We start from the raw sequence: 57,671 nt of genomic DNA on the forward strand, positions 1-57,671 counted from the left end.
TATTCTAAAATCATAGCAAACATATTCATAGATGAAATATAAAAAAATAACTTAAAATAAATAACTATCAAATGTTGAGAATTAAAAACTTTATAAATTAAACTAATGAAAAATGGCCATATATTATCATATTTTGGTGTGAAAGCATAAGATAATTCTTGGAAGAAAAACTTAAATGAATGCTTATTTAAATAAACTGCTCTATTATGATAATCTAAAGCATCAGTTAAAGTCCTTAATTGCCAAATTCCTTTCTCAATATTAAAACCTAATGAATGTAAATAATAATGTCTTATAAATATTAATCCATAACTAATAACTAAAGCCAATAGTGCCAATAATCTATATTTTTTAATTCTTTTTTTTGAAAAACAAAATACTAAAAAAAATAATTGTAAAATAATGATTAATAAAACATATAATGTTTGAGTCATATTCTCACCACTTAATAAATTTATTTAGAAATAACTTTATTAAAATTCCTTCTTTGAATTAAATTGGTATAAAAATCAAAACGCATATAATAAATTGGTACAATCAGTACATTATTTCAAAAAATAATTTGGTTTACATCTATCAAAACACAATTACCAATCCCCTTTGAACTTCCTCTACTTATTTTCTAATAGTAACCACCTGATTCATATTACAATTATCTCAAATTTAAAAATCAAGATTAATAAAAACTATACTGTGAAATATACAATACAAATATTTTTTTAATAAGTAATATTTTAAGGTTTTAACTTATTAATTTTATAAAATGATTTGCATACCTATCTAAATTATGATTTGCAGCAATATCATGACTTTTTATTCTTAATTCTTTTAATTTACTTTCATCCTTTTCTACTATCTTAGTTAAATTTTCAGTTAATTCATCTAAACTATTAAATAAAAATCCATTTTTCTCAGTTACTAATAACTCAGTATCAGGAACATCTGTTGCTATTGGAATACAATAATTATCCATTGCTTCTAATAAAACTTGAGAAGGATAATTCGTATACTTTTGGCTAGAAACAAAAATACTAGCCTCTTCAATTACCTTATGTGTATTCTTAGTAAAACTAATCGTCACAATCTCATCTAAATTATTTTTCTTAATAAAAGATCTCATTTTATTTTCTAAGGGTCCTTTACCATAAAATTTAACCTTATATTCTTTTTTAATAAGAAAATTTGATATCTCATTTACTGCTTTTAATAAAAGCATAGGTTGCTTTTGCTCTTCAAAACTTCCCATCCACATTATTCTATTCTTTTTATTCATATCTTCTAATTTTTTACGTGAATGATTAATAAAACTACATGGAGTAATAGAACAATATTCCTTAGTTAAAAAATTAAATTTTTCAAAAACTTTTTTATAAATATAAGGATTTAAAAAATCAATTTTATTGGCATTTTTAAATAAATACCGATATATTAGTTTTTCAATTATATTAATACTACTTTCTTGACCTAAAAAATTAGGATGAACAATATTAATAATCGTTTTCTTAAATTTACTAATCCAAGGAGCATTTTTTAAATATTCAGCTCCAATCAATACATCAAAAGAGTTAAACTTTTTAAGTAATAAATAATTTAATTTTATTGCATTGAAAATTTTTGATATACTATTATCAAAATTGGCAATACAATAGTTTACTTCTACTCTAGATTTTATCCTCTTAAGAAAAGAAAATCTATCTTTATAATGGTCTAAAACAAGTTGATTTGTAAAAATTATAATTTTTATCTCAGTATTTTCTAATAACCATTTTATAAGATTAAACATTCTAGTTTCATATCCACCAAATCCAGTACCATGTAGAAAAAAACCAATAGTCTTTTTATTCATTTTATATTCTCCTTATAAAAAATAGAATTATAAATAACTACAAATTTCTTTTATATCACTATTAGATAATTCAGGCCACATTGGTAAACTTATTATTTCTTCACTTACATTTTCGCTAATAGGGAACTCTCCTTCTTTATATCCTAAATATTCATAAGCAGGTTGTAAATGTAATGGAATAGGATAATGAATTCCTGTAGAAATATCTTCATTAGATAATTCATTTCTTAATTCATCTCTTTTATTAGCCCTTACAACATACAAATGATAAACATGTCTAGCATTTTTTCGGACAACAGGAGTAACTACCTCTTTATCAGTTAAAAAATCATCATAATACTTGGCATTTTTTATTCTTTCTTCTGTCCATTCTTCTAAATAATTCAATTTAACTCTTAGCACTGCTGCTTGAATAGAATCTAATCTACTATTATAACCTTCTACTCGATGTTTATATTTTTCTTCTAGTCGACCATGGTTAGCAAGCATCTTAACTTTTTTATACAATCCTTCATTATTAGTCACTAATGCACCTGCATCACCAAAAGCACCTAAATTCTTTCCAGGATAAAAAGAGAAGGTAGCAATATCACCATATTCACCTGGCCGTTTACCATTTAGCTCAGCCCCGTGTGCTTGAGCAGAATCTTCAATAACTTTTAAACCATATTCCCTAGCTATCTTCATGATTTCTTCCATATTAGCCATTTGACCGTACAAGTGTACTGGAATTATGGCTTTTATATTATCCGTTGAATCTTGATTTTTTAAATAGTTTTGTAATTTTTCTGGATCCATTGTATAGGTATCTTCTTCTACATCAACAAAATCCACTTTAGCACCTACATTAGTTACTGCCTCTGCAGTAGCTATAAATGTATTAGGTACTGTAATAACCTTATCCCCTTGTCCAATCTCTAAAGCACGCAATGCTAAAACAAGAGCATCAGTGCCATTACCACATCCTATACAGTATTCCGTATTACAATACTCAGCAAATTCTTCTTCAAATTTATTTACTTCTTCTCCTCCAATAAATCTAGTATTATCTATAAGATGACCTATCTTTTCCATTATTTCATCGTAAACTTGATTATAGCAATCAGATAAATCCATAAAAGGTATTTGACTCATAAAGATATCTTCCTTTCTATACAATTATAATTTATATTCATCAATATCAGAAATATCTTTAACTACTTGCCCAGGGTTTCCAACAACTACTTTTCCTTCTGGAACATTATTAACTATAACACTTCCTGAACCAACTAAAGAGTTCTTACCTACAACTATCCCTGGTAATAAAGTAACATTAGCTCCAACTTTAGCATTGGTTTCTATAATTGCTCCTTTTAAATTTTCCTTAACGTTTTCTGATTGAGGATACTTAGCATTAGTTAGTACAGCATTAGGACCAATCCAACATCCTTCTTTTAATTTCGAGTGCTCTGGAACAAATACTTGCGAGTGTAACCGTACTTCATCCTCTATAATTACATGGTGTTCTACACAAGAACTAGTTCCTACGCTAACATCATTACCTATCATATTATTTTCTCTAATCATAGCCTGATGTCCTGTTTGAAAATTATCACCAATTTTATTTCCAGCATATACTATAGTATTAGATCTAATAACTGCATTATCTCCAATAATTGTCTTTAATTCCCCATCTTCTCTTCCCTTAGGCGGCTTACCAATCACACAATAATCTTCAATAGTTACATTAGAACCTAATTCTACGTTAGGATATATTTTATAATTACTCATCTCCTACACCTAATTTACACTTCTCAGGTTCAAATCTTAATTTAACTGTTTTACCTGTTTCAGAAGCTTCATAAATAGCATTAATTAACTCTAATGATTTTCTTCCTTCTAAACCATCTACTAAGGCTTCTTTATCATTTTTAATACAGTCTATTACATGTTCTAAATATCTTTTATGACCAAACCCATAAACATTCGGAGGATTTTCTTTAAATTGATCCATTACTTGCTTATCCTCTTCTCGCTCATTTTCAAATTTCCAAGTCTTCATTTCATTAACTGCAAACCCACCAATCTCAACTGATCCTTTTTCTCCTAAAACTGATAATGAGCCCTCTAAATCTTCTGGTCTAGTAGCAGTAGTAGCCTCAATAATCCCTAATGAACCATTCGCAAATTTAATTACTACTGCTCCAGTATCTTCTGGTTCAATATCTACCAATCGTGTAGTAGTCTGAGCTGAAACTTCTACAGGTTGGCCCATCATCCATTCTAATAAATCTATATGATGAGAAGCTTGATTAGTTAAAACACCTCCATCCATAGCCCAAGTCCCACGCCAATCATCCATATCATAATAATGTTGATGTCTTGTCCAACGAACTCTTACTGTTCCCATAACTAATTTACCAAATCTATCTTCTTCTACAGCTTCTCTTAATTTTTGAACAGGTAAATTATATCTATTTTGCTTCACAACAAATAATCTAACTCCATTTTCATCACAAGTTCTAATCATCTCATCAGCATCTTCTAATTTAAGCGCCATTGGCTTCTCACATATAATATGTTTTTGATATTTTTTTACAATATCAATTGTATGCTTAGCATGTAATCCACTTGGAGTTAAGATATTAACTACATCTACCTCTTCATTCTGTAACATTTCATCATAATTTGTATAATGAGGTATATCAAATTTTTCTCCATATTCTTTAGCCTTATCACTTTTAAGGTCACAAACTGAGACAAGTTCTGCACCTTGTAATTCAGTTAATGCTTCTGTATGTTTATTAGCTATTCGGCCACAACCCACTAAAGCAAATTTTAATCTAGACATAATTTTACCCCTCCAATTATTTTATATTTCCCAAAAATCACTTCTTTTATAATAACATTTACTTATTTCTCCTGTGATCTTTTCTATATGATTTAATTCACGTTTTGAAGTTTTTTCTTTCCATTTGAAAATTAGTTCTTTAGCATTTCTTTTTTCTAATTTGGCTAAATCCTTTGAATTCTGCTCAGTTTTATCACCAGAAGTTACTTCTTTGATTTCTGATGAAATTTTATTATTATACTCTAAATTAACATGATTATAAATTGATTCAAATTCCTTTATTGGATCTAAACATAGGTCTTCGTGCTTAACTAAAAGAAGATTATCAGGGTGTTTATTTTTTAATTGAACAATATAATTATAACAGGTTAACCAATGAAAAGCAGAATCTATTACTATATTTTTATTTTCAGTTAATGAGGAATCAACTTGTACATTATTATTTCGCCCATATTTTTTCATTTTGGTTTCAATTTCTCTAAATTGTTCATCGTACAGATCATTTTGCTGTCTCCAAAAATCAAAACTAAAATGAAAATCTAATTTTTTCCTTGAATTAATAACTGCAGCAGGATGTCGTATAGCTACTATAACTTTAAAATCAAATTCTTTCATTAAAAACTCAGATAAAAATATCCCAAACGGATCTTTAAATAATGTAACCTCTTTATTCAAAAATATATTTTTAACTTTAGCCCAATTGTATCTAAAAAAAGTTCTATTTACCCCTAATTTTTTCAAGAAAACTTCTATAATATTATTATCAGGAAGAAATCTGATATTAGGTTTTAATTTTTTGAATTCTAATGTTTCACTAACTATTTGTCTATACTTTTCTTTTTTTTCTTTAGAACTTTTATTTCCTATATAAGGATATACATCTGGAATTCTTCTTCTATAATTTTTATTAAATGGCTCCCAAAGATAATTAACTTCAGAAGACAATGCAATAGATCTACCTAAAAAAGTAGTACCACTTCTTGGGACACCTGTTACTAAAATATTCAACTTATTCACCTCTCTTTACATAAATGAAAAAATCAATTAATTAAATCCATATATAATCTTATCAAATCTTTACTTACACTTTCTTTGCCATAATTATCATTTGTATATTTTTTTATTTCTACTGAATTAAATTTAGAATAACTATTTATTAAATTTTTTATGCCTTCTACTAAACTACTCACACTTTCTTTTTCAACTAATAATCCATTAATCTCTTCCACATAATCTTCTGGCCCTCCACATTTAGTTGCTAAAATGGGCAGTCCGGCTGCCATAGCTTCTATTCCGACTACTCCAAAAGTTTCTATTTTACTTGATATAACTAAAGCATCAGATAAAGTCATATACTCTGCAACTTTTTCATTACTAATTTGTCCATAAAAAGTACAATAAGAATTAATATCTAATTTTTTAGTCATTTTTTTATATTTATCTATTTTTTCTCCATCACCTACTAAATGTAAATGAATATTCTTGAAATTATAATCAAACACTAATTTATTAAGTGCTGATATTAAATAATCTATCCCCTTTATATCTCTCATTTGTGAAACATTTAGTAAATTAAATTTATCAGTATTTTCAAAATCAGAATTCTCTTTATCAACTTCACTATTAAATTTACTGCAATCAATAAAATTAGGAATTACTTTACATTGTTTTCTTCCATATTTTAAAATTTTTTTCTGCAAAAAAGTACTTACAGCAGTATATAAATCAGCTTTTTCTAATATTTTATCAATATTTTTTTTATAGTTTTTTATCAATTTACTTTCAAAAAAAGAAGCATGCTCTGAAACTAAAAAAGGTATATCATACTTTTGACTCAAAAACATTGCTCCATATCCAGCAGGATAACTAACATGAGCATGAATTAAATCAGGTTTTCCAAATTGGTCCACTATCTTTTCAAAACCATTATCAAAGTGTTTTTGATATAACTTAGTATTAAAACTGTTTATTAACCGACCAAAATTAAATCGATTATTTTTTAAAGTTAACACATTATTTTCTTTATAAAAATTGTTCCTATTTAAGAAATAATTATTTTTTAAGTACTTCTTCACACTCATATCAATATTCAAAACAGCAATATTTAGAAATTCATTCAAGGCTTCTGCTTGTTTTTTAAAAAAAATACCTTGAATAGGATTTTGATTATCTGGATACCAAGAAGGAATAATTAAAACCTTAGGCTTATAATTCATAAAATCAAAATTCCTTTCTTAATTTATTATTTATATCCTAAAATTTTTAGATTCTTTTTTAATAATTCATTTACTTTTTTCCTTTGCTTCTCAGATAAATTTTTTTCCCATTTTCCAATTGAATCAGTATTTATTGGTCTTTCTAAATTACTATGATGTTCTAACTTAGTTACATCCCCCAACTCATCAAATTTTTCATGATGCTTAGTCATACCTTCTTCGAAATTTAAATTCAGAAAATTACAAACTTTTTCAATTTCATTTTCAGGGGAAGAAACAAATTCTTCATATTTAATCTCAAGATATTCATTACTTGACTTAGTTCTACCAAAATTTCTAGCAAGTTGTATACTCTTATTCCAACGCCAACTTGCTTCTTCTACATTTTCATACCTTCCCATTTTAAGATAAGAATTAACAGCATCTCGTCCATCTCTAATTATATGAATGTATTTAACATCATCAAATATACGATCAATCCAGCCTAAATTCAATGTATTTATTGGAGTTTTATCTCCCCACAATTCTGCTTCAGGAAATTTTTGGTCACAATAATAACAATAAATTTCATCAATTATTTTAGCTAAACTTCTATTATCTTTATCTAATTTTAATAATCTTTGATACACGGGAAATAAATTAGTTTCCCATGTGAAAAATTGGGGATGAGATTCTAGCGTACCTACAATAACTTTAACTAAATCTTCCCATTCTAAAAAATTTAATGTCTGCCATTTTCTTGACATTAACCCTAAAATATATGATTCAGGCGGAATACCAACTTTAGAATGGTTACATAAAACTGACCTTAACAAAGTATTTCCTGATCTCCCTGAACCAATAACAAAAAAAGGATTACAACTCAATTCGTTTTTTGAATCATTAATTGGATATCTATCAAATATAAAATTTTTAATTAATTTCAATGAATCATATATTTTATATAATATCTTTGGATAACAATTCGAATTATGTTCCATTTTATCTCCTCCGTGATTTCAATCTATAATAAATTATGTTTCTCTTACTTTTTTTAAAATAGAATCTATAATGATTTGGTCTTCTGTAGATAAACCTAAGTAATAATATAAAATACTAACTAATCCTATAAATACAGTAGATAAAACAATTAATTCTAAAAACCAATGTAAGTTAATAACTACATCTAATCCATTTACAAAAAAACAAGAACTAAATATAATAAAAACTAACCTCAAATAACTAATATTATAAGGATGAATATTATAATTTTTATAAACTAAGGCAAGCCTCAATATATTAGCAAGTGCAATAGAAACTAAAGAAGCTAATGCAGCTCCTTCAATCCCAAAACGTGGAATCAAAAAATAATTCATTACTATATTTACTGATGCAGTCAAACTATTAAGATAAAATTCATATTCAGGATATCCAGTCATTATATTTATATAACCAGCTGAACCTACTCCAGCATTCACTAGCTGACCAATTGATATTAAAATTAAAGCAAATCCACCCATCATAAATTCAGTACCAAAAAGACGCATAATTTGTTCATTAAAAAGTAAAATTATTGAAAAAAACACTAAATTAGCTCCTACCACCCATTTAGTTATCACTTTATACATTTTGGTTAATCTCTTCATATTTCCTTTATGATATAAAGTGGATATCGTAGAAGCAAATATAGTATTAAAAGATGTCAGAATAAAACTACTCATCCTACCAACCTTTAGTGCAATATTATAAATTCCTACTTTATCTTCAGACAGAAAATATCCTATCATAAAAGTATCTGTTCTATTAATTAAATATCCTAATATTCCAGTAAGTAACAATGGAAAAGAAAATAATATTAATTGTTTATAATCACTACTATATTTTAAATTTAACAATGTTATAAGATTCAATTTGCGAATTACATTTAACAAATATATTGAACTCACTAATAAACTAATATAAAAAGCTCCAACTAATCCAAATAATTTATATCCAAAAACATAAGCAACACTAACTGACAATAACTTAAAAAAAGGTATCATTATACTTTTAGCTATAACAAAATGATTAACTTTACTTATTGACCGAAATACCCCTTTAGCTAATTCAATAAAAGTCAAAAATATTATTAATGGAGCTACTAATCTAATTAAACTAGATAGCTGGACATTACTCAAAATATTATCAGCAATGAAATCACTACTAAACACAATAATAACTGAACATATTATCGCTAAGAAAAAGGTTAAAAACAAACTAAAGGTTATTAAATTCTTTTTTTTATTTTGATTCACCTTAGGAATAAAAGAAATTAATCCTTGATCTAATCCCATTTTTACTATTAATGGAAAAAAACTAATCACAGTATAAACATACATAAAACTACCATATATATTAGCTCCCATAAAACGTGCAGCTAATATATTAAAAATTAATCCAAATACAACTCCTATTATCTTCCCTATAAATACTATTCCAGATTTTTTAGTAACATCCAATAACTCTTCTTTCATATTAATCCTTCCTTCTCAACTTATAAACAGTTATCTAATCCTTTATCAGATAATAAATTTCTAATTTCCTTAACTTCTTGCGCTCGTTTCTTATCGCAAACTAAAATAGCATCCTCTGTATCAACAATTACTATATCTTCCAAACCAACTGTAGTAACTATTTTACCATTTCCATGCACAATAGTATTTTTAGTATCAATACCAATATGACGTCCTTTAATTACATTACCATTTTTATCTCTTTTCTCAACACGTTCTAAAGCAGGCCAGCTTCCAATATCATCCCAACCAAAACTACCTGGAATAACATAAATGTTCTTTGCTTTTTCCATAATTCCATAATCTATAGAAATACTATCTAATTTCTCAAACTCTTCCTTTAAAATATCTTTTTCTTCATCAGTCCCAATTCCTTCTTTCATCTTTTCTAAACCTTCGTGTAATTTAGGCATATATTCTTTAAACATCTTCCGAATAGTAGATACTTTCCACACAAACATTCCGCTATTCCACAGATAAGTCCCATCTTCTACAAAATTTTCTGCTGTTTCTTTATTAGGTTTTTCTGTAAAAGCATTTACCTCAAACACTTCATTACCGTTTATCTCATCATATTTAGCCCTATAATCAATATATCCATATCCAGTCTCTGGATGAGTAGGTTCAATTCCTAAAGTTACTAAATTATCCCCTTGTTCAGCTATATCTACTGCTGATTCAACTGTATCTAAAAATCTTTCTTCATCCAAAATAAGATGATCAGAAGGTAAAACAACCATTACTGCTTCTGGATCTTTTTGTTCCATATATAAAGAAGCTAATCCAATGCAAGCAGCTGTATTTTTGCGCATTGGCTCTATAGTTATATTTTCTAAAGGAACTTCTGGTAAATGTTCTTGCATCTGCTCTACATATTTATCATTAGTAGCAATGAATACATTATCTTTAATAGTTAATTTACTAATCCTATCTACTGTAGCCTGAATCATACTTCTATCTTCATCCACTAAATTAAGAAATTGTTTCGGTTTATCTTCACGACTCAGAGGCCAAAATCTACTTCCTACTCCTCCAGCCATAATTAATGGTGTTATCATTCTTTTATCTCCTTCCTGCAAATTTATCAATTAACAATTCATAATCAACTCTTTAAAATTTAAATAATTATTTAATATTATTCTATTTTATATTTTAAACTTTATTTCTCAAATTTGACTTTTGATCATCCAGTCTCAAATCTCAATCATCAATTGTTTTTATCTAGCACCATGACCAATAATCATTACAACAGCCGTTCTAATCATAATTTCTAAATCTAAAAGCAAACTACGCTGCTTAATATATAATTTATCAAACCTTAGTTTTTGACCTGGGGTTAATTCATATCCTCCTTTAACTTGGGCCAAGCCTGTAACACCAGGTTTAACTAATAATCGACTCTTAAATCCACAATATTCATCATGAAATTCTTCAGTTAAGCAAGGACGTTCCGGACGAGGACCAACCAAAGTCATATCTCCTTTTAAAATGTTAAAAAATTGAGGCAACTCATCAATTCTTGTTTTCCTTATGAAGTTTCCCACGTTAGTAACACGAGAATCATTCTCTTGAGCCCATACAGCTCCAGTATGTTTTTCTGCATTTTTAACCATAGACCTAAACTTATAAATAGTAAACTCTTGTCCATTTTTACCTAATCTAGTTTGTGAGAAAATTACTGGGCCATGACTCTCAAGTTTAATAGCAATAGCAGTTAATAACATAATCGGAGCAGTTATTACAACCCCCACTATAGATACCATAATATCAATCATTCTTTTTAAAATTAAGTAAGTTAAACTGCAACTATTACTATCTTCAATTAATTCTACATTAGCCTCATTTATTCTACTCTCTAATTCTGACATTGATTTGGCCCCCTTTTAAATTATTTAAATATATTTTATTTTTAACTAACCTTACTACTTTGTGGTAATTATATCATACTATTGCAGTAATTCAATAAATAATAGTTAAAAAATTGTAAGTTTTTGTCCTTTATATTCATATGTTAAAATCCCAGGGCCAACTTCAAGCGATCCATTATTCCTTTTTCCTCTTCATATTGCTTTAAGTTATCTACTACAACATTTTCACCATTAGTTACAGCTTTAGCATTTTCCCAATACTTAATCTCATTACTAATTGTACTCAACCTATTATTAGTTTTCTCTAAACATTCTTTTCGTTTATTATTAGAATGCAAATCTGAAGCTACTAGTTGTACTAAATTATGTTCTACTAAAATTTCAGATGTCTCTTTTATCTTTGAACCAAACATTCCTAATAAACTGCCGCCATTCAACTGTGCTAAAGCTCCTGAGTTAACCCAATCATAAACTAAATTAGGATCTTTAATAACTTCTCTATATCTCTCCGGATGAGCAATCACAGGCTGATAGCCTAATACCCGTAGGTCATGTAATACATTCTCAGTATATTGTGGAACATTATTCATCGGCAGTTCTATCAACAAATATTTACTATCATTTAACCCCATTAATTTACCTTCTTTAGCCTTCTTACCTAAGTCCTGAGTCAAATAAATTTCCATCCCTGGTAATATCTCTATTTCAATTCCTTGTTGCTCTAAATACTGCTGTAATTCCTGCACTCGGTCTTTAATCTCATCTACACTTAATTTACCACTATCAGCTAAATAATGAGGAGTAGCAACTATTTTCTCACCCCCCTGCTCTACAGCATCACGAGCCACAGCAGCAGCCTCTTCTTTACTATCAACTCCATCATCAACCCCAGGTAGTATATGCGTGTGTAAATCAATCATTGTTATCACCTACTCATTCAATATAATTCTTTCATTCTTTCTCTCTTATCTCATGACAACTTACTATTATTATTTTACTTCACTAAATTTATTCTAATCTTAACAATTAGTTATTAAAGTATTTTGCAGTACTTTAAATTTCTTAGTAATGAGTCTCAACGAAGTATAATAAAATTAATTTTGTTCCATTTAGACCTTTTAATTTTTTCTTTCTATCTCGGCTATGACAGCTTGCTATTATTACTCATAATAATTAACTAATAATCACCATAAAATTTTCACACATTAGTAGTTACTCTAATAGTTTTTCGATGCGTCTTTAAATTTATTTTGTTTCACTAAATTTATTCTCATCTCAACAATTAATTATTAAAGTATTTTGAAGCGACTTTAAATTTCTTAGTAGTGAGTCTTAACGAAGTATAATAAAATTAATTTTGTTTTATTAAATAGTTCTTTTGCTTTTCTCTTTTACTTCTTTTTCTCTTCACTCTTCACTAATTACTCTTTACTGCCCTTATTCTCCATAGTAATAATAGTAAGTGTCATACCCCGCTCCATCCTTCACTGGATGTTTATTCAGTACAGTCCCAATTAAATCAACATTAGCCTTCTTCAATTTATCAGTACTTTTTTCTAGCATACCTCGTTCAGTTTCATGAGAAGCCACTACCAATAAAATCCCATCTAACTTCTTACCTAAAATAGCTGCATCAGTTACAGCAATTACCGGTGGTGTGTCAATCATTACAAAATCAAATTCCTCTTCGGCTTGTTCAATTACTTCTTCCATGCGATGAGAACTTAATAGTTCAGCCGGATTAGGTGGAATAAAACCAGTACTGATCACACTTAATCGATCAATTCCTGTTTCTTGCACTGCTTCTTCAAACTTCAATTCTCCAGTTAAAATATTACTCAAACCTTCATAGTTAGGTAAGTCATAAAACTTATGCTGCATTGGTTTTCTTAAGTCAGCATCAATGATTAATATATCTTCTTCATTATGAGCCATTGAAATAGCTAAGTTTGCTACTGTTAAAGACTTACCTTCTTTTGGAGTACTACTAGTCACAGCTATCTTGCTTAATGGTTCATCTGGTCTTAAAAAACTTAAATTAGTTCTTAAATTACGATATGCTTCTGATACTGGAGATTTAGGACTATGCTCTACAATCAATTCCTCATGTCGTGTTTGTAAATTCTGTCGACTTTTAGCCAATATCGTCACCTCTCCCATAACCCTGCTCATGATCAATATCATCCATATATGGAATTACACCTAAGACAGGTAAATCAGTAATCTCTTCTACTTCTTTTTCAGTTTTAACCGAATCATCTAGGTATTCTAGTACAAATATAACCCCTACTCCTACAAATAAAGCTAATACTGCTGCAATCACTATGTTCAACTTAATATTTGGTTTGATAGGATCGGGTTTAATTACTGCTGGGTCGACTACTACTACATCAGAAGTCTTCATTGCCTTTTGAATCTGAATCTCTTCTTTTCTCTCTCTCAGCATTTTATAAACATTTTCTGCTATCTTCAAATCACGTTTTAGTCTAGCTAATTTCAACTCTTTAGCTGGTAAAGCAGTCAGTTCTTGTTCTACTTCTTGAATTTGTTCTTGATAACCTTCTAACTGAGATGTAACAGCAATTATGTTTGTATTTAAAGAAATTAATTTTTGTTTTAGTTGATTATAAAACGGATTCATGGTCTTAGTTTTAGAACTGACTATCTCTTTAACACTACTTTTTAGTCTTTTCTTTATTTCACTTACCTTTTCTTTTGTTTCTTTCACTTGCGGGTGTTGCTCGGTATATTTTTCATTCAAACCTGCTAATTGTACTTCTAAATTTGCTAATTGAGTTCTATACTGTTTAACTACAGGATTATCAGTAATTGTTTTATTAGATACAACTTCTTCACTTTGCTTACCTAGTTGTTTTTCAACTTGCCGTAAACTAGCTTTACTCTGTTGTAATTCTATTCTAGCTTTAGCCTGCGCTGATTCTAAATCAGTTAATTGTTCTAAAGTTACTTCGCCTTGCTTTTCCGGTAAGATAACTCCTTGCCCTTCTTTATACTGCAATAATTTATTTTCTGTTTCTTTTAATTTATTTTCCACTTCTTCTAATTGATCTGCAATAAATTTATTAGCCCCTGCTAATGCAGCTTGATTCATCTCTCGATTTTCTTGTTTAAACTTTTCTATTACTGTATTAGCAATCTTTTTAGCCATCTCTGGGTCAGGATAATTCACAGTCAAGGTCATAAGATTAGTTTCAGTTCCACCGCTAACACTGATTTTATTACTTAGAGTCTTAGCACTAATCAATTCATTTTTTTCTTCGTTCCTTAAATCTAATTCTCGAATCACCAAACTCAAAGTACGACGACTCTTTATAATTTCAGTATAGGTAGCTACTTTATTATTTTGCGATCCCATACCGCTAATTGATAACTGCTCACTAAATAAATTACTCATTCCTTCATCCTGTTTAACCATGACCAGTGTTGATGTTTGATAAATCCGCGGTAAATAGATACTAATAATCCCACTAGCTACTATTGCAAATAATAACAAAGAAACTAGAATCCATTTACGGCGCATCAAAATATTAAAATATTCCCTTAAATCAATCTCTACCATTTCCTCTTCCAACTGTGCCATCATAGTCCTCCTTAACTGAATTAATTAACTAAACTTTGTATTTGATTTAATCCACCAACAAAGAAGAATAAATTACGCCAGAAAGTAAACTTTTGAAAAGCATACTTGCCTTCTAGAGCTTTGATTGTATCTCCTTCTTGAACAATTGGGTTTTTAGCTTTTCCTTGTAATAGATCATCTAACACTAACTTTTCTTCTTTATCATTAGAAATATATTTGATTTCATCTGCTACTTCATTAGTAGTCCCGCCTGCTTTAGCCAATACATCACTAACTCGACTACCTTTTTTGACTTCATAACTACCAGGACTTTTAACTTCACCTAAGACACTAATTTCGATTACTCCTTTAGGTACATAGAGAGTATCGCCTTCTTGTAGTTGATAGTTTTGCTCTTTACTTGCTTCAGTTCCATCTAGTAAAGCTTCTAAATCTATTGCTAAAGACTTATCATTACGTCTTAATTTAAGGCTATTCATATCAGCCATTTGAGTCGTACCACCGGCGAGAGAAACTAAATTTAATACCTGTTCACCGGGTCGCACTTGATAAGCCCCTGGTTTATTTACTTCTCCTAAAATCATGACTCTTACTTGTTCATATTTTTTAAAAACAATATTCACTTGAGATTCTTTAATCTTGATATATTGTTTTAACTTTTCTGTCATTACATCTGTTAATTGATTGATCGTTAGACCTTCTGCCTGCACTTTCCCAATCATCGGAAAGCTAAGCTGACCATCCGGGCCAACCACAACGTCCTGCTGCAAATCCGGGTAGCCCCACACAGAAATATAGAGCTCGTCCCCCGTCGTCAATTTATACTCAGCTGCATGACCCACATTGCTAGTAAATAACACCGCAGCCGCTAAAAAACATAAGATTAAAGTCATACTAAGTAGTACTTTATGATTCTTCATCTTTAGTTTAACACCTTCCTTAACTATTTTAAATAAAATATTTAATTATAAATATGTTTATAATACCAAAACTTTATTGTTTTTATTATTTCGCTTTTTTCTTTACTATTTTTTCTTTTCTCATTACTGATTACTAATTACTTGTCACTATTCTTACTTTCTTTTCTTTTTCTCTTGTCACTCGTCACTAATTACTTGTTACTTTTCTTCTCTTTACTTGTCACTCATCACTGTCTACAAATTTGTAAAATTTGTAGACAACTGGTTGATTCAATTGCGCCGGTCCTTGGCGGTGTTCTTCCCACTTCACTAAATCATCCCAGGTGCGCAGCGAGGTATGCGGACTTACTAACGACTCTAACTCCAAACGCCAAGATTTAGTCTTCATCACTACTGTTGTCTCAGTTGGATCGGTATTACCCCATTTAGAAACACGATGTTCATAAAAGTTTCGACTTTGACCATTCTGCCAGTAAGTAATTATTCTCTTAGCCTTAATTTCTCCTACTAGTTCTGCATTCTTCGGTTTCTGTTGGGCAAAGCCAAATTCACCACTACCTAAAGGAATATGAGTGACAATCCCTTCCGGACTTCTTGTATAATCAAAGCGCAACTTACCTAGTAGTTCTGTCACATTAGAAAAGGCAAACTGCACCATCACTCCTGTTCTGATATCCTGTTCATTGTATTTTTCATTTTCTATATTTTCGTATAAAATTCCTGCTTTATAACCACGCCAATTAGCACCTAAATAGACATTAAAACCAGGGCCACTATATCCTAAATGTTTTCCACTACCTATTTGGTCTCCTGCAGAATGACGGAATGGTAATCTACCAACTCTACTTTCAAAATCAATTGCACCCCACTGGTCGTGATAAAACAAATAATTCTCAATCCAGTTACTACCTGTGCGGTCACCAAAGTCCCAATTAATACCTGTGACGTGATAACCTAAACCTAAATCACTCTTATAATCTATAGTTAACATCTCACCATTATAGCCAGTCTCAAAATCATCATAGCGCAAATCTTCTGTGCCGGGAACATGGTCAAACTTTGAGATTAAATCTGGTTCAGGAAAACGAAGGTACCTCATTTTCCCAATTTTTAAACTAGCACTTAACTTACCATATTCGCCATCACGGAAACCATATCCTTCTATGTATATTTCGTCAAAATTAGGATTAAAACCATCTATTGTATCAAATTTCTCATTAGACCGAATTATGGAATTAACTCTAATACCTGGAGCAAGGTCAACATCAGTTCGGAGTTGCAAATTGCGAAGATTAAAATGATCATTAAACATATGAGCACCAACACCTAAATCCCAATGCCCATGAAATTGACCTACATAGGGAAACCACCAATTATCTAGTTCTGAATCTAAATCAAATGCATTAACTGGAGCAGATATTCCAATTAATAATATAAGTAATAGTAATAATCCAATTATATTGCTCAATCTTTTAAGTTCGATTGGTAGAACCCCCTATAGATAAAGAATAATAATTGCAATTTCCGCTTTAATTATATCATATATGAGTTCTTTTTCAATGGAATAAAAATCATTTTATAGATTAGAAGTTTTAGAGGTGAAAAAATCTTGAATCAAAGTTATATAGTGGCAGATTATATCTTTTATTTCATTTTTCAAATTTTTATTCTCCATTGGAGTAGAAACATCTTCTATCAGTACCTTAACAGCTTCTTCTACTTTGACTATCTTTCGCTGTTGCTCAGAAGACTTATAGACTTCTACTAACTTTTCTACTTTTTCTTTAATCTGTTCCGTATCTTTCTTTACTTTCATCTCATCTAACTCTTTCAACTCTTGTACTAATTGATCATATGTACTTTCTAATAATGAAAAACTAAGTGGAATATCGTTACTTCTAATTACTAGGCGATAACTAAATAATTGGCAGATTAATATTAAAGTGTTTATTTCTTCTTCTGAACAGTCATGGTCTGCTGTAGCCAATAAACTTTTGAGTTTGTTATTTACTTTAGCTTGGCTGATTAGCTCTAATAATTCTTGAGTTAACTCGTTACTAATCTCATTTCCATTATCTTTAAATAGATTAGTTATAAAATCTAACACAACTATCACCCCTCATGATATCTTATGGTTACTGATTATCCAAAAATATCTTAATCTTTAATTTTTATATTTATCATTGCTTTTTTAGTAATAATATAACTTTTTGCTACAAAAAACAAGCTTTTCATTGGAATAATTAAACTTCATTAGCATAAAAAGCCGGCAAGGGAAAATCCCCACCGGCTTTTTATACTAGATTATTCTATTATGCAGTCTAACTGCATTATCCTTTTGTGTTACTTAGTAACAGGATATTCTCCAACTTTAACAGGGTTTCTTAAAGTTGCATCGTCTATTACTAGAATTGAATCATTTTCATCTGGCTTAACTTTTACAGATAGTTTACTTGTATCTATTTGATCAACATCTGCATTAATTACAGAACTAAATGTAATTGTTAAAGTGCGTCTATCATTTTCTTCATCAATAATTGCTTTCATTGCTGGATAAGGTGCGGCTTCATAATAAACAACAAAGTTATCAGCAGCACTTAGTTGACCTGCTCCGTCTCTATATTCAACAGGTTCTTTAAATGTTAATTTGATTTCATCAGTAGCTGTTAAAGTACATGTAGGTCTAGGTTGTGTATTATCTAGTAACTCTAATTCAGTTGTTAGTGGAGTCATTGTTCCACCGAAGTTATTAGATATACCTTTAATTGTGACCTCAGCACTTACACCATCTTCTGATATAGTTCCTTCTGGTACTTCAAAGACTGCCATAGAGAATTGTTGGTCGCTTCCTTCATCTTCTTCAGAGTCAAACTCACTACCGATTTCTTGTAATCCGTATTCAATATCTGCACTATCTAGACCCAATTCTGCAAGAGTATTACCATCAATAGTATAGTTATTTGGATCTCTTAATGTAGCAGGGTCAACGCCACCAGTAAATCTAACTAGAATTTCATTCAATTCTTCATTGTAGTTAACTAATCGCTTTGTAGTCTGTGGTACTTCATCTTCTGGATTATAATCAATGTCATCATCAGGAGTATAACCGTCAGTTCCATCAGTTCCATCAATATAATCTTTAGGAGTTATAAAATTAAATGTGAATCTTTCAGATGTATGACCATAAAATTCACTTTCTAAGTCCTTATCTTTTTCATCTGTTACATATAAAACATCATACACGCTACTATAAGTTGAAGTATCTCTTTCATAAACTGTTGCACGTGAATTATCTAATTTTTCTAAGGCATCAGCTACAAAGATTGGATCTTCAAATCCTACATCTTGATTAAATGTTTCTTGATAGTTATTACCTTCAAAGATTATATCTGTTGGAGTAGCATCTATACTTCCTTCACCAACATAATCTCCATAATCTCCTGTATCATTATCATTTAGGTCAAATACATCATCTTGTGGAGCATCAGCAAAGAAACCTTTTGGTACTTTTACTGTATAAGTTGCATTATCCACTAACCGACCTTTATTATCTAATAAATCATCATATCCTGTCAGGTCTAATTTTACTTTATAACGATTAATTCCATCTCCATCTTGATAAGCTATAAATTGAACAGATTTAGAATTTTCTGATGTATTATCAACTGTACTTTTATTAAGCAGAACATCTTTACGAACGATTCCTTGTTCATCATCTACTTTTTTACAAGATACTGTAATAGGTAAATACATTCCACTTTCATCATTAAGTGCTACTGTCTCATTTTCAATGATCTCTTTTTCAGCAGCATTATATTTATACTTAACAGGTACTACTGGATTTTTGAAGTGAGCATTATTAGGTATATTATCTGGAACTCTATCCTTTACTTCAAAAACAATTGTTCTATCTTCTTTAGTTCCTTCAGAATTTGCTTCTTCTTCTGTATCTACTACATCACGGCCTGGATAATAACTACTATCGCTACCAAACTCGTCATGGATTGGAGACATTACATCTTTTTTAATTACAAAGTTATCAATTAATTTATTTTCACCTTCGTGAAGATAAATATCTTCTTCTTGAGTACCATCATCATCAATATCAGCTTCTCCTACACGCCACGGATTAGCAATTGTAATATCCCGATAAATTGACTCATTGTTTCTATAACAAAGAACATCGTCTGTTGTTGTTTGTTCATCAACTGCTGGTACTTGAACATAAGAATAACCTTGTTCATTAGAAAGCGGCACATTACGCTCAATTGTACCTTCATCCTCTTCTCCACCGTCTATAATAAAGCGAGCTGTAACATTTGCTAAAGGTTGACCAGGTGTTTCATCACCTTGATAAGTTTCATCTTCACCAGTCACAAATTTAATTCGGAAGATATTATCTGCTACCTGCTTAATTTCTTTTACCATTGGAGGTAATGTATCATGATTAATTTCTGGCTGAGTTTCTCCATCATCAGGTATCTCTTCGTCATCTACTAAATTAACTGTAAATTCAACTTCCATGTCCTTTACCATAACGTTCCCGGCTAAATCTCTAATTCCAGAAACTTTTACTGTATGACTTTCTCCTATCTTATATACTGCATTTAAGTCTTGATTTGTTTTAGTCGCATATGCTGCTAAAAGATCTTTAATTTTAACAATAGCTTTAGAAGACTTTTCATAATTATCAGCTGCACTCATGTTAAATTTCATTACATCTGCTAAAGAACTAGCTAATTCTTCGCCTTCGCTATCAAGTCCAGAGGAAGAAGCAATCTCTTCACCATTAACCCACACTCTGATAACTTTATCTTCATCTTCTTTATATTGTAAATCATGACTATCAAATACTGGCTCATCAAATTTAAGTGCTACATTATTTCCTGCATGTTCACTAGTTGGAATAACTCTGTCTACTGCACCATCAAAATTAATTACTTTGCCTAAATTATCAGTATTATAATCACCAGTTACGAACATAGATTTACATGTAGGGTGATCTTCATCTTTAATATAAACTTCATGTACAGTTGTATCTATAGATAACTTACCATTTTTAGTAGCTACGTTTCTAACTGCTACTTCAATAGTTTCACCTTTGATTAAGAATTTATTCTCTATTTGATTACCTGCATATTGTACTTCTAAAGTTCTTTCATCGTCGTCATCAGTAGATTGATCTTTTTTATTTGTAAATCTTGCATCTTCAGGGAAATAAATATCTACTACAGTTCTACCATCTATATCATTAACTTCAGTGGTAATGATTGTAGATTGGCTCAATTCAGACAATCTATTACTAGCACCTAAATCAATAGCATCGATAGAATTATAAGCAGCATTTCCTTCATTGATATTGATGTAGTAATTGTCTAATTCACTAGCTGTAGCATGATCTACTATAGTATTATAAGTAACTTTTAAGTTTCTATAATCTATCAACTCTACACTTTCTACTCCTGGATCTTTATAATTTACAGTCTTAGTATAGCTTTTACCATTATATTCGAATGTTACTTCGTTTTCTCCTAGTTCTAATTCTTTCTCAAGAATAATTTCTTCTACCTCATTATCACTAGACTTTACTTTAATAGTTGTAGAGTCAACAATTTCAACAGTTAAACCGTCATTTTCACCATCTTCATTATTATTATCGTCTGTACCTTTATTTTCATTAGCTTTAAACTGAATATCTGTTTTATTAGCATTTACTGTATGGCTACCTTCAAAAGTATAATCATCAGTATTAACAGCTTTAATCACTTTTCCTTTTTTAACTTTAGTTAAAGCCCAGTTACCATCAGTATCAGTATTAGTCTTTGTATCTCCACCTTCTACTGTAACTGTAATTCCTGCTAATGCCTGACCATCATTGCTAACAACAGTTCCTGCAACATTAAACTTCTTTGGTCCACTATCATCATCACTACATCCTACTAGTCCTACTAAACTAACAATCAAAGTTAGTACAACTAATATTTTGCTTTGCCTCTTAGTCCAAATCGAATTCATACTCTTATTAACCCCCTATAAGTTTTTAAAATTAATACTCTTACACAACAATTTAACTATTCTAAAAATTACTTAATTCTGTCCCCCTTTCTCAAGTTATTTTCTTTTAACTTTTTAAAGCAATCCAACAATCTTACTATTTTGCTTTAAAAAGTAATCTTTTTCCTTAAAATGTAAATCTCTCACTAAATATAATAAGGGGTTTTGAAGAATATGTCAAGATAAATTTGATTAAATAATTAAGCATACTCTAGCTTATCTAAGTTAATTGATAATAATCTCGGTTTAAATACAAAAAAAGAGCTCAAATCTGTTGTATTCGACAAAAATACGACAGACTTGAGCTCTTGATAACTTTCATTATTAAAAGAATATTTTTTTAATTAGTCTCTATCATTATTAATAACTATCACCATTGAAATACCTATAATAAACCATAATAATCTACTTGAAATTCTATCTTCAAGAGTATATTCAGTTAATCCATGACCTAAATAGCTAATAACTATTCCTAAAGTAGCAATAAAATAAATCTTAAGATTTTTATTAACAAATTTGTGATAATAAAAATATAATTTTTTAATTATCATAAAAAATAACATAATAAATGTAACTAAACCTAAAGTCCCAGTTTCTGCTGCTAACTGTAAAAAATTATTATGAGCATGAGCAGTAGAAACCATTGGTTTACTGTAGTATTTATCTCTTGTAATTACTTCTTTAAAATTGTTTAGGCCAATACCATTAATCCAATAATCATGATAAATTTTCACTGCACCTTCCCACAAGTTTAATCTCGTTAAATTACTTTTATTATTTTCTAAATCAAAAATGCTAATAAAACGATCAATATAAACCTCAGGTACTAAAAAAGGGGCTAAACTAAAAAATATCACTATAAATATTAAAAACCAAATTAAACTTTCTTTACTTTTCAACAAGAAAATTATTGCTAAACTCAACATCAAACTTATCCAGGCACCTCTAGTTTGAGTAAAAATAAGTACCACTATTAATAAAACATTATTTATTCCTAATAAAACTCTATATTTATAATTCAAATTTCCCCAAATAGTATATAAAAAAGTATAAATAATTAAAAAAGTATTTAAAGTAGCAAATTCTAATACAAAAAATACAGAGTTTACTCTTTTTATCCCAAGATTAAATTGCCATAATCCATAAAAACTGGAACCAATTAATAATACAAATAATAAACCTAATAAAAATTTAATAATTCTATTACTAGGTTTTAAATCTACTATAATATAAAAAATTAAAATCGGAATTATAAATCGCTGGAGATAATCCAAACTATTAGACAAATTTAAAGTATCAAATAATGAAAATACTAAAGCCCCCATAAATAATAATATATATATATTATAAGGGGTATTAGGTATATTAAAATCTTTATTTCTTACTTTTTTAATAATCCATCCTAATAATGAAATACCTAAGCCAATATTCATTACAGCCAATGAAATAATATTTCCTAATATATAAATAAAAAAACCACTTAAAATTACAAAATCAAAAAAATCATCTAATTGTTTTATCATTATATTACCCCTCAATTTCATATAATACTTTTATATTTTCTTACTATTAATTATTTAATGATTTCTTTAAATTTTCCTGAAAATTAAACCATATTTTTAAGAATTTATAAAGTCAAGTATTTTCTTACCTCTTTCATCCCATAATAATTCTTTAGCTCTTTCAACAACATTATTTGAAAATTTATTATAAACTTCTTCAGAAGAATCAAGCTTATTAATTGCATAAACTAATTGATCAATTCTATCATGCTCATAAAATAATCCACATTTGTCAGTAACTATTTCTCTTATAGTTGGTAAATCAGTACCTATTACTGGAATACCATGCGAAAAATAATTGAATATTTTCATTGGAGAAGTTAAATAACGATTAAAAAAGCTATCAGCTAAAGGAACCATTCCAATTTTCATCATTTTTAAATACTTTTCAACTTTTTTACGACTAACCCAACCTGTTACTTTTACTCTGTCTCTTATTCCTAAATCTTGGGCTAAAGATAAAATTTCATCAACTCTCTTATTATTTCGCCCACCAACAATCAATAGTTTTAAATCCTCATTTTTTACTCTTGCTAAAGCATATAAAATATCACTAATTTTTTTACGCTTTTTCAACGAACCAATATATCCTAAATACTCATTTTCAAATGAATTATCAACTTTTATAACTTCTCTAATCCCTGTTCTGGCAACACAATAATTTTGCTGAGGCAAGTATTCTTTATATAAATTTCTTAAATTAATTTGATGAGTAATAATCCCATCTACTTTTGGTAAAAAAATCTTTTCAAATAATTCCTTCTTTTTTCTATCATCTTCATCACGTCTATTCATATCTAAATAAAAATCATGTGTTTCAAAAAAAATTTTAACCCCATATATTTTTTTCAAAAAATACATATATGGCAAAAATCCTGTTTTTCTAGTAATAACAGCATCTATTTTGTTTTTTTTAATTAATTTCCTAATTTTATTGAAGGCTTTTATATAAAATTTAGTAACCCTTCCTATCATTGCTGAATCATCAACTAATTTAATCTTTAAATTAGATAATGGTTCGAGAAAATAATAATTTTTTAACACTTCATTAATATCCTTATCAGTGTTTTTAGAGGCAAATAGATAAATATTTTCATTAGTATTATTTGCTAAACCATGGCAAGTAAATGTACAAAAGCTACCTGCTGGACCTTCACTAGGCCACTTACTACCATAAACATAAGCTATTTGCAAGATATGACCTCCTTGTATAATATAATTCCAAAACTTAATTATACCCTATCTAATAATTTATTATAATTTTTTCTTTTATTTTTTACTTTAATATTAATTGCAAGTTTAAATTAATCATTTTAAAATTACCTTCCAGTCATCCTTTCCTGCAAAAAATTTAATATATTTACCCCTATAGTTGTATCAAAATAATTCTCTTTGCAAAAAATAAAATAAAATATAACCCTTCTTAATCTCTAATTTATCAAATTAAAATATATTTTTTCAGTCTTATTAACCATTGTTGCTAAACTAAATTTATTTTCAGCCCTTTGATAAGCATTATTACTTAATCTATTTCTTAAGTCTTTATCATTAATTAATTTATCAAAAGCTTTTATCCATCCATCTTTATTATCAGATTCTACTAATAATCCACTTGACTGATCTTCAATGATTTCTGCTAATCCATCAACATTACTAGCTACTACAGCATTCTTTGCTGCCATCCCTTCTACAGCAACTAATCCAAATGCTTCACGTCTGGAAGGGACAGCTAAAATATCAAATAGATTCATTAACTGGGGTATATCTTTTCTAAATCCAGCTAAAATGACTTTTTCCTCCAAATTTAAATCTTTAATCATTGTCTGTAATTCTTGTTTATAATTATTATCATCACTAAAATCTTCTCCTACAATTAAAAATTTAACCTTTTTTTCTTGGAATTGATTAGCTATTTTTATTAATAATTTTTGATTTTTCCTAGAACATAATGTACCTACCATACCAATTACTAATTCATCAGTTAATGAAAATTCTTTTTTTAATTCAGTTATCTCTTGATTATAATCTTGACCAGAAAATTTGCTAATATTAATTCCATTATGTATTACTTCATTTTTATTCACCAGAAAAGAATGAGTATTATTTAACTTCTCCTGAACTCGATTCGAAACTGCTATGAATTGATCAAAACTTCTATATAATTTTTCATGAAAAAAACTAGTTCCTAATGAAACTAGAATATGTCTTGTTGCTACAATTTTACCTTTTTGGGCTAAATATCTAGCGAAAGCAGCTATCCAATAATCTACTCCACTATGAGCATGAATTATATCTATATCCTGTTGTTTTATAACCTGGCTTAATTGATACGCAGAATATAAATCTATTGCATTTTTAAGGGGTAAAACTTCTATTTGAGTTGCACTATCCTTAAATCTAGCTGCTATATCTTCTTTAACTGCTACGGTAACACTATGGCCTTTATTTTTTAACCCATCAACTAAGTCCTTAAGATGAGCCTCACCACCAGCCCAGGTCTTAGAAGAATTAATTTGTAATATATTCACTTTATCAACTCCTGAAAAATGATTTCAATTTATTCTTGAATTCCATAAATTTAACTCTTCTTCTTCTCTGCTCCTTCATCTCATCTAAAAATTCATTATAATTATTTGGAGCATATTCCTTCATAAAAATCCTTTGTTCTTCATTAGTAAATTTAAGTCTAGCTAAGTCCTTTATCCGTTCTTTATCATCAAGTTCACCTTTAATTCTAGCTCGGTTAAGGTCAATATAATACAATTGTGGCTCCTCTGAATTTATATCCTCTACCAAAATATTTCCTGCATGTAAGTCATTATGAATTATACCAGCATCATGCATTTTTCTGACATCCCTAGCTATATGAGGTACCAAATTCTTAACTTTTTTACGCATAGGGTGCTGTTCATCACGAACAATATCCAATAAATTATAATCATAATCAAGGTACTTTGTAATAAAATAACTATAAATAATTTGATTGAATTTTCCTCTTTTTTCAACTACAGCTACAGGTTCAGGAGTTTTTATATCAATTTTTTGTAGTGCCAATGCCATTCTCAAAGATCTAACAGCCTTAGAATCAAGAAAACAAAATCTTAATTTGTCATATTTTCTATTCAATTTAAATTTTTTAATTACTAAATCTGAATTAGATGAGGCAATATCACTTTCAATATGAACTAATAAATTTCGTTCATTATATATTTTTGTTCCAGTATTTAAATAAGAATTTATATTCTCAACTATTTTTTTTAGTTTCTCTACTCCATATTTATCATTAAGCCAAAAAAAGCTGTGTTCTGATTGATTAGCCTTAATATAATTTATTTCTTGGTCAATATCTTTTTTTTTCATAATTGAGTTCACCTCTTAACTTATAATAACCCATTATTTAGTTCCCAATAATTCATAATTCCTATGAGCACTTAAATATACCTTACCTCCAAATTTTTTCTCTATTTTTTGCTCAATATAAGTTAAGATTTTATTTTTTAATTTTTGATCTTCGTGTTTAGCTTGAGAGGGGTCAGTTTTCCCACTATACTTCAACTTATCTTCCCAATCCATATTATTAATCCACTCTTTCATCACATCAGGATGAGTACCATTATAAACTGGCAATCTATTTAATGGTCCATAATCAAATTCTTCAGGCTCTCCGTCATGAAATTCCTCTGCTTTATCTTTGCCCCAATGAATAGTATGAAACGCTTTGCGTTTCTTCTCCATATACCGTGGAGGACGTACCCAACCATAATGGAATATTTCTGCATTAGCATGAGCAGCTTTTGGTTTTTCTCCATTTTTCTTTCTAAATCCTTGAGCACTATTATTAGACCTAATGTTGCAATTGTTTTTTATCACTCTAACTTCCCGTTTATACCAGCCATGACTAATCTGATAGTGTCGATAATCTCCCCAAAAGTGCCGATAATCAAATACTAAAGCCTCCACTTCATCATCATCTGCTAATTCAATACATCTATCTTTAATTATTGGCAAATACTTTTCATGTACTATCTCGTCGGCCTGAATATAAAAACACCAATCACCTGTACAGTGTTCTAAAGCTAAGTTAGTTTGTTCAGCATGGATAACTCCATTTCTTTGACTTTCGATATCCCACTCTGTATCAATTATTTTAATCTTATCACTATCTATACTTTCAATTCTTTCTCGGGTATAATCATCCTCATCACCCTTACCTACTGCTACTACAAATTCATCACAAATAGGCAAAACAGATTCAATTGCTTCCTTAATTGGATAGTATAATTTAGTTGCATTTCTAACCATTGAAAATCCACTTATCTTCATATTTTACACCCCTCTGCAATAATTAAAATATCCACTCTACTAATTCTTAACTCCCTTAGTAGGTGCCCCATGATAAAATCTATTTATAAGTTTTTCTATATTTCTATAATAAATTTTTCTATACATTTTAAAAGCTTTCATCTTTAGACTAGGGAATTGGTAATCTTGATTCTCATTTTTAAATTTGCTTTCTCTTTTATTTATATTAGCAATCTTATTTATCTCTTCTCTAAAATTATTATAAGCATGATTATATAATTTCATATCTAATTTATTATTTTCTTTAACAGCATCTAATTGTTCAGCAGTTAGTCCGTCAGCATATTTATCATGTTTTCTATTAGAATTAACTCGTATTTTCTCATAATTAATATTAAATGAATTATTCATTTTATTTTTTAATAGAATAAGTGATTTATCAAATTGTTCTACAAAGCCTATAAAAAAGAATTGGTCAATAACTTCTTTAGCCCTTTTTAAATTATTTTCCCCAACTAACTTTTTAACCATAAAATTATTAAAATAATTTTCTTCTAAAAATGATTCAAAATCCCAGTCTATCCCCATCATATTTTTCTGAAAATAATATTGTGACATATATCTTTCAACTGGGTCACGTAGAAGAGTTACATAATTAATATTTCTATCAAGCACTTCCTCATAACCAAATTTTGGTCTGAGCCCATGACTTGACATAGCTTTAGTGTAAGGAAAAATTTTCAAAATCGTTTTAACTTCTTTTGGAGTTAAAACATTATCATCTTTATTGGTCCAATAATGCCACGCTGTTAAATTAAGAAATGACAAAAAATAATTATTAATTAAAATAGATTTAAAAGAAGTTCCTGCTGATTTCTCAATATGAATAAACATTAATAAATCTTTAGATTTCAAACTATCATCTCCTATAAAACAATTTACTTATTATTCATCCTAATTACAATCATAATATTTTTCATATGTTCGCCCACAATCTCTTCAAATTGCTCTACAATCACGAATAATATGTATTAATTTAAATTCTTTATCGAAAAAATCTATAATTTTACCAAAATGAAGTACATTTTTAGGAGTTTTCTCACACCAACGTTTAGAATCTTCAGAAATATTACTTAGCAAAATTTCACGATAAAAACGGTACATTGGTTTAGGAAAAAATTTATTAAATTTAGCATCTTTATTCCAATTTGCAAAAACAATTGCTTCTTTATCTAAAGCATATATTTTCTTTAGATTGTGCCTGTATCTATTACATTTTGATACTTTTTCAAATATCCTTCTGCCATATGAACATGTGTGAAATTATTTAAAACCCTTTGCCGACAAGCATCTGCATCAATTTGGTCTATATTATTAACTGCTGCTTTATATTCTTCATAACTATCACATCTAAACCCTACATCTTCAGTTACAATTTCAGGCATAGCCCCATTTTGACTAGTAATAACTGGAGTACCACTCACTAAAGCTTCTATTGTAACTAATCCAAACGGTTCTTCACATAAAGTTGGGAAAATTAATGCTTTACTATTACAAAGTAACTTCTTTTTCTTTAATCCACCGACCATTCCTTTATAATGCAAATATCTAGATAAACTAAGTCTCCACCCACCAGCTATATCTAATTCAAATTTCATATCTTTAGCCAATTTAATCGCAGTTTTAACATTTTTAGCTGGATAACTTACTTTAGATAGGAATAAATAATTCCCTTCTTTAAACTTTTGATACAAAAACTCATCCGGATCCAAACCATGATAAACAAATTCTTTTCTACCATTAACTTCAGCATGCTTTTGACTTGCAAAAATAGTATTTGGTAAAATAGTTTCATCATAACTATCACGAGCTTTACCTAACCAATGAAAAGTAACTACATAAGGAAAGTCAGGCTCTTCTTTAGGGTTAAAATGAAAATGAACTATATCAAAATCATCAGGCAAATACTTGAATATTTCTTTTTCTTTCCCAGCTTTTCTTAAATTATTGATTCCTTCTTTAACATTTATAATTTCTAAATTATTATCTTCTAAAGAACACTTTCCATCATTAATTATATAAACTTTATGTCCGAAATGCAAAAGTCCTTTAGCTAGCCAAGCAACTACTCGTTGAGTACCACCATATTTTTCAGGTGGAATATCCCCATTACAAACTAAAACAACTTTCATATGAATTTTCTCCTTTCAATAATTCTTTTATTTTTTTACAAAAAATAATTCAATTTTCTAAGTATTTACGAAAATTATTATATCTTATTTGCTTTAAAATTAAAAGGAATGCCCAAAATTATCTATAAATAAAAATCTCGAGCTCTTAACTCGAGAAAATTATATTATTATCTATTTTTGGTTATCGCATTAAATACTTTATTAACTTTAACCTTCTCCAAACAATCGTGATGTTCTAATGGACACTCATGTTCCCCACAAGGGCGACATTCAATATCATGAGTAATAATTTGATGTTCTTCACCATAAGGATGATATTTTTTCTCATTTGACGGGCCAAATAAAGTAATCGTAGGTGTTCCTACTGCAGCCGTCACATGTACTGGACCACTATCACCACTGACCATCACATCAATTTTATCTGCCAAAGCAGTTAACTCCTCTAAAGTAGTCTCTCCTGCTAGGCTAACTACATCTTCTCCCATCAGTTCTCTAATTTCATCAACCCGCTCTATATCACTTGGACCACCAGTAAAGATTACTTCTCCTGCTTCCTTTTTAATTAATTTATCAGCTAATGCTGCAAATTTTTCTTTCGGCCAGCGCTTAGTCTGCCAACTACCACCTGTATTTAAAGCAATTATGTTTTGCTTTGGATTTAAATTATAACTAGCTAATAATTCTTCCACATTGTCTGCTGCACTTTCTTTTACTTTTAACTCTAATTCAGATTCAGGCAGTTCCAAAAAACCTAAGTCTCTTAAAAACTGACGATAAACTTCTACCATATGAGCCTCATCTAAGCGAGGTAATTCCTGATCAAGAAAAAGTCCCCGCCCTTTATCTCCAAAGCCCACACTATAATCCGGGCCAATCACCTTCATCAGCAGCGCAGTCCGCCAATTACCATGAATATTCAGCCCTAAATCATAGTTATTGCCACTTAAAGACCGCGCAAAGTTCCAGCTCTCTAAGATACTCCACTTCTTATTATAGCCGTATACATTGTCTAAGTACGGATTATCTTCGATAATTGATACAAAATTAGCATTAGCTACAAAATCAATTCTCGCCTCAGGATATTTATCACGCAAATTCTTAATAAACGGTGTCGCAAAAATCAAATCACCGAGATATAATAGATCTATCACTACTATGCGATCGGCATTTTTTACCTCATCTTCCATACAATCATCCTTTCTATAAAACAAATCTAACAGTACCTACATTAAATCAGAACAGTAGATTTGGCGGTGCCAAATCTCTACAACAATAATAATAATCATGTGATTATTATTATTGTTGTTTTTTAATAATTTGATATACTTGACGTACCGTTATTCGTTCCATACATAAATGATTCTCCCGCGGGCATTCTCGCTCCCAACAATTCTTACACTCTATATCAGGCTGAATCACAATATGCTGCTCACCATAAGGACCATGGGTCTGAGGATTAGTTGGCCCCATTAGCACAATAGATTGTGTCCCTTGGGCTACTGCTAAATGCATTGGACCAGTATCTCCTCCTACAAACATGTCCACTCTGGTATACAGTTCAGCTAACTCTTTTAAATTAGTTTCTCCGGCTAGATTATAGGCTTCTTCGTCCATCATTTCAATAATCTCACTTACTCCACTTTTATCTCCAGGACCACCTGTAAACAATACTGTACAATCTAAATCTGTGATTAATCTATCAGCCAATTTAGCATAACGCTCTTCTAACCAATTCTTTGCTTCCCAGGTAGTGAAAGGATTAATCGCTATTAATTTTTCTCTCTCTTCTATCTCTAAATCTTCTAATAGTTCACTAACTTCTTCTTGTACTGCCTCCGGCAGTTCTATATCAAATTCAACCTCTTCAACTTCAGCTCCTAATGCTTGGGCCAAATGCAAATTACGCTCAATTTGATGTACTTCTTCATCAGGCATTGTCACCTGCTGATTATAGAATAGTGTACTTCCTTCACGACCATTAGCCGGGCCAATTCTCCGCTGAGCTCCACTTAAATAGGTAGTTAAGCCGCTCTTGAACAACCCATGCACATCCAAAGCCACATCAAAATCATACTCTTCCTTTAGATCATCAAAAAACTCTTTACCGTGCTTTAAAGTCTCCCATTTAGCATCTTTAAAATCTGCTCGCCATTCTTCTTTAGGCAGTAAAATAACATTATCTAAATTCGGATTATCCTCCACTAAATCATAAGCTAGGCTTTGCACTATCCAACTGATCTCTGCCTGCGGATAAGCTTTACGTAGTGCACTAGCTATTGGTAGAGCATGAATCATATCACCAATCGCACTCAGACGCACACATAAAATATGCTGTTCTTTGATTAATGAGCCTGCTAAAGCAGCATTCTCTTGCGCTGCTCCTTGATTCTTCTCAATCATCGCTACCGCTGCTTCATTTTTAGACTGTAATTCTTCTCTATTGTTCAGATAATAATTCATCTCTGCAGTCAACTCTTCAGCATCATCAACTTGAATTCCCACCTCATGATCAAATAACAAGGCCGTACTATCTTTAAAATTAAACATATGCGGGCCAAAAAATACTAATTTACCCTGCGCAGCAGGTTCTAAGACATTATGTCCCCCACGCTCTATTAAACTGCCTCCTACAAACACTAAATCAGCTAAACCATATAACTGAGCCAACTCACCAATAGTATCAACAATAATTACAGACTCTTGCTCAGGGTCTCTACTATCAATTTCACTACGTTTAATAGTCTCTATCCCCTGCTCTTGATATAACTCCTGCAATTCATCAGCCCGCTCTACATAACGCGGTGCCACTATCAATACTAAATCAGGCCACTTTTCTTTCAATTCTGTATACAAGGACAACAATTGTTCTTCTTCATTATCATGAGTACTACCTAAGACTACTATCGGCTGTTGAGGATCTAATTTATACTCTTGATACAATTTATCCTTTGCTGCTTGACTAGTCGTACCATAATCTTGATCAAATTTAGTATTCCCATTATTCTCTACTTTATCTTCAGGGGCTCCCAATTCAATAATTCGTTCTTTATCTAATTCAGACTGCATACTAAAGTAATCAACTTTAGATAATAGATCATCTAAGACCGGACCTAAATAACGATAGTGTTTAATACTATCATCACTGATTCTACCACTAGCAATCATTACTTTAGCCCCTTGACGATGCGCCTGTTTAATAAAATTCGGCCACAGCTCAGTTTCCATAATCACTATTAACTCCGGATTAATCTGATAAAAAACTCGTTTAACTACCTGCGGTAAGTCTAAAGGAAAATAAATAAACTCATCTGCTTCATCAATTATCTTTGCTGCCATTTCTTGACCAGTAGCAGTCATCGTTGAAAACAAAAATTTATGCTCCGGAAATTCACGACGCAGTTCCGTCACTAAAGGACTCGCTGCTCCAGCTTCTCCTACCGAAGCTCCATGAATCCATACAGTAGGCTGATCTTGAAAAGTAGCTTGGATAACCTCCGGCAGCCAACCAAATCTTTCTTTCAACCCCCGCCACTCTTCATCACCAAATAAAATTTTATAAATTAATACCGGTAAATATAATAACGCTACTACAGTTAATATTAGATTGTATAATAAGTAAACTACTTTCTTCACAATTTTATACCCCTTTATTAATTAAATTTCTCACAATTACGTTTACCATATTAATTTTTATTATATATTATTTTCAGCCAAGTTTAAAGTCAATACTAACGAAATGGGCTAAAGCCCATCGAGCTATGAGCTACGAGCTTTGATCTTTGAGAGAGGAGCTAAAAAGCAAAAAAAGGCAGTAGAAAATTTCTACTGCCTTTAAACTCTCTATTATTCTAGCCCTTGTCTTTCTTACTATTTTTTCTTTCTCTTTTATCTTCTTACTCTTTACTTCTTACTCTTTACTATTCTTACTAATACTTAAGGTCTACCCCAAAATCTATTCCTTGTTCCGGTAAATCAAAGCCGATATTAACATTGAAACAATCAAACTGCCGTGTGAAATCTAATTCCAGTTCTTCTAGCGCATCTTCATCCTCTTGAGCTGCAAAATCATATAAAGTATTAATCTCTACATCCCAATAAGGGAACTCTTTTTGTTCAGTTACAAATTTATAAGTCAATCTTAACTCATTTTGCCACTCAGTTTCATCTCTTTCAATTGGTGCTACTCCATTATCACTATCTCCTTTAATTTGATAGCGATAAGCAGCTTCTAAATTATGATATTCATTAATCTGATAATCACTGCTTAATACCATTCCGAAGTTATGATAATCTTGCTCTAATTCATAATAGCTTTTATTACCTCTTAACTCCCAACCCACAGCTAAATCTTCATTAGCCTGCCATTCATCTCTTAGACGAGCAGAAATATAATGTCGCTCTCCTAATTCCGGGTCAGTCAATTGATCAAAAGTAAACGGTGTCTCTCCAGCAGTATTAAAATAATGATAATCTAAATTCAAATCTGCGCCCCAGAAATCTTGCTTAGAACCTAGATTAAAATCATAAGTCTGATATTGATCTTCTGTATCATAGTCGGCAATACTATACTTACTATGCCAATATAAATCTAGACCATCAGACAATTCAATTTGATTATTATCTAAGTGTAGATTGAACTGTTTTCTAATTGTCTCTACATTAGTTTCTGGCTCATAAATCTGACCAACTTTTAGGTTAGTAGATAGTTTGGTATTTCCAACTACTTTACGATTTTTAGTACCTAACCACACTTCTGGTTTATAATTCTCTTCACTATCTTCACTACCCTGTACTCGCCAATAATAATCTCCCATTTCATCAGTAATTATTAATTTTTTATCCATCTTCTGGTCAATATCATCTGCATCTCTACGCAGTCTTAGAGATAAATCTGGGCCTTGACGTTTTAAATCCCAACTGGCTCGTGTTGACTCTTCTTTATAGTCTGCATCATCTTCATCTTCTTCAAAAAATGATTGTAGTTCTAAACGACTCTTCGTACTCCCAAATTGATTATTTAAGACAATATTCCCACCTAACCCAAACTTCCGATTATAATCAAGATAGCTATCTAATTCAAAATCTGAGTTTGGTTGATAAAGATAATCTAACTCTAAAACATCAGTACTTTCTCGGGCTACCTTAGCAAAAATATGACCTTCTAAATCTTCATTGATGTAATGATCATAATCAACTTCTAAATATAAACTATCATCATTATTGTAACCTATTTCAGGTTCTGGTACTGCATATTTTTTTCGTTCATCTTTATCAGTATGGGTTACATACTTCGGTAAAGGCATTAACTTATTACCTTTAACCCATAGTTCAACTCCAGTTGCAATAATCTTGCCCTCGGTAGTTACTTCAATCTCTTCCGCTTTAATTTCATAATGCGGGTCATCATATTGACAAGCAGTAATCCCACTACCTTCAATCAGTAACTGCTCATCTTGAATATTGATTACTTCCCCACTAAAATACATCCCTTCATTTTCAGAAGCGGCATCATAAAATTTACCTTCTTGAGTCTGATAATTGTATTGTAATTTAGAACCTTCTAAAATCTGTTCAGCTTGGATTAAGACTACATTGCCTACTGCTTCAATCTCTTGCTTAGAAACATTAGCTACTACTTTATCCGCCCTAATTTCATCTGTACCAAATTTAATTACTACATTGTCTTGAGCTTTAATCAAGTTATTAGCCTCATCAAAAACAACATAGCCATCAGCATTAATAGTAAAAGCCTGTCCTTCAGCAGCCCCTGCTAAAGGAGTAGAAATGAAAATTATTAATATAATATAAAATATAATTGCTTTTTTCATTATTAACCTGACCTCTCTATTTTTTCTTTACTCATTATTGGTCACTCATCACTGCTTTTATCTTTTTTTAATTTTTACTGTTTACTTCTTTTTGGTTTCTGTTTTTTCTCTTCACTGCCTTTCTTGCTACTTCTTTTTTGTTTCTGTTTTTTCTCTTTACTCATCACTGATCACTATCACTTTTTACTAGTTACTGTTCTTATTATATAAAACCTCGGCTTAACTTTAAAGAAGAAAATATTACTTAAAATCGATATCTATAACTAAAGATAAATTTAGGAGTAATTTCATCACTGCCAAAATAGTGGTTTAAACTTAATTTCCCTTCCACTGTCTGTTGTGACGAGAGGTCATAATCTAAACCCTGAGTGACATTAAGCCAATAATCATCATAGAGATAAGATAGATTAACTATAGAATGAGATTCCCACTTTTCAGTTAATTGAGCGCTGTATTCAGCCTCTGCTTCAGCATCATGCTGCCACTCTCCATTATTTTCATCAAGACGATAATTAAAATAATAACTATATTGTGGTTGCTCATAATCTAACTCTAAATAGACTTGCTGCTCTTCTTGCTGCTCATAGTTCAAATCAACCGTTAGGTCTTTAAGCTCTCCATTCAAACTTAATTTAATAAGATTAGAACCATAATTATTAACTTGATAATCGACTCCTAGTTGATACACATTATAACTAGGAGAAAAATAACTAACAGTATTGTTAATACTCCAATTGCGGCTAGTAAATGATTGACTGTCATCTAAATTATCTCTACTATAATCCAGACCTGTTTCTAAAATATAACGACTGCTTAATTTTTTATAGGCCTGTAGTGAAAAATCATATTCTCCACTAGCAAAAATATCTTGCTCAATCTCCTGCCACTCCGGAGCATAATAATTAGCTGTTCCTCTCAAGCTAATCCCACGGTACCAAGAAGATAAATCTAAGCTAACTGCTGAACCAACTTCTTCTTCCGTAGCAGCTAAAGCAGTATCTACTACCAAATCAAGATTTTTAATCTTATAACCATCTTGATAAGAAAAATAGTGCCGGTCTTGAACTATATCCTCTTCATAATGATAACTATATTTCCTTCTGACCCCATCATAGCTAAATCCTATCCGCTCTAAGCCATTACTTTGACCGCCAAAATTAAGGTCTTCGTTGGCATTTTCACCATACCACAAATTATAGTTATCCTGTTTAAAAGATACCCCCAACAAAGAATCAGCTGACAGAAAAGTAGATACACTGTCAGCTTCAGTTTCTCCTAATTCTAGCTTAGTATTGTCCTTAGTAAAACGTAAAAAATAATCATTAAACTCCCAATCTTGGGCATAACTCTTCCCTGATAAAAAACGATAATCTTTATTTATTTCTAGCTCTGTTTGAAAATCATAACCGTGAAATTGACCTTGTTCTTCTAAAAAAAGTTGATTGCTAATTTCACTAATATGCTCTCCAATATTCATCTTTAAATCATAATAACTAGCTCTTGCTAGATTGCTAGTAGTGATTATGAACATTAAGCTTAATATAATAATTGCTAACTTTCTTTTCATGCTTTAACTCCTTAATTGATTTAATTAAGTTCTATACTTCCTATCTCTTGAAAATCAATCACCATTTTATCAATCTTCCATCCTCGGTTTTCATTAACTAAATCAAAAGTAATGACTCCATTATCTGTTACACCATCTGGTACACCCTCAGGAGTAGATATCTTTTCTCCATTAATACTTTCAAACACCTGAAATTGTACTCGATAGTGAGCTGTATACTCTTGAATATCATCATCTACAAAGATAGTCTTATAATCAAAAGTTAATTTATAACTAGTGTAATCAAATTTATCATTACTCAATTGTGCCTCAAAAGCTTCAAATAAAGCTTCCTTATTGTATAGTTCTTCTTTTAATTGACTCATCGGCTTTTTAGTCGTTCTCGCCCCACTAATGGATATAATTTCTAAAGGATTATTAGATGGATTTTGACTAAATAAATCAATTAATTCTTGGGCACTATATTGATTCTCAGCTGTTGAATCATAAGTGTTATATTTAAAAAAGTCATTTGTAATCTCTTGCGCTTTTTCTTTGACATCAGATTTTTCCTCTGAGCCCATCATTGTTTTAGAATCATCTTGGACTAAACATCCTGATAGCATCAGAGTCACTATTAATAAAGTAACTATTATAATTGACCTCCGCTTCAACTTAATTACCTCCTTAGTTACTAGATTGCTCTTCTAATTTTTTAGCTTTCTCTAATAAGAACTTGCCTAATCTTCCAAAACCAAATCCTTCTCGTGGTAAGTCAGCTGTAAATGTGACACTATTTCCTGTAGTATTACCTCGTTGATCATCAACTGTGACAGAAATTTCATTTCTCCCAGCTGGTAAGGGATACATAGAGAATAAAATAAATTTATCCCAGTCATTAAAGGTAATCACTTCAAAGTCCTGCACTCCCGCTGCTTTAGATTTACCGTCAATTACTAATTTACCATTAACCTCAACTTGCAAAGAGCTCTTATCTAAGGCCTGATCTTGCGGTAAAGTAATTTCAATAGCTGATGCTTCTTTGACACTCAAACGATCACCATCACTAATATTAAAGGTAATACCTTTAGCTACATTTTGCGTTTCAAATATATTCTCAAATACCTCTTCATATGGGTCATCGCCTTCGTCTTTAGGATTCCCCCATTTATCTTCAACATCAATTTTAATACTATGCACTCCATCGCTTAACGGTGTATTAGGAGTAAATTGAATCGTATTGACTACTTCTCCCTCGACCGTCTCAGTCTGTTGTTTAACTACTCCTGCTAAAATATCATCTATTTCTATATCTAAATTTCCTAAAGGTGAACGATCACTAATTTTAATCTGAAATGTTGGGGTAGCAGTGTATAAAATACCAAAACTACCATCATCATTAGGATCTTCTGCTTCTCCAGTCTCAGGATTCACATACTTAATTCCACCAATATCAGGAGGCGTACCATCAACTTCAAATCTAAAGGCCCGCACTTCAGTTCGATTCTCATTCAAACGTAAACTCTGTTCATTTAAACTTTCTTTAATTGCATTTTCAACTTCGCTTTCTATATCAGTACCTAAAGTAGTATTAATATCTTCAATAGCAGTTATTACTTCCTGTTGTAATTTAATATCATCTGCTACCATAATCACTTCATACATCCCATCTTCTAAAGCTACTCCAATATCATTAAAGGTTCTATTAATAAACTGCGTCTTTTTGTCCATTTCTGTTTCAGAAACATAAGTCCAAGTTTCACCAGTTTGATCACGCCGTCTAATTTGATAACGCAATTCTTCCGCGTTATGAGTATCAAATTGTAAGCGCCCTCCACTAGTACTGATGATATTACCAGTCTCTTGACCATTATTATCACGCAGTGTAATATTATTAATGATTGGAGAATCTTGATTAACCTTAAGCATAAATGTAAAACCAGTCACACCATCATCATTAGCTATTTGGTCATTAACATTACCTGCTCTATCTTTAACAGTTAGACGCACTACATACTTTCCTTCTTGTAGATTCCCATAAGGAAATAAAGTTGCTTCATTGAGGCTTTCATTATAATCAATCACACGCAACTTTTGATCCACCTCTTGGTTGAAATTGCGGTCAAAATCTTCAGCATAATCCTGCACAATCAAATTGAGTGGTCTACTGTCATCTACTTTAATTGCTCGTGCATTAATATCACTTGAATCTATCCCTGATAGAACTTCATTAAACCCAACTGTTATTTCAGGTTCAGCACTATCTGCACTATTATTATCTACTAAAGAAATCTGCTCATCCAAATTCTTTCCTTCTAATTCATCAGTTGCTATTCCTGGTTCTATACTTGTTACTTCTGGTTTAGATTGATCTATAGCAAAATAATAACTTTTATCAGTATAATTAATTGCACCTAAAGCATAAGCTTTCATTCTCACAGCAATTATCTGCAATTCATTCCCCTGCTCTAAGCTATTAACTTGATTAATAAATGGTGCTGGATCCATCTCCCAGTTATTGTTGTCACCATAATCATCTGTCTTCCAGTCACCACTTAAATTGCCGTTAACTACATCATCAATATCGCTACTACCATTAACGGTCTCCCAGGTAAATGAAGACAAACTAACATCTCGCCCTAAGAAACCAGGGTCTGTTGAAGTTACTGAATTAACTATCTGCTGATTCGATAGATCAGAGTTAGCTCTAATATCTACATTCAAGTCATCTTTCTCACTTAAATAGTAAACTTTATCATCTTCCAAAACCCCATATTGTGGATGACCTTTCAAACTAACATCCATCTTCGGTCGGGCATAAGCTCCCTTAATAGTAAATTCGGCTAATACCGTTCCGTTATTAGGATCACCTAATCTAATTTCAAAGGTTTTCCCCAATTCCAGATTAGATAATAATCCTGTATTACTCAAGATTATCCTCCGGTTAGCAGTCTCATAATTCACACCATCTTTATTATTCCCAGCATTAACTCCACCAGGAACTATCGATTCCCCCGTCTCTTTATTAACTATATACACATAAGAAGCATCAGTACTAAATTGAAAATCAATTGTTACATCTTCTCTGACACCTTCTTCAGATATCGCCTGTGGTCTAAAATCATATTCTCTAACACCAGTATTAAATACAATGTAACTCGGGCCAATTTCAAAATCACTGACCGTTCCTTTGCTGAAATTAGCAGTAATCGCTCTATCACTTGTCATATCTATTGTGACTGGATTTTGATTCTGCTTAGAAGTTGAAATATCACCACTCCAGCCCGAAAATTCAAAACCATCATCAGGATTGGCTTCTATTTCAACTTGCGGATAATTGTCAGTATCAACAGAGATACTACCACTACCTTCACCAGCAGTAGACCTCGTTAAATCATATTCAGAATATACTGCTACTAAAACTTTATCATTTGACTCCATATTAAATGTATAGGGATTATCAGTTTCTACTTGCTCCCCATCATTATTTTCCCAATGAGAAAATTCATAACCAGGATCCGGAAGAACTTCTATTGTCACTGATTCTCCATTCGTATACTCATAATTACCATCATTATTATCAGGAGTTACAGAAATATCTCCCGAACCATTTAATTCATTAATAGTTAAAGTAGCTGCAAAACTCAACGTAGTTGAAAAGACTACTATACTTAATACCACTATCAAAATGGCTGAAAATTTATGCCAACTTAATTTCATCAAATTTTCCTCCTTATTAAAAGATACTTTAATCTATCCCTTATTTATATCTTTCGTCATTAAATCGTATTTTTCCTGTTTCAATTTCGAGATAATTTATTAACAAATCAATTTTTTAACAAAAAATGAAAATAGCCGCGCTAAAGCGCGGCCATAAAATCAATCTAGATTATAATATATTTTAAATCTCTCCTGCGGTAGCAATTCAAAATTGGAAATCTTAATCTCTTCTAATTCCACCTTAGACTCTGCCTTAGCTTGAACTAACTCTTTCATAATCATAATTAAGTCTTCAAACTTCTTTTGCGCTGACAGTTCCACTAGTTCATCTTCAGCTACCAACAGTACTTGATCTTCTACTTCTATTTCCTTAGCTTCAACTATAGCAATACTTGAGATTAAAAAACTTAATACTAACAGTAATGATAATATTCTTTTCATTAGGGTAGCCCCCTTTAAAAAAAGTAGGCAGGGAGTCCCTGCCTACTTTTTATTCTTTTATCTCACTTCTCATGATTTACGCCTGAAACATTAACAGCGGCTAATTAAAACTTGAATCCCATATTACCCATAATACCTTGTCGGTCAAAACTATCTCCAGCATTTACAGCACTAAAGTCCATCTTTTGATAACTAATACTAGCAGTTGAATTGTCGCTTACTTTGTACTCAAGACCAGCACTAGTAGTCTTTTTCTCTCCGGCAAGGTCAACATAGTCTTCTTTGTCTGCCCAGCCATAACCACCAGTAAAGGCCAATTTATCATTAACTCTATAACGAGCATCTAGTTTAGCTTCTTTATTAGTACTTCTATTTTCATTAGCATCATAAACAGCAGCAATTTTAGCTTGCGGCATTAATTCTAAATTATTGATCTTAAATTCTGGCGCATAAGCTACACTAACTACTTTATCTGCTTCACTATCTGCAGTATCATAATCATAAATTGCAGCAGCAGTGAAATCTCCTAATTCTTTATTAGCTTCGATATATCTTAGTTCATCTTCTGATTCAAACTCATATTCGTACTCTCCAAAGACAGTCGCACCTAACACTTGATACGGATTATCTTCTGTTACTTCTGCTTTAACAGTTATTTCATCACTATCATTAACACCAACATAATCACCTTCAGGCTGAATTGCTACAAATTCATCTTGTATTTCATATTCAGCACCTACTTTAACCTTATCAATTGCCTTTTCTGCTCCTACAATTAATAACTTACCATCATTGTCTCCACTATTCACAGCAACCTCACCAGTTAAATCAACACCTGCTAATTGATAAGCGGCATCTAATCCCACAATAATTTCTTCTGCGCCTGTATCTTTATGGTCAGCTACACCTAAATAAGCATTAATCGGTAAGGCAAAAATATTATCTTGTTTAGCAGCAATATTTCTCACTTCCTGATTCGTATTATCTAAATATTGTCCCAAACCAATCGTAGAATTACCAGATTCCAAAATTACCCCAGCAATATTTTCATCATCAGCATTATCTTCATTATCATAGAATAAATAGTCCTTCCATCCTAGAACCTGATCTTCTCCCAGGCTAGCTTTGAAATCATCAGTTTCAATTTGAGCCGCAATAGTATCTAACTCTAATTCACTGACAGTTTGATCAGCAGCAGCTTCATTTGTATCACCATAATAATTACCAACAGTGTCCATTTGAATATCTGCTCTTAAATTATCTTTATTAATTCCGACATTAAAAGTAGCAGTCTGTTTTAGATAATCTTCTGCTAATACTTTATCATCATCGTCAATGTCATCATCGCCATCCCAGTCTTGTTCATACGGATCAATATATGACTCTCCAGCACCTGTCTTTTCAATATCTTTATATTCAATAGCAGTTTCACCTGTAATCTGTACAGTCTCTAACTCTTTAACTTTAGCATTAACTTTAGCTAATTCAGCATCAAACTCTTCTGCTAAAGTTTGAATTGCCTGTGCTACTTCATTATTTATCTTTGTATCATCAGTTTCAATCTTATCCATCACTCGAGAAGTCAAAACAGCAACTTGATAACGGCTTAATTCCTCTTGTCCGTTAAATTCTCCATTTTGATATCCTTCAATCAATCCCGCTTGGGCTACCTTCTCTAAAGAATTATAAGCCCAATGATTAGTTGGTACATCATTAAATTGTCCTGCCATTGCTGGTACAGTCATTGCCAATATCATTACTACAGTTAATACCATAATTAATTTCTTATTCATTAGTAAATCCCCCTAGTTGATTGTTAGTCGATTGAATAGTATAAAATCTATTAGACTATCACAGTTTTACATCACTCTAGAGGTAAATCCAGTTGAGTGGCCTTGTTTCCTCAGCTTTCTTTACTATCTAGTGATATTTGCTCTACTGTAATAGCTGTTAAGTAATTCATCATTTAATGGCGAGTGGGGTCCACCTCCTTTCTTGCCTGTCTCAATGAATTACTTGAACACGAAATAAAAGCAATTGAGAATGTAGAATTGACAATTCTCAATTAATGTATTTGCGACTTCCTTCCCTTTTCCTTTAAGTAACATATCTCACTCTAGGTTAATATTACTAAGGGAAGTAATCCCAACTTATTTTTTATTGCTCACTTAATCTATTTGCGCTATCCTTTGTATTTCCTTTAAGTAAGATTTAGCATTAGAGGGATATCTATATAAGACTTCAGTTGCAAAAAAATAAAAAACCCCAGGCCGACTTGGCCCAGGGTTGATTAAATATCTATTAAGATTTAATTAAAATTTAACTGTTAAAGAAGTTTCTAAGTCAGTAGAATCAGCATCTGCTCCAGTAGCAACACCACTATCTATTAGGTTATTGCTATCAGAAGCTGTTGTACCATCAATATAACCTAGAGAAGTATTCCAAGTTATATTTTCAGTAATCTGCTGGTCATAGCCAAGCTTGATGTAAGTAAATTCATTATTGGAATCAGCAGACTGATTAGTTAACTCTGCCATCAAAGTAGCATCGTCCATTGCATACTCAGTTCCTACTTTAATAACAGTTACATCAGTGTCATCATCATAACCATCATTAGCAGTTGTAGCAATAGAAGCATTATTAGTATATGCTCCATTAACATTTTCTAGAGCAACTTCAATAGTATTCTTATCTTCATCTTCTCCATCTTTAGTAATCATTGTGTAAGCACCAGTAACCGTATTAGCATCATCTAATACATAATCAGCACTTACCTCAAAAAGGTCAGTTCCAGGACCTTCAGTATCACCTTGAACCTGTGCAAAGTCTTCACCCATCATTTCTGTTTTAGCATTTACAGTTAATGCTTCATTCATTGCTGCAGATACGCCAGCACTCATGAATGTATCACTATCATCTTCTCCATCATTGAATACAAGCTTACCATTTGCAGTAACATTTTCATTTACATTAGTGTCAATTGCAGCAACAACATTTGTTACATTAACTAACGTACCATTGTCATCAACATCAAAGTCATTAGCATGAAGAATCTTACCTGTTACAGTTGAATTAGCTAAATCTCTACTAGCTGTTACACCATAAAAATCTGCTGGTCCTGCAGGAGCATCAGAATCATCACTAAGAACAAAAGCAGATACATCAGAATTCATAGCAACTGTATTTAGAGTCATACCTTGTCTATCTTCATCATCGATGAAGGTATAATCAGCATGGAAACCAGCAACGTCACCAATCTTAAGTGTAGATACATCATCAGCAATTGTTAAAGTAGCAGTATCCATACTTAAATTCTTTTCAGCATCAGTATTAGGATTAGGAATTGGATCTCCATAATCACCTGCAGTTGCAGCAAAGTTATTTGTGATTGTATCAAGAGCTAAATCAAAGTTAATATTTTCATTAACCATTGCTGCCACATTAAAGCTCATTTCTTGATAAAATGCTTTTTCAGCTGGGAATAAATCGGGATCATCTTGATAATTTTCATCTAAAGCATCATCATCAGCCCACAATTCAGCAGCAGCTTGTGAATTATCACTATAATTACCTACTTGAAATACTGATTTAACTTCACCAGTCACCTTAACTTTATCTTCCATATGATTATCAGCAAACACAGGTACAGCCATCGTCACGATTAACAAAGCAGTAAGTACACTAACTATTTTCTTATTATTCATCTTATTTTTCCCCCTTGGTTTCTTTATGAAAATCATTTTTTTAATTGTATAAAACTTAACATATTGAAAAATAAATAATTTTGACTTCGGCTTTGCGGGGTCACCTCCTTTCCAGCCGTTTAAAATTATTTACTCTCTTTTATATTATTTGTAGATAAACAGAGAAATTCCTGTTTTAATCTACAAATTTATGCATTTTTTTATTATTACTTTCTTTTTTCGATTATAACTGCTGATTAACTCCATTCTTAATCATATTATAAGGATAAATTCTTTTGAAGTCAATAACTTCTTTTAACAATTATCAATTTAATTATTTCAGATTAATGTTAATACCTAATTGACTAAATATTAAAATAATGTAAACTTTTAATTACTATAAATTTAAGTATTTTATTGTAAAAAATATGATAATTATTACTGTTGCTGTGTTAGTCTTTTTTATTTAACTTTTGATTAGCTTCAATTACTAGATTCATTAGTTCTTCTTGTTGACTACAATTTTGTTCTTGCTCATTTACTTTCTCATATAATTTTTGGTTAGCTGTAGTAACTTCTCCCATTAAATTACTAATTTCTTTTGTAGAACTAACTGCTGTTTCAGTTTGAGCAGCCATTTCTTCACTAGAGACAGATATTTGTTCGGTTAAAGCACTGACTTGCTCTGTGGAAGCTACTTGATTTCCTGCTGCTTCTTTTACTTTTTTCATCTGTTGGGCTACATCTTGAGCTAAGTAGTTTATTTCATTAAAGACACTCACAATATTTTCTGTGTCTCCTTCTTCGGCAGTCATAACTTGCACCGTTTGCTTCGTGCTTGCTTCTATTTCTTGGATGATCTCTTGTACTTCTAGAGTTGCTTCTTTACTTTCATCAGCTAATTCTTTTATTTCTTCAGCTACTACGCTAAATCCTTTACCTTTTTCTCCCGCCCTGGCAGCTTCAATGGCCGCATTTAAGGCTAATAGATTAGTCTGTTCACTGATTTCCATTATCTTATTTGAAATATTACCTATCTTATTAATACTCTTTTTTAAGCTTTTCATTCTTTTAACTGCTGTATCTAAGAGCTCATCACCTTGCACAATTTTCCCTGTAGTCTCTTCCATGAATTGATATGTTTCTTCACCTATCTGAGATATCTCTTCCGCTTGTTGAGCTAACTCTTCCACTCCAGTAGATACTTCAGATATAGCTTCAGTTACTTCTTGATTTCCTTCAACTAATTCCTGTATAGAAACTGAGGCAGTGCTAATCTTACTATCTACTTCGTCTGCTATTTCTTTAATCTCAGATGATAGAGCATCTATAGATTCTGATTTATCTTTAGCCTGATAAGATTTATTCTTGATATTAGTTGTAATCTTATTAATTCCAATGTACAATCCAAAAGCTAAGAGCAGACAGAAAACTAAACTGATTAAAGCTAATAGTAAAGTAGTATTTCTAATCTCTTTAGCTTTATTATCAATAGAATTCACTCGCTGTTCTAACTGCTGCCAGCCAAATTTACTAATTGCTGCATTATTCATCTTTAATTTTGTGCCTAAGTCTTTAATTTGAGATGATAAATTTTTATTCTCATAGCTTCCTTCTTCTGTTTTTCTTAATTGACTGACCTTTTCTTTCATCTGAGCATTTAATTGCTCCATCTTATTTAAACGTTGCTTAACATCCTCTTGCTGAATATAACTTTTGAGATTATCTAATTCTTTGCCTAACATATCACTACTTGTATATGAGGCTAGATTGGCCTGCCACTTATAGATACTCACCATTTTGTTATTTAAGTTATTAGTTACAGCCGTATTAGTTTTGACACTAGGTACTAAAGTCTGATTTAAGCTATACAACTCATCAGCAATTTGAGCGGTATTAATAAAAATTAACAGGCTAAATACTAATAAGATAGCTACTACTACAACAAATCCTAGTTGGACTCTTCTAAGCACAGTAATTTTATTTAGCCAATCACTAATTTGCATATCTTTTAAATTCTGCGCCCAATTTTTAACCTTCTTTTTTAATTTCAATAGATCCGCCTCCTATTGATTGCAAAATCGAATTCATCCCTTAATATTTATAAACAAGGGTCTTAAAAAAAACCCTTGTTTATAAATAAATACTATTCAATTGTTATATCTTCTACAGTTTCAGCTGCTAATTCTGGTGAAGTAGGATTAATAAAATTACCTGTTCCTAATTCAAAACCAGCATTGATAGACAACCGAGGTAAAATTTCAATATGCCAATGATATTTTTTCTCAACACCATCTAAAAATGGAGCAGTGTGCAGTACAATATTGTACGGTGGATTGTCAAAACCAACTTCTAATTTTCTAATCATCTTCTGTAGAACTTTTACTAAATCCTTTAATTGCTCTTCACTAATCTGTCCCAAAGAATGTTGATGTTCTTTAGGCATAATCCACATTTCAAAGGGATATCTAGAAGCATAAGGAGCAAATGCCGTAAATTCTTCTGTATCTTCTATAATTCTACTCCCCTTTTCAGTTTCTTCTGTTAAGATATCACAAAAGACACAGTTCCCATTCTCAGAATAGTACTCTTCTGCTCCATCTAATTCTCCTCTAATTGCAGTTGGGATTAATGGAGTGGACATAATCTGCCAATGAGGATGTTCTAAGGAGGCTCCAGCTGTGCCGCCGTGATTTTTAAATATTTGCACATACTTTAATCTCTCATCTTGGGCCAAGTCATCGTGTCGTTCCTTTAACACCCGCATTATATCTATAGTATGCTCTAGTCCATGAGTCCCTAAACTCCCCTCATGGTCTGGCGATTCAATCAATACCTCAGCCGCTCCTACTCCTGTCATCTTATTATAAAAACCATTCTGTCTTTTCAAATCAGCATCAATATCTAAAGCAGCAAATTTATTTGGTATGACTCTTATATCCCACCCTGCTTCATTTTCTTTACGATTAGGGTTACTACTAGTAGCAGTTATTTCAGGTGGCGTGTCATCCTCATTCCCATAACAAAACGGACAATAGTCATCCTTATTGGTAGTTTCTTCATGGTTGAAATCGTGAGGTCTTTTGCCTCGCTCAGATGATATAACTACATGATCTCCTGTAATAATGTCTTCTCTAATTTCTGACATTCTTATCCCCTCTCTTATTTTAATTTGCTGATTTTTTAGTCTATATTATTAATCAATACCAGTATTAGCAACACCTTGAATAAACTGTTTTTGACCAATTAAGAATAAGATCAAGACTGGCAGCGTTACAAATGCCGAAGCGGCCATTAACAGCGAATAGTTAGTAGAAAATTGGGACTGAAAAGTAGTCAATCCTAACTGTACTGTTCTCATCGCTTCTGAACGAGTTAATACTAAAGGCTTAAATAAAATATTCCACTCTGCACTAAAAGTAAAGATAAATAATGATACTGCAGCCGGCTTAGATAATGGAATCATAATCTTCCATAAGATCTGCCATCTACTCGCACCATCAATTAAAGCTGCTTCTTCTAAGGCATAAGGGATTTGCGAGAAGAACTGTTTGAACAAAAAGATTCCAAAGGCATTAGCTAAAGAAGGAATAATTAAGGCCTTATAACTATCTAACCATCCTAATTTAGCAACTATAGTATAGACTGGAATTGCTCGCATTTGAAATGGTACAACCAATGTTGCTAGTAATATTGCGAATAAAACACTCTTCCCTTTAAACTCAAAGCGGGCAAAGGCATAACCAGCCATAGCCGAAGTTATAATCTGCCCAAAAGTTACTGACAAAGACATAAACATACTATTGAAAAATTGCCGCCCAAAATTGGTTTTATTCCAAGCTCTCGCAAAATTACCCCAATTCAAGTCATTAGGCAATAAACTAATTGACTGTGATAAAATTTCACTTCTAGTCTTTAAAGCCGTACTTACCATCCAGAAAAATGGAAATAAAACTACAATTGTACTAATAATCAATACTGTATAAACTGCTATCTTCTTCAATTTTGCAGAAGTCCCCGTATCAGACACACTCATCATCTAGCACCTCCCGTATAAGGTTCAAATTATTCTTCACCTAATAAGTTCATTTGTACTCGACTAACAATCATTGAAATAATGATTAGTAGTACTGCTACTGCAGAAGCTTCACCCATATTAAATTTATCAAAAGCTAATTCATACATCCGATAAACTAATACAGTAGTCGAGCCCATCGGACCTCCTCTTGTCATCGCGTGAAATTGAGCAAATCCTCTAAAACTAAAGAATAACATCATGATCGTAACAAATAATGTAGTCGGTTTTAATAAGGGCCAAGTAATATGAATAAAGGACTTCCAACCCTTACCTGCACCATCTAATTCCGCGGCTTCATAGTATGATTCAGGAATCCCCTGTAATCCAGCTAGATAAACAACCATAAAGTATCCTGCAAAGCGCCAAACAGTCAGCAATATGACAGCCGGCATTGCCCACACAGTACTCTGCAGCCAGTTAATCGGATCGATTCCCAGAAAGCCTAATAAGTAATTAATTAATCCTTTATTAGCATCTAACATCCAAACCCAAACTAGTCCTGCTGCTACAAAAGAAATTACTTGCGGACTAAAAAATGCTGTTCTAAAGAAGCCTAATCCTTTTATCTTTTGGTCTAATAGTATAGCTAAAAATAATGAACTAGCAATAGTTAAAGGAACTGCTACAGCTACAAAATAGACTGTATTACCAAAGGCACCCCAAAATTCTGGTGACTGAAACATTTCTATATAATTAGTCAATCCTACAAATTCTATTGGCCCGACTACATTCCACTTAGTAAAACTTAAAAAGACATTAAACAAAATTGGCAGTAAAATGAAGACACCAATAAACAACATTGCTGGGGCAATAAAGATATAACTAATGATATCTTCATCATCTAAATTCAAAACATTCTGAACTTTATCCATCACGCCAGTATCTGAGCTTAAATCAGGCATCTTATCCTCCTCCATTTTAATTTGAAATTAACTTGGTGGAGGTAATCCTCCACCAAGTTAGTGATTTTACAGTGATTATTCATTTAATGCTTTTTGACCTTTCTTAGCAGCTTCTTCTAATGCTTCTTCAGGAGTAATCCGCTGATATAGAGCTTTTTCAATTGCTTTTCCTAAAGCACTAGAAATATCTGGATAAGCTGGGCCAGTTGGACGAGCAAAACCATACTTCATCTGCTTAGTAAATGTTCTCACTTCTGGATTGTTATCTAAGAACTTCTGATATTCATCACTATTCATTGCAGACTTACTTACTGGTAAGTAACCTGTTTGCTTAGCATATTCTACCTGGAAGTCAGCACTCATTACATACTTAGCAAATTCCCAAGCAGCTTGCTCTTTCTTTTCATTTGTTCTGAAGATATATAAGTTCTCTCCACCAAGACTAGTACCTCGCTGTTCTTGCTTAGGTAACATAAATGTTCCATAATTTAAATCAGTTTTATTAAGCTGCGGCATAGTCCAAGGACCAATCACCTGCATTGCAATCCGACCTGATTCTAAGTTACCTGTTTTGTAACCGGCACCAGTTTGAGAGAAAGTAGCAACTTTGTGCTTATGCTTTAAATCTACCCAATACTGTAGTGCTTCAGCTCCATCTTTGCTATCGAAAGCAATTTCAGTACCATTATTCTTTAAGAACTCACCGCCAGATTGCTTTAAAAATGCTTCCCAATTCCAAACAGTCCATTCTCCAGTACCCATAGGAACTTGGAAACCATATTCAGCATCACTATTTTCTTGGACCTTTCTTGCTACTTCTATAAATTCAGACCATGTATCAGGTAGTTCTTCAATCCCTGCTTGCTTGAAGTAGTCTTTGTTATAGAAGATTCCTAAGTTATTGGCATCAAACGGAGCAGTATAGATCTTTCCTTGATAAGAAGATACCTTCCATAGCGAATCATAAATATCATTCTTATCAAAATCAGAGTCATTCTTAATGAATTCAGATACAGGAGCTAAAGCATTAGCTTCAGCTAATTGTCCTGTCATATGAGGACCCATCCACATCATTGCTGGAGGATTACCTCCTGCTACTGAAGTCATAACTTTACTTTCTGCATTATCTGCCGCACCATAACTTTGTAAATTAACTCTAATATTAGGATGTGCCTCATTAAATTCTTGGACCTTCTTTGTCAGCACTTTATTATTGGCACCTGATTCCATACCATGCCAAAATGTAATCTCTGTTACTTTAGATTCTTCTTCATCTTCGAAAAGACCAAATAGAGCATTAGCTTGAACTGAAACTGATAGAACTAAGACTAAGGAAAGCGCTATTACCATCAAATTCTTTTTCTTAAACATTTGAATTCCCCCTAAAGTTTTAATTGAGATTATTGAACTACTTTCTTATAGGGGTTGTAAACTTATAAGGTAGGTTGTTTTCTTTGTAATTATCTACTTTTAGCTTTTGAGAACGTTCCCAGTAAAAAATGAATTACACTTTTAACAAGTGTTAATAAAATTCTTATTGGCATTTGAGGTACTCTAAAATTATGAAATTATAGTAACTCCGTGTATGTAATGCATTACATTCGAAGTCTAAAAAACTTATAATCACTTATGTTTTATAATTAGACTTATAAATAGAGCACCACACAATGATTATAAACTGCTATTTTTTCTATTCATTTTTTACACTTATAGACTTTTATATTTTGTATGAAAAGCATTACACTTAGTATTATAAGTAATTTATTTCTTTATGTCAAATAATTATTTAAATATCTTTGCGCTAAAATCACAGCTGCATATCCATCTACTGCTATTTGAGGAGTCTGCAGGGCAGTAGGAATTAACTTTCTCCACCCCTGCGGAGGATTATGCTCCCAATATAACTTCCTAGCTTCTAAAGTCGAATTTCTTTCATTTACAACCTCCACCAACAGATCATTTCCTGTAATTACTTTTTTTATTTCCTCACTAAAAGTACCATTCCCCAAAACAACTAACTGCAGATTATATTTATCAGCCACAGATACTATTCTCTTAGCTAATTTCTGACGGGCCAAGACTTCTTGCATTATAATCTCTCCACTATCTTCTACAACTGCTAATCCACACTTATCTCGCCCCGGATCCACTGCAGCAATCATAAATTAACACCTACTAAATCAAACTTCACCACCAAATCATCTCCCTTAAAGATATTATTAGCCGTGATTAATCTGACTGTATATGACGCCTCTTTCTCAGTCAAAATAGTAATTAATTTATCTAATTCCCGCCCATTATATCTTAACTTATTAAATTCTAACTCTTGAGCCTGACTATCTAACTGCTGCAGCCAATTATTTAATTGAGTACTAATTTCCTCTTTTGATTCATCATTAATTATAATCTGACTGACCTCTACTCCTTTTTTGTAAAGCACCTCTTGATTTAAATATAAAAAGTACTTTTCTCCAAATAACTTAAGATTATGGGCCAAGTTCTCAGTCTGCTGCTGCAATTCTTTCTTATCTGCTCGCAAAGTATCCAATTCTGCTTTCGACCTTTCAATTTCTAACAATAGATCATCTAACCTAAAGACAGCAATTCTAGCCTTTTGCGAGGCAAGCATCATTAAACTAACAGAAAAAATGGTAATTAAAACTCCAGTCACTACTGTAATAATAATTGAACTATACTTCGGCCGCAATCCAAATAGTGATAATCTATTTTTTCCTACTTTCATGCCAATTTTATCTCCCACATAAGCAATCAAACCACCAATAACAATTAAGATTAATATCAAAGGTAATCCATACATTTTTTCAACTCCCCTCTATATAAAGTGGCACTTTATAAATTAACAATGAAAAAATAAAAGAGAAAAATTTAAATCAAAAGCAAAAAGAACAATCAAAAAAATAAGCAATCCCAAAATAGTACAGTCCCTGCTCCTACACTTAAAGTAAAACTGCCTTGGATTAAGATGAAATTGTTTCGTAGCGTCTTCAAATCTAGTTTGGCAATGAGTCTTAATGAAGTCTAGTGAATATAAATTTGGAAATTAAGCTTACAAAATTTATATTCACTAGACTTCATTAAGACTCATTGCCAAACTAGATTTAGGAGCGAAGAATCATTTTATCTTAATCCCGAAAGTTAAACTTTATATAGATTAAGTTCAATTTATAAACCCCCATACCTTTAAGCAATATTACCCATAAAAATAAAGCCAGCACTAAGCTGACTTAAAAACAAAAAACCGGCTCTCGCCGATTTTTACTATCATCTATTAAAATCTTTGCGTTTTATACAACAATCCAATCCCTACAATCATGAAGATGATATTCTGCAGCCAGGCACCTAACCACGGTGTTAAATTACCACTCTGCCCTAAAGCAGAACCAACTGTCATCATCGTATAATAAATAAAGATCACAATAATACTTAATCCTAAGCCGATTGAAGAGCCGGAACGATTAGGTTGTAAGCCCAATGGTGCGCCTACTAGAGCAAAAATAAAACAAGCAAAAGGAATCGAATAACGTTGATGATAAGTAACCTTTAATTTCTTAACATTCTGCCCTTCTTGTTCTAATAATTCAATATGCTTTCCTAATTCTTTTAGACTCATCTCTTCTGGTTCTTTTTGCCGTCTTGAAATTTGCTCAGGATCTCTATTTAATCTATTCTTCATATTCATCTTAGTGAATTTAGTTTGTGGAACTCGTCCTTCTTTAGTAATTGTATAACTTACACCATTCATGAATACCCATTTGCTATCCAGCCATTTAGCCTTTTCAGCCTGAATAATATTAACTAATTTACCGTCTTCATAATTTTGCAGGGTCACTTCATTTAAAGTCTGCGTCTCTCCATCAAATTTACTAGCAGTTAAAACAAAGTCTAACTTCCCTGTTGCACTATCAACCGGAGCTATGCGCAAATTTTGCTGGGTTTTAGGTTTGGTTTCACCATGTTTCATCTTCCAGACTATCTCTTCATAGAGATTAGTACTTTTAGGAACTAAGGTATCATTCAGCCAAATAGTTAAACCACTGATTAAAAGGGCTACAACTAAAACTGGAATTACTAATCTCATAAAACTAACTCCGCCAGCTTTTAAAGCAGTAATCTCACTATCTCCGGATAAACGACCAAAAGCTAATAAAGAAGCTAATAACATGGACATCGGAAAAGTCCAGACTACAATTTGAGGTAAGCTTAAAAAGAATAATTTAACTGTAGTAATAATCGGTAACCCATACTCCATCATTAATTTAGCTAAGCTAATTAATACATCAGAACCGACAAAAATACTAGTAAAAGCAAACACACCAAATAAAAAAGGTTGAATTAACTCCTTCAATATATAGCGATAAACAATCTTCATTAATTGCACCTCACATTTGAAATTTATCTCCCAAATAAAACTCTTTAGCTATTTCACTATTCGCTATTTCATCAGATGTCCCTGATAAGAGAATTTCTCCTTCATGCATAATATAAGCGCGGTCAGTAATAGCTAATGTTTCTCGAACACTATGGTCAGTAACTAAAACTCCTAAGCCTCTGTTTTTTAGATGAGACACAATATCCTGAATATCATTCACAGCAATTGGATCTACTCCTGCAAAAGGCTCATCTAATAATATATAATCAGGGTCAGTTGCCAAAGAACGAGCAATCTCTACTCTTCTTCTTTCTCCTCCTGATAACATATAGCCCTTTTGGTCGCGCAAGTTCTTAATATCAAACTCTTCTAATAGTTCTTCTACAATCTCTTGGTCATCTTCTGGTCGGTCAATCATTTCTAAAATAGCCATGATATTCTCTTCAACTGTTAACTTCCGAAAAACAGAAGCCTCCTGGGCCAAATACCCAATCCCCCGCTGCGCTCGTTTATGCATTGGCAGTTTAGTAATATCATGATGATCCAGTTTAACTTGACCTGAATTAGGTCGAATCAATCCTACTATCATATAAAAGGTAGTCGTCTTTCCTGCCCCATTGGGACCTAAAATACCAACTATTTCTCCTTTATCAACAGTAAAATTAACTCCATCTACTACATTTTTATTATCATAAGTTTTAACCAAATTAGATGCTTTAATCGGCATTTTGATCACCCTGCTTTTGATTAGCGTTAGGCACTATCAAAGTAGTGCGCCCTTCCGCCTTAATCTTATTAGTTTCTAAATCAATCGTCATCTTTTCTGCCGTCATACGCCGCTCACCTTTATGAGCTACTACATTACCTGTTAATATTGCTTCTTCTTTGGCTCGGTCATAACTTAAGTGTTCAGCTTCAGCAGTAATTGCTTCTTTTTTATTTTCCAAGTAAACTTGGTCATTAACTGTTAATTTTCCTGTTTGCAAATCAAATCTAAACTTCTCTCCTTGAATCAACATTTCTTCTGTTTTATATTGCGGACTGCCCGTTAAAATTCCAATTTCAGTCTGACTATTTAACTGCAGGTGCTGGGCCGTTAAAGTTCGTCCCAATTGATTGACTACTACATTACCTTCAGCTTCAATCATCTGCAGTTCTTGTTGAGCAGTCAATTTATCCGCTTTTAATTTAATATTACCACGGCTAAATTCAACATTTCCAATTGCAATCACTTCAGCATTACTATCATCAATTAATAATTCATCAGCCGTCAATTCCAAATCAGGATTCGTCTTAGCTACTGCTGCAGTACTCAAAGCTACTAAAACTAAAACACTTAGAGCTAATACTGCAATTTTACTTTTATTTCTCATTTATATCATCCTCTTTTTGAGAAGTTACCTGCACATTTTCCAAAACACGTAATCGGCTTAAATCAATCTGACTAATAAATTTTTCTCCTCGTACTTCTAAACCACTCTGCTTTAATAATATATCACCACGACCTATTAGTTCATTCTTAGCTTGATTCCAATTTAATCGATTAGCCTTAATTACTTTAGCTCCACTCTTAATAGTTACTGGGCCCTGTAAAGATAAAAAGCCAGTCTTAGTATCTAAAGTACCCTCTTTAGCACTCAAACTAATCACTTGCTCTTCTTGTTGATAGACCTCTGCTGTTACTTGACGCAGCTTAGTCTGCCCAGAATTAGAAAAGTGTTCTATCGCATCAGCTTTTAACTCCCACTTCGTTGTCTCATCTTGGCTATAAAGAGTCATTGCTGCTCCTTTTAACTCTGCTTCAGCATCCATCTGCTCTTGTTCTTGCTCCTGCCTCTGTTCAGCAGTCTGCTGTTGTTGCTCAGATTCAGGAGTAGATTGACTAGTGAAAATAAAATATCCAGTAATTAATAAAATAATAATAAGTGCAAATATAATTGTTTTTTTCTTAGTCATTTCTACCGCCCTCAATCTTAGTCTTCCATCTGCGGTGAACCCACAGCCATTGACTAGGATAATCACGAATTACAGCCTCTAAAGATGTAGTTAACTGCTGTAACACATCTCGCTGTTCTTCTAACGGTGCATCTTTAGCAATCTCTAACGGTTCTTTAACAATCAAACGATAATCATTAAATCCTTCCCGAACTAGATAAATAGGAACAATATAAGAATTGCTGCGTTGGGCTAATTTTACAGGTCCTAAAGGAGTAGAAGCAGGTCGGTCAAAAAACTGCATAAATTCTCCATCTTGATGGGCATCTTGGTCACCTAAAATCAATAAAAATTTCTGACGTAGTAAAGCTTTTAAAGCCTTTTTGATCTCACTGCGGTTAAAGACCTCTGCCCCTTTACTCTGTCTAATCTTCATCACTTCTTCATAAATATAATCATTCTTATAGTCCCGAGCAATAGCAGTAATCGGATAACCCACAGCAGATAAATAAACACCTAATAACTCCCAGTTACCAAAATGGCCCGTAAATAACACTGCCCCTTTTTCACTCTGATAAATTTCCTTTAAATATTCTTCACCTTCAACAGTAACATTCTCTTTTAGCTCAGTCAAACTTTTCTGCTCTAATTGTAAGATCTCAACAAATTTAAGGGCCAAGTCTTGAAAGACCTCTTTAGCTAATTCCTGGGCACGACTATCACTAACATTTAAAGAGCTTTTAATATTTTTCACTGCTAGCTCTCTTCGTTCTTTAACCACATAATATAATAAACTCCCTAAACCATGGGCCAAATAATAATTGATCCGCTCGGGAATTAAATTTATTATAAATTTAAAAATCTTAAAAAATATATAAGTAACCTGCTCCATTACCTTCACTCCTTCTAACAAAATTATTGCTCTTGAGCATTAAGAATCAGCTCAATGGCTTCTCTAACTGCTCCTTCACCACCAGCTTTATCCGTCACATAATCAACTGCTTCTTTCACTGCCTGCATCCCATTAGCCACACTAAAAGATAGTCCCACTCGCTCTAAAATTTCTAAGTCATTTAAATCATCACCAATATAAGCAACATTCTCTTGACTAATCTCATATTTAGCCAATAAATCATCAAATACAGCTAATTTATCTTTGATATTTTGATGTACTTCACTAATTTCTAATTCACCAGCTCTACGTTCGACTAATTTGGATTCACGTC

General features: G+C 31.7%; 47 protein-coding genes (1 of these 47 running past the window's edge). All 47 read right to left on the reverse strand.

What is annotated here, in order from left to right; translation table 11 throughout:
• The coding region (locus JOC47_RS08725) for a hypothetical protein (RefSeq protein ID WP_204701692.1) at positions 1-434 on the reverse strand (434 nt) is incomplete at its 3' end.
• Between the two features lie 308 nt (positions 435-742).
• Entirely contained in the window at positions 743-1,846 is a 1,104-nt protein-coding gene (locus JOC47_RS08730) for a glycosyltransferase (RefSeq protein WP_204701693.1), read from the reverse strand.
• Between the two features lie 27 nt (positions 1,847-1,873).
• Positions 1,874-2,980, reverse strand: coding sequence for a DegT/DnrJ/EryC1/StrS family aminotransferase (locus JOC47_RS08735; RefSeq protein ID WP_204701694.1), 1,107 nt, complete (start codon positions 2,978-2,980; stop codon positions 1,874-1,876).
• A 24-nt stretch (positions 2,981-3,004) separates the two neighbouring features.
• Entirely contained in the window at positions 3,005-3,616 is a 612-nt protein-coding gene (locus tag JOC47_RS08740) for an acyltransferase (RefSeq protein ID WP_204701695.1), read from the reverse strand.
• On the reverse strand, positions 3,609-4,676 hold the full coding sequence (locus JOC47_RS08745; protein WP_204701696.1) for a Gfo/Idh/MocA family protein: 1,068 nt from the start codon (positions 4,674-4,676) through the stop codon (positions 3,609-3,611). Before JOC47_RS08745 ends, JOC47_RS08740 begins: the two co-directional genes overlap by 8 nt.
• Before the next feature lie 21 nt (positions 4,677-4,697).
• A complete protein-coding gene (locus JOC47_RS08750) occupies positions 4,698-5,684 on the reverse strand; it encodes a sulfotransferase family protein (protein WP_204701697.1) in 987 nt (328 codons plus the stop codon).
• A gap of 32 nt (positions 5,685-5,716) precedes the next feature.
• Complete coding sequence (locus tag JOC47_RS08755; protein ID WP_204701698.1) at positions 5,717-6,892, reverse strand: glycosyltransferase; 1,176 nt, start codon at positions 6,890-6,892, stop codon at positions 5,717-5,719.
• 26 nt (positions 6,893-6,918) lie between these two features.
• A complete protein-coding gene (locus JOC47_RS08760; protein WP_204701699.1) occupies positions 6,919-7,872 on the reverse strand; it encodes a sulfotransferase family protein in 954 nt (317 codons plus the stop codon).
• Between the two features lie 33 nt (positions 7,873-7,905).
• Entirely contained in the window at positions 7,906-9,384 is a 1,479-nt protein-coding gene (locus tag JOC47_RS08765) for a flippase (RefSeq protein WP_204701700.1), read from the reverse strand.
• Between the two features lie 20 nt (positions 9,385-9,404).
• A complete protein-coding gene (locus tag JOC47_RS08770; RefSeq protein ID WP_204701701.1) occupies positions 9,405-10,481 on the reverse strand; it encodes a mannose-1-phosphate guanylyltransferase in 1,077 nt (358 codons plus the stop codon).
• Between the two features lie 159 nt (positions 10,482-10,640).
• Positions 10,641-11,291, reverse strand: a complete 651-nt coding sequence (locus JOC47_RS08775) for a sugar transferase (RefSeq protein ID WP_204701702.1) — start codon at positions 11,289-11,291, stop codon at positions 10,641-10,643.
• 143 nt (positions 11,292-11,434) lie between these two features.
• Positions 11,435-12,211, reverse strand: a complete 777-nt coding sequence (locus tag JOC47_RS08780) for a tyrosine-protein phosphatase (RefSeq protein WP_204701703.1) — start codon at positions 12,209-12,211, stop codon at positions 11,435-11,437.
• Between the two features lie 517 nt (positions 12,212-12,728).
• Positions 12,729-13,433 (reverse strand): CpsD/CapB family tyrosine-protein kinase, encoded by a 705-nt coding sequence (locus JOC47_RS08785; protein ID WP_239551028.1) that lies wholly within the window; start codon positions 13,431-13,433, stop codon positions 12,729-12,731.
• Positions 13,426-14,892 carry a GumC family protein gene (locus JOC47_RS08790; RefSeq protein ID WP_204701704.1) on the reverse strand — a complete coding sequence of 489 codons (1,467 nt, stop codon included), beginning with the start codon at positions 14,890-14,892 and terminating at the stop codon, positions 13,426-13,428. Before JOC47_RS08790 ends, JOC47_RS08785 begins: the two co-directional genes overlap by 8 nt.
• 20 nt (positions 14,893-14,912) lie before the next feature.
• The gene (locus JOC47_RS08795; protein WP_204701705.1) at positions 14,913-15,812 is read right to left on the reverse strand and encodes an SLBB domain-containing protein; all 900 of its coding nucleotides are present in this window, start codon (positions 15,810-15,812) and stop codon (positions 14,913-14,915) included.
• Positions 15,813-16,032: 220 nt separating this feature from the next.
• Positions 16,033-17,280 (reverse strand): hypothetical protein, encoded by a 1,248-nt coding sequence (locus JOC47_RS08800; RefSeq protein WP_204701706.1) that lies wholly within the window; start codon positions 17,278-17,280, stop codon positions 16,033-16,035.
• Positions 17,281-17,388: 108 nt separating this feature from the next.
• On the reverse strand, positions 17,389-17,919 hold the full coding sequence (locus tag JOC47_RS08805) for a hypothetical protein (protein WP_204701707.1): 531 nt from the start codon (positions 17,917-17,919) through the stop codon (positions 17,389-17,391).
• 236 nt (positions 17,920-18,155) lie between these two features.
• Complete coding sequence (locus JOC47_RS08810) at positions 18,156-21,827, reverse strand: peptidase associated/transthyretin-like domain-containing protein (RefSeq protein WP_204701708.1); 3,672 nt, start codon at positions 21,825-21,827, stop codon at positions 18,156-18,158.
• A 383-nt stretch (positions 21,828-22,210) separates the two neighbouring features.
• Positions 22,211-23,389 carry an O-antigen ligase family protein gene (locus JOC47_RS08815; RefSeq protein ID WP_204701709.1) on the reverse strand — a complete coding sequence of 393 codons (1,179 nt, stop codon included), beginning with the start codon at positions 23,387-23,389 and terminating at the stop codon, positions 22,211-22,213.
• A 96-nt stretch (positions 23,390-23,485) separates the two neighbouring features.
• Complete coding sequence (locus JOC47_RS08820) at positions 23,486-24,622, reverse strand: glycosyltransferase (protein WP_204701710.1); 1,137 nt, start codon at positions 24,620-24,622, stop codon at positions 23,486-23,488.
• 236 nt (positions 24,623-24,858) lie between these two features.
• Positions 24,859-25,956: a glycosyltransferase gene (locus JOC47_RS15730; RefSeq protein WP_204701711.1), complete on the reverse strand. Its 1,098-nt coding sequence runs from the start codon at positions 25,954-25,956 to the stop codon at positions 24,859-24,861.
• Between the two features lie 4 nt (positions 25,957-25,960).
• Positions 25,961-26,788, reverse strand: coding sequence for a lipopolysaccharide kinase InaA family protein (locus tag JOC47_RS08830; RefSeq protein WP_204701712.1), 828 nt, complete (start codon positions 26,786-26,788; stop codon positions 25,961-25,963).
• 33 nt (positions 26,789-26,821) lie between these two features.
• A complete protein-coding gene (locus JOC47_RS08835; protein ID WP_204701713.1) occupies positions 26,822-27,751 on the reverse strand; it encodes a glycosyltransferase in 930 nt (309 codons plus the stop codon).
• A 39-nt stretch (positions 27,752-27,790) separates the two neighbouring features.
• On the reverse strand, positions 27,791-28,645 hold the full coding sequence (locus tag JOC47_RS08840) for a sulfotransferase family 2 domain-containing protein (RefSeq protein WP_204701714.1): 855 nt from the start codon (positions 28,643-28,645) through the stop codon (positions 27,791-27,793).
• A 335-nt stretch (positions 28,646-28,980) separates the two neighbouring features.
• Positions 28,981-29,922, reverse strand: a complete 942-nt coding sequence (locus tag JOC47_RS08845) for a glycosyltransferase (RefSeq protein WP_204701715.1) — start codon at positions 29,920-29,922, stop codon at positions 28,981-28,983.
• Positions 29,923-30,089: 167 nt separating this feature from the next.
• Positions 30,090-31,109 carry a lipopolysaccharide heptosyltransferase II gene (gene waaF / locus JOC47_RS08850; protein WP_204701716.1) on the reverse strand — a complete coding sequence of 340 codons (1,020 nt, stop codon included), beginning with the start codon at positions 31,107-31,109 and terminating at the stop codon, positions 30,090-30,092.
• Between the two features lie 109 nt (positions 31,110-31,218).
• Entirely contained in the window at positions 31,219-33,555 is a 2,337-nt protein-coding gene (locus JOC47_RS08855; RefSeq protein ID WP_204701717.1) for a glycosyltransferase N-terminal domain-containing protein, read from the reverse strand.
• 293 nt (positions 33,556-33,848) lie between these two features.
• Positions 33,849-35,750, reverse strand: a complete 1,902-nt coding sequence (locus JOC47_RS08860) for an LPS-assembly protein LptD (RefSeq protein ID WP_204701718.1) — start codon at positions 35,748-35,750, stop codon at positions 33,849-33,851.
• Positions 35,751-35,994: 244 nt separating this feature from the next.
• Positions 35,995-37,317 carry a TonB-dependent receptor gene (locus JOC47_RS08865; RefSeq protein ID WP_204701719.1) on the reverse strand — a complete coding sequence of 441 codons (1,323 nt, stop codon included), beginning with the start codon at positions 37,315-37,317 and terminating at the stop codon, positions 35,995-35,997.
• Positions 37,318-37,337: 20 nt separating this feature from the next.
• Positions 37,338-37,970 carry a hypothetical protein gene (locus tag JOC47_RS08870; protein WP_204701720.1) on the reverse strand — a complete coding sequence of 211 codons (633 nt, stop codon included), beginning with the start codon at positions 37,968-37,970 and terminating at the stop codon, positions 37,338-37,340.
• A gap of 13 nt (positions 37,971-37,983) precedes the next feature.
• Positions 37,984-41,016 (reverse strand): InlB B-repeat-containing protein, encoded by a 3,033-nt coding sequence (locus JOC47_RS08875; RefSeq protein ID WP_204701721.1) that lies wholly within the window; start codon positions 41,014-41,016, stop codon positions 37,984-37,986.
• A gap of 159 nt (positions 41,017-41,175) precedes the next feature.
• Entirely contained in the window at positions 41,176-41,457 is a 282-nt protein-coding gene (locus JOC47_RS08880; protein WP_204701722.1) for a hypothetical protein, read from the reverse strand.
• Positions 41,458-41,561: 104 nt separating this feature from the next.
• Positions 41,562-43,250 carry an S-layer homology domain-containing protein gene (locus tag JOC47_RS08885; RefSeq protein WP_204701723.1) on the reverse strand — a complete coding sequence of 563 codons (1,689 nt, stop codon included), beginning with the start codon at positions 43,248-43,250 and terminating at the stop codon, positions 41,562-41,564.
• Between the two features lie 519 nt (positions 43,251-43,769).
• Complete coding sequence (locus JOC47_RS08890; protein ID WP_204701724.1) at positions 43,770-45,161, reverse strand: porin family protein; 1,392 nt, start codon at positions 45,159-45,161, stop codon at positions 43,770-43,772.
• Positions 45,162-45,592: 431 nt separating this feature from the next.
• Positions 45,593-47,194: a methyl-accepting chemotaxis protein gene (locus JOC47_RS08895; RefSeq protein ID WP_204701725.1), complete on the reverse strand. Its 1,602-nt coding sequence runs from the start codon at positions 47,192-47,194 to the stop codon at positions 45,593-45,595.
• Positions 47,195-47,286: 92 nt separating this feature from the next.
• Positions 47,287-48,312 (reverse strand): galactose-1-phosphate uridylyltransferase, encoded by a 1,026-nt coding sequence (gene galT / locus JOC47_RS08900; RefSeq protein ID WP_439109074.1) that lies wholly within the window; start codon positions 48,310-48,312, stop codon positions 47,287-47,289.
• Between the two features lie 24 nt (positions 48,313-48,336).
• Positions 48,337-49,179: a carbohydrate ABC transporter permease gene (locus tag JOC47_RS08905; RefSeq protein ID WP_239551030.1), complete on the reverse strand. Its 843-nt coding sequence runs from the start codon at positions 49,177-49,179 to the stop codon at positions 48,337-48,339.
• A 26-nt stretch (positions 49,180-49,205) separates the two neighbouring features.
• A complete protein-coding gene (locus JOC47_RS08910) occupies positions 49,206-50,120 on the reverse strand; it encodes a carbohydrate ABC transporter permease (RefSeq protein WP_204701727.1) in 915 nt (304 codons plus the stop codon).
• Positions 50,121-50,195: 75 nt separating this feature from the next.
• Positions 50,196-51,491 (reverse strand): ABC transporter substrate-binding protein, encoded by a 1,296-nt coding sequence (locus JOC47_RS08915; RefSeq protein ID WP_204701728.1) that lies wholly within the window; start codon positions 51,489-51,491, stop codon positions 50,196-50,198.
• Positions 51,492-51,889: 398 nt separating this feature from the next.
• Positions 51,890-52,282: a RuvC family protein gene (locus JOC47_RS08920; protein ID WP_204701729.1), complete on the reverse strand. Its 393-nt coding sequence runs from the start codon at positions 52,280-52,282 to the stop codon at positions 51,890-51,892.
• On the reverse strand, positions 52,279-52,938 hold the full coding sequence (locus tag JOC47_RS08925; protein WP_204701730.1) for a DUF3084 domain-containing protein: 660 nt from the start codon (positions 52,936-52,938) through the stop codon (positions 52,279-52,281). Before JOC47_RS08925 ends, JOC47_RS08920 begins: the two co-directional genes overlap by 4 nt.
• Before the next feature lie 471 nt (positions 52,939-53,409).
• Positions 53,410-54,510 (reverse strand): LptF/LptG family permease, encoded by a 1,101-nt coding sequence (locus tag JOC47_RS08930; protein ID WP_204701731.1) that lies wholly within the window; start codon positions 54,508-54,510, stop codon positions 53,410-53,412.
• Between the two features lie 10 nt (positions 54,511-54,520).
• A complete protein-coding gene (gene lptB / locus JOC47_RS08935) occupies positions 54,521-55,237 on the reverse strand; it encodes an LPS export ABC transporter ATP-binding protein (protein ID WP_204701732.1) in 717 nt (238 codons plus the stop codon).
• Positions 55,227-55,883: an LptA/OstA family protein gene (locus JOC47_RS08940; RefSeq protein WP_204701733.1), complete on the reverse strand. Its 657-nt coding sequence runs from the start codon at positions 55,881-55,883 to the stop codon at positions 55,227-55,229. The genes lptB and JOC47_RS08940 overlap by 11 nt, the downstream gene beginning before the upstream one ends.
• Positions 55,873-56,466: an LPS export ABC transporter periplasmic protein LptC gene (lptC, locus tag JOC47_RS08945; RefSeq protein ID WP_204701734.1), complete on the reverse strand. Its 594-nt coding sequence runs from the start codon at positions 56,464-56,466 to the stop codon at positions 55,873-55,875. The genes JOC47_RS08940 and lptC overlap by 11 nt, the downstream gene beginning before the upstream one ends.
• Positions 56,459-57,337, reverse strand: a complete 879-nt coding sequence (locus JOC47_RS08950; protein ID WP_204701735.1) for a lysophospholipid acyltransferase family protein — start codon at positions 57,335-57,337, stop codon at positions 56,459-56,461. Before JOC47_RS08950 ends, lptC begins: the two co-directional genes overlap by 8 nt.
• Before the next feature lie 23 nt (positions 57,338-57,360).
• A protein-coding gene (locus JOC47_RS08955) for a KdsC family phosphatase (RefSeq protein WP_204701736.1) crosses the window boundary here: on the reverse strand, positions 57,361-57,671 show its 3' portion. Its footprint extends 187 nt past the window's final position; only the last 311 of its 498 coding nucleotides appear in the window; the start codon falls outside the window, past its right edge; the stop codon is at positions 57,361-57,363.

The sequence above is a fragment of the Halanaerobacter jeridensis genome (assembly GCF_016908315.1).
Lineage (GTDB): Bacteria > Bacillota > Halanaerobiia > Halobacteroidales > Halobacteroidaceae > Halanaerobacter > Halanaerobacter jeridensis.

Coding starts and splice junctions, on each gene's coding strand:
- JOC47_RS08730 (WP_204701693.1), bottom strand. CDS start 1,846: ATGAATAAAAAGACTATTGGTTTTTTTCTACATGGTACTGGATTTGGT.
- JOC47_RS08735 (WP_204701694.1), bottom strand. CDS start 2,980: ATGAGTCAAATACCTTTTATGGATTTATCTGATTGCTATAATCAAGTT.
- JOC47_RS08740 (WP_204701695.1), bottom strand. CDS start 3,616: ATGAGTAATTATAAAATATATCCTAACGTAGAATTAGGTTCTAATGTA.
- JOC47_RS08745 (WP_204701696.1), bottom strand. CDS start 4,676: ATGTCTAGATTAAAATTTGCTTTAGTGGGTTGTGGCCGAATAGCTAAT.
- JOC47_RS08755 (WP_204701698.1), bottom strand. CDS start 6,892: ATGAATTATAAGCCTAAGGTTTTAATTATTCCTTCTTGGTATCCAGAT.
- JOC47_RS08760 (WP_204701699.1), bottom strand. CDS start 7,872: ATGGAACATAATTCGAATTGTTATCCAAAGATATTATATAAAATATAT.
- JOC47_RS08765 (WP_204701700.1), bottom strand. CDS start 9,384: ATGAAAGAAGAGTTATTGGATGTTACTAAAAAATCTGGAATAGTATTT.
- JOC47_RS08770 (WP_204701701.1), bottom strand. CDS start 10,481: ATGATAACACCATTAATTATGGCTGGAGGAGTAGGAAGTAGATTTTGG.
- JOC47_RS08775 (WP_204701702.1), bottom strand. CDS start 11,291: ATGTCAGAATTAGAGAGTAGAATAAATGAGGCTAATGTAGAATTAATT.
- JOC47_RS08780 (WP_204701703.1), bottom strand. CDS start 12,211: ATGATTGATTTACACACGCATATACTACCTGGGGTTGATGATGGAGTT.
- JOC47_RS08790 (WP_204701704.1), bottom strand. CDS start 14,892: ATGGCACAGTTGGAAGAGGAAATGGTAGAGATTGATTTAAGGGAATAT.
- JOC47_RS08795 (WP_204701705.1), bottom strand. CDS start 15,812: ATGAAGAATCATAAAGTACTACTTAGTATGACTTTAATCTTATGTTTT.
- JOC47_RS08810 (WP_204701708.1), bottom strand. CDS start 21,827: ATGAATTCGATTTGGACTAAGAGGCAAAGCAAAATATTAGTTGTACTA.
- JOC47_RS08815 (WP_204701709.1), bottom strand. CDS start 23,389: ATGATAAAACAATTAGATGATTTTTTTGATTTTGTAATTTTAAGTGGT.
- JOC47_RS08830 (WP_204701712.1), bottom strand. CDS start 26,788: ATGAAAAAAAAAGATATTGACCAAGAAATAAATTATATTAAGGCTAAT.
- JOC47_RS08835 (WP_204701713.1), bottom strand. CDS start 27,751: ATGAAGATAAGTGGATTTTCAATGGTTAGAAATGCAACTAAATTATAC.
- JOC47_RS08845 (WP_204701715.1), bottom strand. CDS start 29,922: ATGAAAGTTGTTTTAGTTTGTAATGGGGATATTCCACCTGAAAAATAT.
- waaF (WP_204701716.1), bottom strand. CDS start 31,109: ATGGAAGATGAGGTAAAAAATGCCGATCGCATAGTAGTGATAGATCTA.
- JOC47_RS08860 (WP_204701718.1), bottom strand. CDS start 35,750: ATGAAAAAAGCAATTATATTTTATATTATATTAATAATTTTCATTTCT.
- JOC47_RS08865 (WP_204701719.1), bottom strand. CDS start 37,317: ATGAAAAGAAAGTTAGCAATTATTATATTAAGCTTAATGTTCATAATC.
- JOC47_RS08875 (WP_204701721.1), bottom strand. CDS start 41,016: ATGAAATTAAGTTGGCATAAATTTTCAGCCATTTTGATAGTGGTATTA.
- JOC47_RS08880 (WP_204701722.1), bottom strand. CDS start 41,457: ATGAAAAGAATATTATCATTACTGTTAGTATTAAGTTTTTTAATCTCA.
- JOC47_RS08885 (WP_204701723.1), bottom strand. CDS start 43,250: ATGAATAAGAAATTAATTATGGTATTAACTGTAGTAATGATATTGGCA.
- JOC47_RS08890 (WP_204701724.1), bottom strand. CDS start 45,161: ATGAATAATAAGAAAATAGTTAGTGTACTTACTGCTTTGTTAATCGTG.
- JOC47_RS08905 (WP_239551030.1), bottom strand. CDS start 49,179: ATGATGAGTGTGTCTGATACGGGGACTTCTGCAAAATTGAAGAAGATA.
- JOC47_RS08910 (WP_204701727.1), bottom strand. CDS start 50,120: ATGCCTGATTTAAGCTCAGATACTGGCGTGATGGATAAAGTTCAGAAT.
- JOC47_RS08915 (WP_204701728.1), bottom strand. CDS start 51,491: ATGTTTAAGAAAAAGAATTTGATGGTAATAGCGCTTTCCTTAGTCTTA.
- JOC47_RS08920 (WP_204701729.1), bottom strand. CDS start 52,282: ATGATTGCTGCAGTGGATCCGGGGCGAGATAAGTGTGGATTAGCAGTT.
- JOC47_RS08925 (WP_204701730.1), bottom strand. CDS start 52,938: ATGTATGGATTACCTTTGATATTAATCTTAATTGTTATTGGTGGTTTG.
- JOC47_RS08930 (WP_204701731.1), bottom strand. CDS start 54,510: ATGAAGATTGTTTATCGCTATATATTGAAGGAGTTAATTCAACCTTTT.
- lptB (WP_204701732.1), bottom strand. CDS start 55,237: ATGCCGATTAAAGCATCTAATTTGGTTAAAACTTATGATAATAAAAAT.
- JOC47_RS08940 (WP_204701733.1), bottom strand. CDS start 55,883: ATGAGAAATAAAAGTAAAATTGCAGTATTAGCTCTAAGTGTTTTAGTT.
- lptC (WP_204701734.1), bottom strand. CDS start 56,466: ATGACTAAGAAAAAAACAATTATATTTGCACTTATTATTATTTTATTA.
- JOC47_RS08950 (WP_204701735.1), bottom strand. CDS start 57,337: ATGGAGCAGGTTACTTATATATTTTTTAAGATTTTTAAATTTATAATA.